This is a genomic window from Lutimaribacter marinistellae, from assembly GCF_042648365.1.
Classification (GTDB): Bacteria; Pseudomonadota; Alphaproteobacteria; order Rhodobacterales; family Rhodobacteraceae; genus Lutimaribacter_A; species Lutimaribacter_A marinistellae.
Genome location: NZ_JBHRXI010000010.1, coordinates 602735 through 658959 on the forward strand (window position 1 = coordinate 602735; position 56225 = coordinate 658959).

The 56225-nt window shown below is 65.6% G+C and carries 52 protein-coding genes and 1 pseudogene (1 of these 53 cut by a window edge); 20 read left to right on the forward strand and 33 right to left on the reverse strand.

Going from position 1 to position 56225, the window contains the following annotated elements; genetic code table 11:
- The first annotated feature begins 258 nt into the window (after positions 1–258).
- Positions 259–1176: a peptidoglycan-binding domain-containing protein gene (locus tag ACFORG_RS11610; RefSeq protein WP_386735634.1), complete on the forward strand. Its 918-nt coding sequence runs from the start codon at positions 259–261 to the stop codon at positions 1174–1176.
- Positions 1177–1185: 9 nt separating this feature from the next.
- On the opposite strand, the gene ACFORG_RS11615 is transcribed toward ACFORG_RS11610, so the two are convergent.
- The 3 genes from ACFORG_RS11615 to ACFORG_RS11625 all read right to left on the reverse strand — a co-directional run bounded on the left by ACFORG_RS11615 (position 1186) and on the right by ACFORG_RS11625 (position 3621).
- A complete protein-coding gene (locus tag ACFORG_RS11615) occupies positions 1186–1815 on the reverse strand; it encodes a glutathione S-transferase family protein (protein ID WP_386735635.1) in 630 nt (209 codons plus the stop codon).
- A gap of 90 nt (positions 1816–1905) precedes the next feature.
- Positions 1906–3054, reverse strand: coding sequence for an acetate/propionate family kinase (locus tag ACFORG_RS11620; RefSeq protein ID WP_386735637.1), 1149 nt, complete (start codon positions 3052–3054; stop codon positions 1906–1908).
- A gap of 45 nt (positions 3055–3099) precedes the next feature.
- Entirely contained in the window at positions 3100–3621 is a 522-nt protein-coding gene (locus ACFORG_RS11625; protein ID WP_386735638.1) for a class I SAM-dependent methyltransferase, read from the reverse strand.
- Between the two features lie 218 nt (positions 3622–3839).
- Here ACFORG_RS11625 and ACFORG_RS11630 point away from each other — a divergent pair, with 218 nt between their 5' ends.
- Genes ACFORG_RS11630 through ACFORG_RS11645 form a run of 4 tightly spaced genes read left to right on the forward strand, consistent with a single transcriptional unit; the run spans position 3840 to position 9723 of the window.
- Complete coding sequence (locus tag ACFORG_RS11630) at positions 3840–5612, forward strand: ABC transporter ATP-binding protein (protein ID WP_386735640.1); 1773 nt, start codon at positions 3840–3842, stop codon at positions 5610–5612.
- Positions 5605–7518: an ABC transporter substrate-binding protein gene (locus tag ACFORG_RS11635; protein WP_386735642.1), complete on the forward strand. Its 1914-nt coding sequence runs from the start codon at positions 5605–5607 to the stop codon at positions 7516–7518. The genes ACFORG_RS11630 and ACFORG_RS11635 overlap by 8 nt, the downstream gene beginning before the upstream one ends.
- Positions 7519–7543: 25 nt before the next feature.
- Complete coding sequence (locus ACFORG_RS11640; protein ID WP_386735644.1) at positions 7544–8572, forward strand: ABC transporter permease; 1029 nt, start codon at positions 7544–7546, stop codon at positions 8570–8572.
- Complete coding sequence (locus ACFORG_RS11645; protein ID WP_386735645.1) at positions 8569–9723, forward strand: ABC transporter permease; 1155 nt, start codon at positions 8569–8571, stop codon at positions 9721–9723. Before ACFORG_RS11640 ends, ACFORG_RS11645 begins: the two co-directional genes overlap by 4 nt.
- A gap of 256 nt (positions 9724–9979) precedes the next feature.
- On the opposite strand, the gene ACFORG_RS11650 is transcribed toward ACFORG_RS11645, so the two are convergent.
- On the reverse strand, positions 9980–12328 hold the full coding sequence (locus tag ACFORG_RS11650) for a mechanosensitive ion channel family protein (protein WP_386735646.1): 2349 nt from the start codon (positions 12326–12328) through the stop codon (positions 9980–9982).
- Between the two features lie 316 nt (positions 12329–12644).
- Here ACFORG_RS11650 and ACFORG_RS11655 point away from each other — a divergent pair, with 316 nt between their 5' ends.
- Genes ACFORG_RS11655 through ACFORG_RS11685 form a run of 7 tightly spaced genes read left to right on the forward strand, consistent with a single transcriptional unit; the run spans position 12645 to position 19118 of the window.
- Positions 12645–13856, forward strand: a complete 1212-nt coding sequence (locus ACFORG_RS11655; protein WP_386735825.1) for a glycosyltransferase family protein — start codon at positions 12645–12647, stop codon at positions 13854–13856.
- A complete protein-coding gene (locus ACFORG_RS11660) occupies positions 13853–15094 on the forward strand; it encodes a glycosyltransferase family 4 protein (protein ID WP_386735648.1) in 1242 nt (413 codons plus the stop codon). Before ACFORG_RS11655 ends, ACFORG_RS11660 begins: the two co-directional genes overlap by 4 nt.
- Positions 15094–16170, forward strand: coding sequence for a glycosyltransferase family 4 protein (locus tag ACFORG_RS11665; protein WP_386735650.1), 1077 nt, complete (start codon positions 15094–15096; stop codon positions 16168–16170). Before ACFORG_RS11660 ends, ACFORG_RS11665 begins: the two co-directional genes overlap by 1 nt.
- On the forward strand, positions 16167–16757 hold the full coding sequence (locus ACFORG_RS11670) for a histidine phosphatase family protein (RefSeq protein ID WP_386735652.1): 591 nt from the start codon (positions 16167–16169) through the stop codon (positions 16755–16757). The genes ACFORG_RS11665 and ACFORG_RS11670 overlap by 4 nt, the downstream gene beginning before the upstream one ends.
- On the forward strand, positions 16748–17872 hold the full coding sequence (locus ACFORG_RS11675; RefSeq protein WP_386735654.1) for a glycosyltransferase family protein: 1125 nt from the start codon (positions 16748–16750) through the stop codon (positions 17870–17872). The genes ACFORG_RS11670 and ACFORG_RS11675 overlap by 10 nt, the downstream gene beginning before the upstream one ends.
- Positions 17869–18645: a polysaccharide deacetylase family protein gene (locus ACFORG_RS11680; RefSeq protein WP_386735655.1), complete on the forward strand. Its 777-nt coding sequence runs from the start codon at positions 17869–17871 to the stop codon at positions 18643–18645. Before ACFORG_RS11675 ends, ACFORG_RS11680 begins: the two co-directional genes overlap by 4 nt.
- The gene (locus ACFORG_RS11685) at positions 18642–19118 is read left to right on the forward strand and encodes a class I SAM-dependent methyltransferase (protein WP_386735657.1); all 477 of its coding nucleotides are present in this window, start codon (positions 18642–18644) and stop codon (positions 19116–19118) included. The genes ACFORG_RS11680 and ACFORG_RS11685 overlap by 4 nt, the downstream gene beginning before the upstream one ends.
- Before the next feature lie 6 nt (positions 19119–19124).
- Here the strand turns inward: ACFORG_RS11685 and ACFORG_RS11690 are convergent, their stop codons facing one another.
- Positions 19125–20267, reverse strand: a complete 1143-nt coding sequence (locus tag ACFORG_RS11690) for an alpha-D-ribose 1-methylphosphonate 5-triphosphate diphosphatase (protein WP_386735659.1) — start codon at positions 20265–20267, stop codon at positions 19125–19127.
- Positions 20268–20320: 53 nt separating this feature from the next.
- Between ACFORG_RS11690 and ACFORG_RS11695 the strand changes: the two genes are divergently transcribed.
- A complete protein-coding gene (locus ACFORG_RS11695; protein WP_386735661.1) occupies positions 20321–21004 on the forward strand; it encodes a DUF1045 domain-containing protein in 684 nt (227 codons plus the stop codon).
- Here ACFORG_RS11695 and phnN read toward each other — a convergent pair.
- From phnN to phnG, 8 genes are read right to left on the reverse strand one after another with little or no spacing between them, the layout of a single operon-like run.
- Positions 20986–21534: a phosphonate metabolism protein/1,5-bisphosphokinase (PRPP-forming) PhnN gene (phnN, locus tag ACFORG_RS11700; RefSeq protein WP_386735662.1), complete on the reverse strand. Its 549-nt coding sequence runs from the start codon at positions 21532–21534 to the stop codon at positions 20986–20988. The genes ACFORG_RS11695 and phnN overlap by 19 nt on opposite strands.
- Positions 21531–22214: a phosphonate C-P lyase system protein PhnL gene (gene phnL / locus ACFORG_RS11705; protein WP_386735665.1), complete on the reverse strand. Its 684-nt coding sequence runs from the start codon at positions 22212–22214 to the stop codon at positions 21531–21533. Before phnL ends, phnN begins: the two co-directional genes overlap by 4 nt.
- Complete coding sequence (locus tag ACFORG_RS11710) at positions 22211–23194, reverse strand: magnesium transporter CorA family protein (RefSeq protein WP_386735667.1); 984 nt, start codon at positions 23192–23194, stop codon at positions 22211–22213. The genes phnL and ACFORG_RS11710 overlap by 4 nt, the downstream gene beginning before the upstream one ends.
- Before the next feature lie 2 nt (positions 23195–23196).
- Positions 23197–23985, reverse strand: coding sequence for a phosphonate C-P lyase system protein PhnK (gene phnK / locus ACFORG_RS11715; RefSeq protein ID WP_386735826.1), 789 nt, complete (start codon positions 23983–23985; stop codon positions 23197–23199).
- 10 nt (positions 23986–23995) lie between these two features.
- The gene (locus tag ACFORG_RS11720; RefSeq protein ID WP_386735669.1) at positions 23996–24859 is read right to left on the reverse strand and encodes an alpha-D-ribose 1-methylphosphonate 5-phosphate C-P-lyase PhnJ; all 864 of its coding nucleotides are present in this window, start codon (positions 24857–24859) and stop codon (positions 23996–23998) included.
- On the reverse strand, positions 24856–25941 hold the full coding sequence (locus tag ACFORG_RS11725; RefSeq protein WP_386735671.1) for a carbon-phosphorus lyase complex subunit PhnI: 1086 nt from the start codon (positions 25939–25941) through the stop codon (positions 24856–24858). The genes ACFORG_RS11720 and ACFORG_RS11725 overlap by 4 nt, the downstream gene beginning before the upstream one ends.
- 3 nt (positions 25942–25944) lie before the next feature.
- Positions 25945–26517: a phosphonate C-P lyase system protein PhnH gene (gene phnH, locus ACFORG_RS11730; protein WP_386735673.1), complete on the reverse strand. Its 573-nt coding sequence runs from the start codon at positions 26515–26517 to the stop codon at positions 25945–25947.
- On the reverse strand, positions 26514–26984 hold the full coding sequence (gene phnG, locus ACFORG_RS11735) for a phosphonate C-P lyase system protein PhnG (RefSeq protein WP_386735675.1): 471 nt from the start codon (positions 26982–26984) through the stop codon (positions 26514–26516). Before phnG ends, phnH begins: the two co-directional genes overlap by 4 nt.
- A 102-nt stretch (positions 26985–27086) precedes the next feature.
- Between phnG and phnF the strand changes: the two genes are divergently transcribed.
- Positions 27087–27803, forward strand: coding sequence for a phosphonate metabolism transcriptional regulator PhnF (gene phnF / locus ACFORG_RS11740; RefSeq protein WP_386735677.1), 717 nt, complete (start codon positions 27087–27089; stop codon positions 27801–27803).
- A 117-nt stretch (positions 27804–27920) separates the two neighbouring features.
- Here phnF and ACFORG_RS11745 read toward each other — a convergent pair.
- The 5 genes and pseudogenes from ACFORG_RS11745 to phnC all read right to left on the reverse strand — a co-directional run bounded on the left by ACFORG_RS11745 (position 27921) and on the right by phnC (position 32658).
- Positions 27921–28536, reverse strand: a pseudogene (locus tag ACFORG_RS11745) (chloramphenicol acetyltransferase).
- Positions 28537–28549: 13 nt separating this feature from the next.
- On the reverse strand, positions 28550–29902 hold the full coding sequence (phnE, locus tag ACFORG_RS11750) for a phosphonate ABC transporter, permease protein PhnE (protein WP_386735679.1): 1353 nt from the start codon (positions 29900–29902) through the stop codon (positions 28550–28552).
- Complete coding sequence (gene phnE / locus ACFORG_RS11755; RefSeq protein ID WP_386735681.1) at positions 29899–30768, reverse strand: phosphonate ABC transporter, permease protein PhnE; 870 nt, start codon at positions 30766–30768, stop codon at positions 29899–29901. Before phnE (ACFORG_RS11755) ends, phnE (ACFORG_RS11750) begins: the two co-directional genes overlap by 4 nt.
- Before the next feature lie 91 nt (positions 30769–30859).
- Complete coding sequence (gene phnD, locus ACFORG_RS11760; protein WP_386735683.1) at positions 30860–31765, reverse strand: phosphonate ABC transporter substrate-binding protein; 906 nt, start codon at positions 31763–31765, stop codon at positions 30860–30862.
- A 74-nt stretch (positions 31766–31839) separates the two neighbouring features.
- Positions 31840–32658 (reverse strand): phosphonate ABC transporter ATP-binding protein, encoded by an 819-nt coding sequence (gene phnC / locus ACFORG_RS11765; protein WP_386735685.1) that lies wholly within the window; start codon positions 32656–32658, stop codon positions 31840–31842.
- 153 nt (positions 32659–32811) lie between these two features.
- Between phnC and rpe the strand changes: the two genes are divergently transcribed.
- Positions 32812–33501, forward strand: coding sequence for a ribulose-phosphate 3-epimerase (gene rpe / locus ACFORG_RS11770; RefSeq protein WP_386735687.1), 690 nt, complete (start codon positions 32812–32814; stop codon positions 33499–33501).
- 293 nt (positions 33502–33794) lie between these two features.
- Here rpe and ACFORG_RS11775 read toward each other — a convergent pair whose 3' ends face one another.
- The 8 genes from ACFORG_RS11775 to ACFORG_RS11810 all read right to left on the reverse strand — a co-directional run bounded on the left by ACFORG_RS11775 (position 33795) and on the right by ACFORG_RS11810 (position 43235).
- A complete protein-coding gene (locus ACFORG_RS11775; RefSeq protein ID WP_386735827.1) occupies positions 33795–35282 on the reverse strand; it encodes a class I adenylate-forming enzyme family protein in 1488 nt (495 codons plus the stop codon).
- Between the two features lie 30 nt (positions 35283–35312).
- Positions 35313–36083 (reverse strand): oxepin-CoA hydrolase, alternative type, encoded by a 771-nt coding sequence (locus tag ACFORG_RS11780; protein WP_386735689.1) that lies wholly within the window; start codon positions 36081–36083, stop codon positions 35313–35315.
- Positions 36080–36505: a PaaI family thioesterase gene (locus ACFORG_RS11785; protein ID WP_386735828.1), complete on the reverse strand. Its 426-nt coding sequence runs from the start codon at positions 36503–36505 to the stop codon at positions 36080–36082. Before ACFORG_RS11785 ends, ACFORG_RS11780 begins: the two co-directional genes overlap by 4 nt.
- The gene (locus tag ACFORG_RS11790; protein WP_386735691.1) at positions 36495–37622 is read right to left on the reverse strand and encodes an acyl-CoA dehydrogenase family protein; all 1128 of its coding nucleotides are present in this window, start codon (positions 37620–37622) and stop codon (positions 36495–36497) included. The genes ACFORG_RS11785 and ACFORG_RS11790 overlap by 11 nt, the downstream gene beginning before the upstream one ends.
- Before the next feature lie 5 nt (positions 37623–37627).
- Positions 37628–38818: an acyl-CoA dehydrogenase family protein gene (locus tag ACFORG_RS11795; protein WP_386735693.1), complete on the reverse strand. Its 1191-nt coding sequence runs from the start codon at positions 38816–38818 to the stop codon at positions 37628–37630.
- A gap of 100 nt (positions 38819–38918) precedes the next feature.
- Positions 38919–40094 carry an acetyl-CoA C-acyltransferase gene (locus ACFORG_RS11800; protein ID WP_386735695.1) on the reverse strand — a complete coding sequence of 392 codons (1176 nt, stop codon included), beginning with the start codon at positions 40092–40094 and terminating at the stop codon, positions 38919–38921.
- The gene (locus tag ACFORG_RS11805; RefSeq protein ID WP_386735697.1) at positions 40091–42187 is read right to left on the reverse strand and encodes a 3-hydroxyacyl-CoA dehydrogenase NAD-binding domain-containing protein; all 2097 of its coding nucleotides are present in this window, start codon (positions 42185–42187) and stop codon (positions 40091–40093) included. The genes ACFORG_RS11800 and ACFORG_RS11805 overlap by 4 nt, the downstream gene beginning before the upstream one ends.
- A 205-nt stretch (positions 42188–42392) precedes the next feature.
- Entirely contained in the window at positions 42393–43235 is an 843-nt protein-coding gene (locus tag ACFORG_RS11810) for a 2-dehydro-3-deoxygalactonokinase (RefSeq protein ID WP_386735699.1), read from the reverse strand.
- Between the two features lie 129 nt (positions 43236–43364).
- Between ACFORG_RS11810 and ACFORG_RS11815 the strand changes: the two genes are divergently transcribed.
- From ACFORG_RS11815 to ACFORG_RS11825, 3 genes are read left to right on the forward strand one after another with little or no spacing between them, the layout of a single operon-like run.
- Positions 43365–44069: an ABC transporter ATP-binding protein gene (locus ACFORG_RS11815; protein ID WP_386735701.1), complete on the forward strand. Its 705-nt coding sequence runs from the start codon at positions 43365–43367 to the stop codon at positions 44067–44069.
- Positions 44070–44077: 8 nt separating this feature from the next.
- The gene (locus ACFORG_RS11820) at positions 44078–46441 is read left to right on the forward strand and encodes an ABC transporter permease (RefSeq protein WP_386735703.1); all 2364 of its coding nucleotides are present in this window, start codon (positions 44078–44080) and stop codon (positions 46439–46441) included.
- Positions 46442–46451: 10 nt separating this feature from the next.
- Positions 46452–47660, forward strand: coding sequence for an efflux RND transporter periplasmic adaptor subunit (locus tag ACFORG_RS11825; protein WP_386735705.1), 1209 nt, complete (start codon positions 46452–46454; stop codon positions 47658–47660).
- A 115-nt stretch (positions 47661–47775) separates the two neighbouring features.
- Here ACFORG_RS11825 and ACFORG_RS11830 read toward each other — a convergent pair whose 3' ends face one another.
- From ACFORG_RS11830 to ACFORG_RS11860, 7 genes are all read right to left on the reverse strand, one after another.
- A complete protein-coding gene (locus tag ACFORG_RS11830; protein WP_386735707.1) occupies positions 47776–48162 on the reverse strand; it encodes a metallopeptidase family protein in 387 nt (128 codons plus the stop codon).
- A gap of 14 nt (positions 48163–48176) precedes the next feature.
- Positions 48177–48422 (reverse strand): MoaD/ThiS family protein, encoded by a 246-nt coding sequence (locus ACFORG_RS11835; protein ID WP_386735708.1) that lies wholly within the window; start codon positions 48420–48422, stop codon positions 48177–48179.
- The gene (locus ACFORG_RS11840) at positions 48415–50670 is read right to left on the reverse strand and encodes a xanthine dehydrogenase family protein molybdopterin-binding subunit (RefSeq protein ID WP_386735710.1); all 2256 of its coding nucleotides are present in this window, start codon (positions 50668–50670) and stop codon (positions 48415–48417) included. Before ACFORG_RS11840 ends, ACFORG_RS11835 begins: the two co-directional genes overlap by 8 nt.
- The gene (locus ACFORG_RS11845) at positions 50670–51149 is read right to left on the reverse strand and encodes a (2Fe-2S)-binding protein (RefSeq protein WP_386735712.1); all 480 of its coding nucleotides are present in this window, start codon (positions 51147–51149) and stop codon (positions 50670–50672) included. The genes ACFORG_RS11840 and ACFORG_RS11845 overlap by 1 nt, the downstream gene beginning before the upstream one ends.
- Entirely contained in the window at positions 51146–52027 is an 882-nt protein-coding gene (locus ACFORG_RS11850) for an FAD binding domain-containing protein (RefSeq protein ID WP_386735714.1), read from the reverse strand. The genes ACFORG_RS11845 and ACFORG_RS11850 overlap by 4 nt, the downstream gene beginning before the upstream one ends.
- A gap of 73 nt (positions 52028–52100) precedes the next feature.
- On the reverse strand, positions 52101–52943 hold the full coding sequence (gene kynA, locus ACFORG_RS11855) for a tryptophan 2,3-dioxygenase (RefSeq protein WP_386735716.1): 843 nt from the start codon (positions 52941–52943) through the stop codon (positions 52101–52103).
- Between the two features lie 4 nt (positions 52944–52947).
- Entirely contained in the window at positions 52948–53721 is a 774-nt protein-coding gene (locus tag ACFORG_RS11860; protein ID WP_386735718.1) for an alpha/beta hydrolase, read from the reverse strand.
- Between the two features lie 124 nt (positions 53722–53845).
- On the opposite strand from ACFORG_RS11860, the gene ACFORG_RS11865 reads away from it, so the two are divergent.
- Both ACFORG_RS11865 and ACFORG_RS11870 read left to right on the forward strand, forming a co-directional pair.
- Positions 53846–56140 (forward strand): bifunctional salicylyl-CoA 5-hydroxylase/oxidoreductase, encoded by a 2295-nt coding sequence (locus ACFORG_RS11865; RefSeq protein WP_386735719.1) that lies wholly within the window; start codon positions 53846–53848, stop codon positions 56138–56140.
- Positions 56095–56225, forward strand: the 5' end (the start) of a protein-coding gene (locus ACFORG_RS11870) for a MarR family winged helix-turn-helix transcriptional regulator (RefSeq protein ID WP_386735720.1). Its footprint extends 358 nt past the window's final position; the window shows 131 of its 489 coding nt (coding positions 1–131); the start codon lies at positions 56095–56097; its stop codon lies off the right edge, out of view. Before ACFORG_RS11865 ends, ACFORG_RS11870 begins: the two co-directional genes overlap by 46 nt.

Genomic DNA, 56225 nt, shown 5'->3' on the forward strand with positions numbered 1-56225 from the left:
CGCCCCTCGGTTCAACCACCCGCGGGCCGGCCATCAACACGCCCGGCGGTCAAACCGGAAACACCGGTAAGCCGACCGGACCGTCCCACGACCCTGCCCGCACGCCCCGGCGACCGACCACCCGGAGCACGGCCACCCGGCAGCCGTCCACCCGGGGCCAGACCACCCGGCGCCAGACCGCCCGGTAGCCGACCACCTGGTGCACGCCCGCCCGGCAATCGCCCGCCCGGTGCGCGCCCTCCGGGTACACGTCCGCCCGTGGCCCGCCCGCCGGGATGGCGGCCACCGCATTCGCGGCCACCGGGTTGGCGTCCTCCCTACTACCCGCCGCCATATGCCCGGCCGCCGCACCACTACTGGGGCGACTACTACTACTCGCCGAATTGGGGATGGTTCTTTACCGCCGCCCTCGCCGGCTCGACCCTCGCATTTGTGGCCGACCTGCCCAGTGAAGGTGATTGCGAACCCGTACAGAGCGAAGGTGAAACGCTCTACAATTGCGACGGGGTTCTCTATCGCTCAACCTATTATCAGGATGAAACCGTATACGAGATCCTGTCGGACCCCGAGCAGGCGCAAACCGTCGCGGAACCGACCAGCGTCGTGGGTCTGACGCTGACCGAGCCGCTGACCCGCGGCGCCGTCGTGCGCGATCTGCAGAATCGCCTTACGGGTGCAGGTTACAGCGTCGGTTCCGTTGACGGGGTATTCGGTCAGGACACGGCCAATGCCCTTGCATGGTTCCAGTACGACAACGGGTTCGAGGCGACCGGCGTGGTCGATGTGGCCACCGCCGAAGCGCTGGGCTTCAGGCCACCGGGTACGACACAACCGGCCGCTGCAAGTGTCGACGCGGTCGAAGATGCGCAATCGGGGGCCGAAGAGGCGTCATCCGACCCTGAGGCGACACCGGCGCAACCGGCAGAGCCCGAGGCGGAAGGTCAGGCCCCTGCCCCGGCCAATGGCGACGCCGTACCGCGCGCCGATGGTGACCCGGTTGCACCGCAGTCGGAGGACGGCGCAGCTGCGCCTGCCCCTGCCCCAGCGAGTGACGCCCAGACAGGGACACCAGAGGATCAACCGTCAGCCACCGGAGGCCAAGCCGCGAACGAAAAGGCCCCGCCTGCCGATGGCGACCGGGTTCCACCGACGGACGACACCGACGCGACAGAGTGACGTCCAGACCTACAGCGCGGCGCTGGGACGTTCGCGCATCCGTTGGTGCCACCCGGTCAGGGCGGCATGATCTTCGGGGACGGGCATCCGGATCACACGGGCAAAATCGACCGCGACCAGCAAGGTGATATCGGCCAGCGAAAAAGCCTCACCGGCGACGAAAGGCGACTCTGCCAGATGGTCGTTCATCATGCCATAGAACTGACCCAGCCGCGCTTTGCCTCGTTCGGCCAGCTCCGGAATCTGGGCGTAATTCTGCGGCCCGGGCAGAGCCCGATCCTTCATGCGCGGGCTTGAATTGCGCAACGCCTCGGCAATGGCCATGAAACCCTGCTGCTCGATGATCGCCGTCCACATCATGACCAGTCCCTTCTCGTCGGGGGTCCGTCCCATGAGCGGCGGTTCGGGGTGCGCGGCTTCGAGATATGCGGCGATGCCGAGATTCTCGGTGATGACGGTGCCTTCGTCGGTGACCAGCACAGGAACGGTCGCGCGCGGATTCACCTGCAGGAATTCGGGCGCGAGCTGCGCCCCTTCGGCGATGGAAATCTCCCGCGTTTCGATATCAAGCCCTTTTTCGGCGATAAAGATCCGGGCACGGCGCGGGCTTGGGGCCGTTGCGCAATCGTAAAAGATCATTGGTATTCCTCCCTGTTCGCACAGAACACTACGCGCCTTCGTCACCGCCGGGCCAGAACCCATGCCACCAACCCCGATGTGACCCTGCGTTCAGCGCAGCGCGGCCGAGACGGCGCGGGCGATAACCCGCTCTTCATCCGTGGGAATGACAAGAACGGGCGTGCGTCCCGAAGAGATAACCCTGTCGCCTGCTGAATTGGCGGCGGAATCGATTTGCAGCCCAAGGAACCCCAGCTCGTCGGCGACCCGCGCCCGGATGGGGGCGGCATTCTCGCCGATACCGCCGGTAAAGACCAAGGCATCGAGTCCACCCAGAACAGCGGCCATGGCACCCAGTTCGCGGCGGATGCGGAACACGTAATAATCGATTGCCTGCGCCGCCTCGGGCGCATCGCTGGCCAGAAGGGTCCGCATGTCGTGACTGATGCCCGATAACCCCTTCAGCCCACTCTCCTTGTACAGCATGTCGCCCAGTTGCACCGGGGAGTAGCCCTGATCCAGCAGGTAAAGCATGACACCGGGATCAAGCTGGCCGCAGCGAGTTCCCATCGGCAGCCCGTCCAGCGCCGAAAACCCCATGGTCGACCCGATGGACCTGCCGCCCTTCACCGCGCACATCGAGGCGCCATTGCCAAGATGTGCGATCACCACCCGCCCGTTTGCCAGATCCGGATGATCCGTGACCAAGCGGCCCGAGATGTAATCATAGCTGAGGCCATGAAACCCGTAGCGGCGAACACCCTCGTCATAGAATCGCCGTGGCAAGGCAAACGCATCGTTCACGAAGGGATGACCCTTGTGAAACGCGGTATCGAAGCAGCCGATCTGCACTGCCTGCGGAAAGGCATCCTGCGCCGCGCGCACAGCGGCCAGGTTGTGCGGCTGGTGCAAGGGCGCCAGCGGCACCAGCGCGTCGAGTTGATCCATGACCTGCGGCGTCAACTCCGTCGGCGCGCCAAAGGTCTTGCCGCCATGCACTATGCGGTGGCCAACACCGGCTACGGCGCGACCTTCTAGCATCGGCGCGACAACGTCGAGGATGGCCCGAACGGCGCGGCCGTGATCGGCTGGACCTATCTCGGTCGTGGTCTTGCCGTCCTCGCCGCGAAGGACCATCCGCGCGAGCGGGCCGATATTCTCGATCTGTCCAAGCTGTCGCAACTGCGGCTCTTCTCCGCTGCGATACAAGCCAAACTTGATCGAGGAACTGCCTGCATTGAGGGTGAGGATGTCGCTCATCTCCGGCCCTTTCCAGTTGCGAGTTGGAAACTGTTGCCCGAAAGTTCAGCGCCGGTAGACGAAGCAGCGCCCTGGCACCGCACCCGGCGGCAGGGGCAACTCTTCGAGCGTTTCGAAATACATTCGGTCGGACGACACCATCAGCCCGCCCTTGCCGAGCAGCGGCTCGACCAGCGGCGAGATCAGGCGAGCAAAGGCGTCGTTCTTCTCCCGGTTATGCCCCCCCAGGTCGGCATGGATCAGGCTGGCCGTCGCCCCGAAACGATCAAGCGCGGCAGGAAGCGTTTCGCGCACATCGCCAAGGATCAGCTGGTGGTCATCGGGGGTCGAGTCGGGATGCGATGCAACGGCACGTTCGAACACATAGATGTCCCTGCCGGTCACATGTGTCTTTAGATGGTGATAGGTCCGCCCGTTACCGAGCCCCAGCTCAAAGATCGGACCGCGCTGCGCAGCCGTCTCGGCGATGGCAAAGTCGAGGCAGGCCCGCTGCGAAACCATGCGGTCGATGAATAGGTCGAGACGGGATTGGGTGTCGGGCTGGGCATCAGGCGCAGTCTGGGTCACGGGCGCGCATCCTTTGCTGGTTCGGCGGCTTGCCCACGTGATGCCAGACACGGACACGGTTGTGTAGACGGCAGCACGGTGCTGCGGCCATTTTCCTCACATACGGCCCCGTGAAAAGAAGGGTTTGACTTGACGCGCCGGGCCGCGCGAAGGTGTCGGCAAAAATGGGGAGATCAGACGCAGATGGAGGGATTGGCTCAGACCGGTCTACGGCCTGAATGACACCTCTTTTGTCAGTACGCGACCTGAGCATCGGCTTTGGCGGCGGCGACCCGGTCGTGCGGGACGTCAATTTCGACGTGGCGCACGGCCAGACGCTGGCATTGGTCGGTGAAAGTGGTTCGGGCAAGACGATCACTTGCCGCGCGGTACTTCGTATCCTGCCGCGTGCGGCACAGGTGCGCTCGGGTGAAATCACGCTGAATGGGCCGGGCGGGTCGCTGGCCTTGTCGAGCCTGTCCGAACGCCAGATGCGCGACGTGCGCGGCGACAGGATCTCGATGATTTTCCAGGAACCGATGCGTTCCCTGTCGCCCTTGCACCGGATCGGCAACCAGGTGAGCGAGGTTCTCTGGCTTCACCGCGGCGCATCCGAAAAGGAGGCGCGCGAACAGGTACTGGCCACCTTCGCAAGGGTGGGTTTTCCCGATCCCGAACGCGCCTACCGCTCCTACCCGTTCGAACTGTCCGGCGGCATGCGCCAGCGTGCGATGATCGCCATGGCGATGGTCGCCAAGCCCGAACTGCTGATCGCGGACGAGCCGACCACCGCGCTGGACGTCACGACGCAGGCGCAGGTTCTTGGCCTGATCAAGGAGTTGCAACGCGAGACCGGAATGGCACTGATCCTCGTCACTCACGACCTAGGCGTGGTCGCCAACATGGCCGAGCATGTCGTTGTGATGCACAAGGGCCGCGTGATGGAGGCCGGTCCGGCCGCGCCGGTTCTGGGCGCGCCCGCTCATCCTTACACCAAGCAATTGTTCAACGCCGCGCCGTCGATCCCGGCAGAGGTCGCCCCGGAACCGCCCCTGCCCGAAGAGGACCTGATCCTGGAGCTAAACGGCGTTTCCAAGACCTACACGATGCGGGCAAAGTCCGCGTGGAAACCCGACCTCCTGATCCATGCGTGCCGGGGCGTCGACCTGAAACTGCCACGCGGCAAGACGCTGGCCATCGTCGGCGAGTCCGGCTCGGGCAAGACGACCGCCGCGCGCATCGCACTGGGGGCCGAACCGCCGGACCCCGGCGGCGAGGTTCTGTTCCGCCCTCGACCCGGCGCCGAACCGATGCAGGTGCACAAGATGACCCGCGCCGAACGGACCGCGTTCCAGCGCGAGGCGCAGATGGTGTTCCAGGACCCCTACAGCTCGCTCAGCCCGCGGATGCGGGTTCAGGACGCGATGACCGAGCCGCTGGAAATCCACGGCATCGGCACCCGTGCAGAACAACGCGCGCGAGCCGAAGAAATGCTGCGCCGCGTGGGACTGAACCCCGACATGCTCAAACGCTATCCGCACGCCTTCTCGGGCGGTCAGCGGCAGCGTCTGTCGATTGCACGGGCGATGATGCTGGACCCTTCGCTCATCGTCTGCGACGAGCCGACTTCGGCGCTCGATGTCTCGGTGCAGGAGCAGATCCTGACCCTTCTCGAGGAAATCCGCGACAGCATGAACCTCAGCTACCTGTTCATCAGCCACGATCTGGCGGTCGTGGCGCGCATCGCGGACGAGGTGGCGGTGATGCGCCAAGGCCTCGTGGTCGAGCAAGCACCGCCCAACACCCTGTTTCACAACCCCCAGCACCCCTATACCCGCGCGCTGATCGCGGCACAGCCCGTTCCCGATATCGACCGCCCCATTGACCTGGGGCTGGTTGCACAGGGCGCGGGCTCTCCTGAAACCTGGGGAGAACCCTTTCGTTTCGGCGACTCCGTGATACCTTCACTGGTAGAGCTGGAACCCGGCCATAAGGTACGTTGTCATGTTTGAACGTTTTCGTAGATCCCTGTCCCTCGCTTCGGCCCTCGTGATGACCGCGCCAATCGCGTGGGCGAAAGACCTGCCCGCGCTACAGGAAGGGTCGTTCTGGAAGACCGAGGTCGAGGCGGGCGACCTGCCCCCGATCGCCGAAAGAATCCCCTCGGACCCGGTCGTTGTCGATCTCGAGGCCAAGGGACGCGAATTCGGGCGCGAAGGCGGAACCCTGCGCACCATGGTCACACGATCCAAGGACATCCGGCAGATGGTCGTTTACGGCTACGCCCGGCTGGTGGGGTACGATCAGGACTACAACCTCGTTCCCGACCTTCTGGCGGATTTCGAGAACGAGGCGAACCGCAAGTTCACGCTGCGGCTGCGCGAAGGCCACAAGTGGTCGGACGGCGCACCGTTCACCTCGGCGGATTTCGCCTATTGGTGGAATGACGTCGCGAACAACGAACTGCTCAGCCCGGCCGGGCCGCCGGACTTCCTTCTTGTCGATGGCGAAGCGCCGCAAGTCAGCTTCCCCGACGAGACCACTGTGATCTTCGAATGGTCCAAGCCCAATGCAAACTTCGTGCAGACGCTGGCACAGGCGCGGCCACCCTTCATCTATCGCCCGGCGCATTTCCTGAAACAGTTTCACGTGGCATTCGCCGACGAGCCCGCGTTGAAGGCCGCCGTGGACGACGCCCGGGTCAAGAGCTGGGCAGCGCTGCACAACAAGCTCGACAACATGTACAAGTTCGACAATCCCGACCTGCCCACGCTGCAGCCGTGGATGAATGCGACGGCCGGCAAGAAGATCCGCCACGATTTCGTGCGCAACCCCTATTTCCACCGCATCGACGCGCGCGGTGTGCAACTGCCGTATATCGACACGATCGAGATGGAGATCGTGGCGCCCGGCCTCGTTGCTGCCAAGGCCAACGCGGGCGAAACTGACCTGCAGGGCCGCGGTCTGGATTTCCGCGATGTCTCGATCCTGAAAAAGGGTGAGGCTGCGGGCAACTACAAAACCTACCTGTGGGAAACCGGCGTCGCCTCCCAGATCGCCATCTATCCCAACCTCAATTACGAGGACGATGCTTGGCGCGAATTGCTACGCGATGTACGGGTACGGCGCGCGTTGTCGCTGGCAGTGGACCGCAACACGATCAACCAGGCCCTCTACTTCAAGCTGGCGAAACCCGGCTCCATGGCCGTCTTGCCCGCCTCGGAGTTCTACAACGAGGAAAACACCGCCGCCTGGGCCGACTATGACATCGAGCAGGCCAATGCGCTTCTCGATGCCGCCGGACTGGACCAGCGTGACAAGAACGGCATCCGCCTGCTGCCCGATGGCCGCCCGATGGAGTTGATCGTCGAGACCGCCGGCGAACGGCAAGAGGTTGAAAACGCGCTTCAGATCGTAACCGATAACTGGCGCGATGTCGGGGTCAAGCTGGTGATGCGCCCGCTCGACCGCGACATCCTGCGCAATCGGGTCTTTGCCGGAACCACCATGGCCGCCGTCTGGTTCGGCTGGGATAACGGTATCCCGCAGGTCTACACCTCGCCCGCCTATCTGGCTCCGACCGACCAGGTCTTCTTTGCCTGGCCGAAATGGGGGCAATTCCATCAGACTGCCGGCGACGCCGGCGAGGCGCCCGACCTGCCCGCAGCGCAGCGCCTGATGACGCTGGCCCATGACTGGGAAATCGCCGAAACCGACGAAGCGCGCGCCGCCGCCTGGCGCGAGATGCTCGCGATCCACGCCGACCAGGTCTATGGAATCGGCATCCTGTCTGGCGCGCCGCAACCCATCGTTGTGTCGAACCGGCTGCGCAACGTGCCGGAAAAGGGCCTGTGGGCCTGGGACCCCGGCGCTCATTTCGGCGTGCACCGGATGGACGAGTTCTTTTTCGCCGAATGATGCCCAAGTGATCGGACCCAGCTGAATGGCACTTCTGCGCTACTCGATCTACCGCTTCGGCACGATGATCCTGACCCTGCTGGTTGTGTCGGTTCTGGTCTTCGTCATCATCAACCTTCCGCCCGGCGACTACCTGTCGAACCAGATCGCCGAGCTGCAGGCCTCCGGCCAGTCCGCCGGTGTCGAAAAGGCCGAGTTCCTGCGCCGCGAATACGCGCTGGACCGTCCGCTCTGGCAGCAATACCTGATCTGGATGGGCTTCATCCCCGGCCCGCAGGGCTTCTCGGGCCTGATACAGGGTGACCTCGGCTGGTCCTTCGAATTCGACCGCCCCGTGGCCGAGATCGTGGGCGACACGCTATGGCTCACCGTCGTCGTGAACCTCGCTGCCGTGGTCTTCGTCTACATCGTCGCACTGCCTCTCGGCGTTCTTGCCGCCGCTCGCTCGCGAACATGGGTCGACTATACATCCGCCTTCATCGGCTACCTTGGCCTGGCGACGCCCAATTTCCTTCTTGCGCTGATCCTCTACTACTACGGGCGGCAATACCTCAACATTCCAATCGGTGGCCTGATGGACCCGATCTACGAGGGCCAGCCCCTGACTTGGGAAAAGCTCAAATCTGTTGGCATCCACCTGATCGTCCCCACCATCGTGATCGGCACGGCGGGCGCGTCGGCAATGATGCAGCGCCTGCGGGCAAACATGCTGGACGAACTGGGCAAACCTTACGTGGAAACCGCAGTGGCCAAGGGCATGTCCCCCTCGCGAATGCTGACCAAGTATCCGCTGCGCGTTGCCTTCAACCCGTTCGTGGCCGATATCGGGAACCTGTTGCCGTCGATGGTATCGGGTTCGGTCCTCGTGTCCGTGGTCATGGGCTTGCAGACGATCGGGCCAACGCTGCTGACCGCGCTCAAGACGCAGGACCTGTTCCTGTCGGGCTTCGTTCTGATGTTCGTCGCGCTCCTGACCCTGATCGGTACGATGATTTCGGACATCCTGCTTGTCCTGCTCGATCCGCGCATCCGCTATGAGGGCCGTGAAACATGACCGATCTGCCCGACGGCCGTTACGTCGACGACGCGCCATACGATCCGCAGGCCTCGATCCAGCAACTGGAACGGCGCGACCTCGACGCACCCAACTGGGTCCTGGTCTGGCGCAAGTTCAAGACGCACAAGCTGGGCCTCGTATCGGGTCTCTTTCTGCTGGTCTGCTACCTCATGCTGCCCTTCGCGGGGTTTATCGCGCCCTACGGCCCGAACGAGCGCAACGGCGACCATCTCTACGCCCCGCCGCAGGCGGTGCACTGGTTCCACGAGGGAGAGTTCATCGGCCCCTTCGTCTATCCCACCGTGGCCGAGGCTGATCTGGAAACCTTCCAGTGGAAATTCGTTGCCGATGAAAGCGACCCGAGACCATTGGAATTCTTCTGCGAAGGGACGACCTACAAGCTTGCCGGCCTGATCGAAAGCGACACACATCTTTTCTGCCCTCCCGATGGCGCCACCTTGTTCCTGTGGGGGTCCGACAGGCTTGGACGCGACGTGTTCAGCCGCATTCTCTACGGCGCACAGCTTTCACTGACCGTCGGCCTGATCGGTATTTCCGTTTCGTTTTTCCTGGGCATCCTTCTGGGCTCGATGGCAGGGTACTTCGGCGGGCGCATAGACTGGGTCATCAACCGCGTGATCGAGATCCTGCGCTCACTTCCCGAACTCCCGCTCTGGCTTGCCCTTTCGGCGGCGGTGCCCTCCAACTGGTCGCCGGTTGCAGTGTTCTTCATCATCTCGGTCATCCTCGGCATCCTGGACTGGCCGGGATTGGCACGGGCCGTTCGGGCGAAATTTCTCAGCTTGCGTGAAGAGGAATACGTACGCGCGGCCGAGATGATGGGCGCGCCCTCCGGTCGGGTGATCCGAAAACACCTGCTGCCCAATTTCATGAGCCACCTGATCGCGAGCGCAACGCTCTCTATACCGGCCATGATCCTGGGTGAGACGGCCCTGTCCTTCCTTGGTCTCGGCCTCCGGGCGCCTGCGGTCAGTTGGGGCGTCATGCTCAACGACGCACAGAACCTCGCCTCGATCGAGATCTACCCGTGGACGGCCATTCCGATGCTTCCGATCGTCGTGGTCGTTCTCGCCTTCAATTTCCTGGGCGACGGCTTGCGTGACAGTCTCGACCCGTACCAGCAATAAGGCCAGTCCAATCGGGGGCTCTGCCCCCGTCGCCGCCTGCGCGGCGACTCCCCCGGGATATTTAAGGCAAGAGGAAGCAGCTTGTCCCGCCTCTGTCTTTCCTCTTGCAGGAAATATCCCGGAGCGCGAGGCAGAGCCTCGCATGCGCCCGCAAAGGGCGCACAGCTGAAATGCACCGTGCGCACAGCGCACGGCCGGGCCCAACCCCGAGGAGGGCGCGCGGCAGCGCGGTCCCGCAGGGGGCGGGAGCATCCGTTTAGCGGTCGTCGCCGCCCGGTCCCATTTCGTCGAGCATGTCCTCGTCAATGGCGGCCTGCACGGCGCCCGTGACCGCCTCGCGTTGCTTCGGGGTCAGGTCCTCGGCCTGTTCGTCGGCCAGGCGCACGGTGACTTCGCGATGTGCGAAACGAATGCCTTCCCGCGCAAAAAGCTCGCGGATTTCCTGGTAGACCTTCTTGCGAACCAACCACTGATCGCCTGGCTTGGTCATGAATTTCACCCGGATGATCATCGCACTGTCCTGCATCTCGATCACGCCTTGGCTCTTGAGCGGCTGGATGAAATTCTCGCCGATGACCGGATCGTCGAGCAGTTGCTGCCCAAGCTTCTTGATCAGCTTGCGGACCTTTTCGACATCGGTGTCATAGGTCACGCGCAGGGGCAGCTTCATGATCACCCAGTCACGCGAATAATTGGTCAGAACCTTGATCTCCCCGAACGGAATGGTGTTGAGCGCGCCGAGGTGGTGGCGCAGCTGGAAGGAACGCACCGAGATTTTCTCGACCGTTCCCTTCACATCGCCGATATCGATGTACTCGCCTTTCCGGAATGCATCGTCGATCAGGAAGAACGCACCCGAAAAGATGTCGCGCACCAATGTCTGGGCGCCGAAACCCACCGCGATGCCCACGACGCCGGCACCGGCGAAAAGCGGGCTTACATTGATCCCCAGCTCCATCATCGCGATCAGGACGATCGAGATGACGACCACCGCAAGGATCGCTCCCCGGAACAGCGGCAGCAGGGTTGCGAGCCGGCTCTGACTGGCTTCGCCGCCTTCATCGCCCAGTTCGGCCTCTGTCACCTCGCTTTGCTCTTCGGCAATCTTGTCGTCGATCCAGATCCGGAACAGGTGGAACAGGACGTAGCCGATCAGAACGATCACCAGCACATCCAGCGCGGTCCGCAGCGGCGTATCCTCACTCAGGGCCGCATCCGGGTACCATATCGCCAGGAGCGCATAGGCGCCGACGGTAAAGGCAACAATGCCCGCTATGCGTCGTGCAAGATCCTGGAAGCTCCGGATTGGGTGGCCGGTCGCCATCTCCGTCCCGATACCGTCGGTCAGCACCTGCTGCCGCCCGCGACGAATGGCGCGACGCTCGAAATAGCGTTCCACCGCGTAGTTCAGAACGCCATAGGCCACGACTGCCGACATGAATATCGTATAGGTGCTGGCAATGGGCGGCGCACCGATCGGCAGGTCCATGACCAGCCGGAATGCAAGATCGGCCCAGCTGCCCAGCACAAGCAGGATGATCGCAGGGGCCCACGCCACGGAAATGACGCGTAGCAGCCACGAGACGCGCTCGGGCAGCAACCCGCCGCGGATCGCGTTTGAGATCGCTCGAGCGTTGAACAGCACCAGCATCACGTTGAGCACGGCAACGGCGAGGGAGAGCGCACCGTAGAGGATGGCATAGATGTTATAATTGAGGCCGAAATCCGCGATCCACGTGCTGAAGATCACCACGGAAATGTCGAAAAAGGCCAGCGTGGACGCCCAGAAGTACAACTTTCTCGCGTCGCGATCGGAAATGACCGGGATGCGGTACTGGCTGAGGAAGGGCGACAGGATCATCCGCCACAGGTCCGAGATCGTGCGCGTCAGAAAAAACACGGTGAAAATCGCGGTGACGGTGAACTGCATTGCCAGGTTGTCGCGCGCCGGAAACAGGATGGCGAGACCGATATAGGCCACCACCATCCCGAACAGCGTACCGCCGATCCCCATCACGAACCGGAACACGAGGAAAGGCATCTTTCCGCTATAGCCCTGCGGGTTCTCGCGCACCCGCGAGACGACGAAATTGCGCGCGATGCGTTTGCCATAGATCTCGCGGACGGCGAACCAGGCGACGCCGAACATGACCAAGGCTCCGAAAAGCAGTTCGACAAACGTCATGATGCGGCCGTCGGGGCTGGTAGCGCGCAGGATGTAGCTCACCTCGATCACCGAGTTCGGCAGCATCTCGACCCGGTCCGACAGTTTGTCGGTAAACAGGTCGATGCGGGATTGCGCCTTCATCAACGACGAGGCACCCGCCATCGGGTCCGATGCAGCTGCGGGATCGGCCCCGGCCTGTGTGCCGTTTGCAGTCACCGTGCCGTCCGGCCCCACGATGATCACGCTGGCGCCCGCCTCGCTTGCGGCGCGAATGGCATCGGCCAGAGCATCCGGATCCTCCTTGGATGCGGCGCTGGTCGGCACGCCTGGAATCTGCGCAGCCAAAGGCTGACCAAGGATCATGGCCATGAGAGAGAGCACAAGAGCCAGCCAGAAGGTCGGCGCGATCAGGCGGCGGTGGGGCCGGGTAGAAATCATCGCAGGGTCTTTCCATCAGTCCGTTCCAGGCAATCTAGACCCAAGGCGCGATGTCGCACAAACGCCAAAACAGCTTGAAATCCGGCTTTGGCGGGTGGATCGAGTATGGAAGATTCCATATTTTCAATCCGGCGCGATTTATTTAGTACCGCGACAGGGTCAGGCCAGCACGGGCCGTGACCGATCGGAAAGAGCGGCGCGTGGCCCGATCGGGGCGACCCGCGGCAAGGGACAAGGCGAGGACGCAAGCGATGAGGGCGCAGGCATGGCGAACAGCGCAGCCCCGACGCGGTCCCAAGACTGGTGGATGGGCGCGATGACGGCAGATGCACAGCCGCGCGCCCCGCGCGTGATGTTCTACAGTCACGACACGTTCGGTCTGGGCCACTTGCGGCGTTCGCGTGCGCTTGCTGGCGCAATCACATGTGCCGACCCGACCGCGTCGGCGTTGATCCTGACAGGCTCGCCGGTTGCCGGGCGCTTCACCTTTCCGCGCCGGGTCGATCATGTCCGCCTGCCCGGTGTCACCAAACGGGCCGATGGGAGCTATGCCTCGCAGACGCTCGGCATGGGCATAGACGAGGTCACCGACCTGCGCGCCGGGCTGATCCGCACGACGGCAGAATGGTTCGCACCCGACCTTTTCATCGTCGACAAGGAGCCGACCGGCTTTCGCGGGGAACTGATGCAGACCCTCGACCTGCTGCGCGCGGGTGGTCGCACGCGAATGATCCTGGGCCTGCGGGACGTGCTGGACGAACCCGAGGTCCTCGCCGCCGAGTGGGCCCGCAAGGAAGCGGTCGAAGCCGTGGAACGCTTCTATCACGAGATCTGGGTTTACGGTCTGCAATCGATCTACGACCCGACAGCGGGCCTTCCACTGAGCGCCGCCGCGCATGACCGCATGCACTGGACGGGCTACCTGCGGCGTGAACTGACCCCCGGCCATCCCGAAACGGACGAAACGCAAGAGCCTTATATCCTGGTCACGCCCGGCGGTGGTGGCGATGGCGAGATACTGGTGAACCTCGTCCTGTCAGCCTATGAGCGCGACCCCGATCTCAGCCCGCGGGCCCTGCTGGTGTACGGCCCATTCCTGTCGGGCGATCTGCGCGCCGAGTTCGAGGCCCGCGTGGCGGCGCTTGACGGTCGCGTCGTCAGCACGGGCTTCGACTCGCAGATCGAAACGCTTTTCGCCGGGGCACAGGGCGTGATCTGCATGGGTGGTTACAACACCTTTTGCGAGGTCCTGTCCTTTGACAAGCGCGCGGTGATCGTGCCGCGCACCACGCCCCGGCTGGAACAATGGATCCGCGCCTCGCGCGCCGAAGAGCTGGGGCTGGTGCGCATGCTCGATGAATGGCGCGACGGGCTGACGGTCGAGACGATGATCGGCGCCATCCGGTCCCTGCCCTCGCAAAGCCTACCCAGCGAGGTCGACTGCCCCGGTCTGCTCGATGGGCTCGATTACGTGACAGGGCGCGTCTCGGCACTGCTGTCACCGCCTGCGCATAAGGAAGTCGTATGACCGAGAGCACCGCGCCGCTGGCCGTGGTGGTCAAGGGATGGCCCCGCCTGTCCGAGACTTTCATCGCGCAGGAACTTGTCGCGTTGGAGGCAGCCGGCCACAGGTTCGATATCTGGTCGCTGCGTCACCCCACCGACACCAAGCGCCATCCACTGCACGAACAACTGTCCGCCACCGTCCGTTACCTGCCGGAATATCTCTACGAGGAACCCGCGCGCGTCTGGGCAGCGCGGGACATGGCACGCACCCTCCCTGGTTATGCCGAGGCGTATCGTGTCTGGCGGGCGGACCTGCGACGCGACGCAACGCCCAATCGTATCCGCCGCTTCGGGCAGGCCTGCGTTCTCGCCGCCGAACTGCCGGCGCAAGTGCGCGGAATCTATGCCCATTTCCTGCATACCCCAGCCTCGGTCGCGCGCTACGCGGCCATCATGCGCGGGTTGCCGTGGGCCTTTTCCGCCCATGCCAAGGATATCTGGACCTCGCCCGACTGGGAAAAGCGTGAAAAACTCCACGCTGAAACCCATGGCGCGGAATTCGGCGCGACATGTACCGCGATCGGTGCGCAGCACCTGCGCGGGCTGGCCGATGACCCGTCACGTATGGACCTGATCTATCACGGGCTGGACCTGTCGCGCTTTCCCGCTCCGCCCGATCGTGCCGAACGTGCGCCCGGCGCACCGCTCAACCTTCTGTCGGTCGGCAGGCTGGTCGAGAAAAAGGGCTTTGACCGTCTTATCGAGGCCCTCGCTCTTCTGCCGGACGGGATTGACTGGCACTGGACCCATATCGGCGGCGGCGACGGCGCGGCCCTGCGCGCGCAGGCCGACGCTCTGGGACTGAACAAGCGGATCACATGGGCCGGGGCATGTGACCAGCCCGAGGTCATTGCAGCGATGCGAGCGGCCGACCTGTTCGTGCTGCCCAGCCGGATCGCCGGGGATGGGGACCGCGACGGCCTGCCCAACGTGCTGATGGAGGCCGCCTCGCAGCGCCTGCCCATCCTCTCAACGCCGGTCTCCGCGATCCCGGAATTTGTCACCGATGGCGAACACGGATTGCTGAGCGACGATGCCCCCGAAGCCCTGGCAGCCGCCATCACCGAGGTCGCATCAAACCCTGCCACGGCCCTGCGCCGCGCGGACGCGGCCCTGCTGCGGCTGCGAACCGAGTTCGGGATGGCCCCCGGTATCGCGCGGCTGTCGCAACGCCTGACCGCCATGTATGGCGGAACATGATGACCCGGGTCGCGTTCTATGCCCCGATGAAGTCGCCCCGGCACCCGGTGCCCTCGGGCGACCGGGAAATGGCGCGCAACCTGATGGCCGCCATCGCTGCACCCGGGGTTGAGGTCGACCTCGCATCCGAGGTGAAGATCTACGACAAGCAAGGCGACGACGCGCAGCAAAACCGCATGCGCGACACGGCACGGCTCGAGACCGAGCGCCTCGTCGCCGGGCTGCCCGCCGATACGCGGCTTTGGGTGACCTATCACAATTACTACAAGTCCCCCGACCTGATCGGCCCTGCCGTCTGCGCCGCGCGCGACATTCCCTATGTGCAGGTCGAAAGCACCCGCGCCACCAGCCGCCTGACCGGTCCATGGGCCGAGTTCGCGCAGGCCGCGCACGAGGCCAGCGATGCGGCAGCGGCGATCTTCTACCTCACGGCCAACGACCTCATCACGCTCGACCGCGAACGACACGGGGATCAGGCGCTGGTCCACCTGCCGCCTTTCCTGCCGCTCGAAACGCTGCCGCCCGCCGCCCGATGCGACGGCCCGATATTGAGCGCGGGCATGATGCGCACAGGGGACAAGCTGCGCTCCTACACGCTCATCGCCCAGACACTCTCCATGCTCGAAGGCGACTGGCAGCTGGAGATCGCGGGCGACGGCCCCGCGCGCGCCGAGGTCGAGGCGCTGATGGCGCCGTTCGGGCCGCGGGTGCGGTTCCTCGGCCAACTCGACCGGGATGCCTTGCAGGACGCCTACGCGCGTGCTGGGCTCTTCTTCTGGCCGGGCGTGAACGAAGCCTTCGGCATGGTGTATCTCGAGGCTCAGGCCGCAGGTCTGCCGGTAGTGGCACAGGATCGCCCCGGCGTCCGCGATGTACTTCTATCCGGCAGCCATCCGGCACCGGAGGACGGGCCCGAGGCACTGGCCAATGCCCTGTTGCGCATGACCGCCGATCACGCGGCACGCCGCCAAGCGGGAGGCGCGGCACGGGCGCGCGTGGCACGGGCGCACCTGTTGCCAGCGGCACGCGCGCGGTTCTGGGATGCGGTCGGCCCCTTGATGGAGGAGATCGCATGACCCGCCGCCTCGCCCTCTTGCGTCATGGGCACACTGCCTGGAATCGCGCGGGCCGTATCCAGGGCCGCAGCGACATACCGCTCGACGACGACGCCCGCCTGCAACTGACAGGTCTCGCACTGCCCGCCCCGTGGGACGCGGCGGAGCTGTGGGCCAGCCCGCTCCTGCGCGCGGTCGAGACGGCCGAACTGGTCGCGGGCCGCGCGCCGCGCACCGATCCGGCCCTGATAGAAATGAACTGGGGCGCGTGGGAGGGACAGCGCGGAACCGACCTGATCGCCGAACCCGGCAGCGGATACCGTCATATCGAGGACTGGGGATGGTCCTATCGCCCGCCCGGCGGCGAATGCCCGAGCGAACTTTGGGACAGGCTGGCCCCTTGGGTCGAGGGGCTTGCCGGGGACTCGGTCGCCGTCTGCCACATCGGCATCATGCGTGTCATCCTCGCCCGTGCATGGGGCTGGGATTTCGACGGCCCCGCCCCGTTCAAGGTGAAACGCAACCGTCTCTATGTCGTCGATCTGGATGACATGCGCCCATGGGCAGAGCCGGTGCGGCTGATCGAAAGGGCGGCACGATGCGAGTGATGATCGTCGTCACGCATCTGCTGGGTACCGGGCATCTTGCCCGCGCGCTGGTGCTTGGCCGGGCCTTCTCCGAAGCGGGCCATTCGGTCACCGTCGTCTCGGGCGGGTTCCCCGCCCCGCAGCTGGCAATCGACGGCGTGGCACTGGTGCAACTGCCCCCGCTGCGCTCGGACGGGACGAATTTCTCGCGCCTGCTTGGCGAAGCCGGGGAGGCCGACAAAACACTCTTCGAGGCGCGTATTGCGGCGCTTCTCGACGCATTGCACGAGGTCGCGCCCGACCTGCTGATCACCGAACTCTACCCGTTCGGCCGCCGCGGCCTGCGCCACGAGTTCTCCGCCCTTCTCGAGGCTGCTTCGGCACGCTCTCCCCGCCCGGTCGTCCTTGCCTCGATCCGCGATATCCTCGCCCCGCCCTCACGCCCGGAAAAGGCCACCAAGGCCGCCGAAATCGTCACTCGATATTATGACGGGGTGCTGGTGCATTCCGACCCGTCGGTAACCCGGCTCGATGCCAGCTGGCCGACCCAAGGGCTGGAGGACAAGCTGCTCTATACCGGCTACGTCGCTCCGGCCCGGCCCTATCCGGTGCAGGATGGCACAGGCGAGATCCTCGTCAGTGCGGGCGGCGGCCCCGTCGGGGTACCGATCTTTCGCGCGGCCATCGAGGCCGCCCGAAAGATCACCAACCGGCGCTGGCGCCTGTTGGTGGGCGGGACAGAGGCGGCGACGCTCATTAACATGCTGGCGCCGCTGGCCCGGGATCTGCCGGTGAAGATGGAACCCGCACGCCCCGATTTCCGTGGAATGCTCTGCAACGCTGCCTGTTCGGTCAGCATGTGCGGCTACAACACGGCGCTCGACATCCTGCAAACGGGGGTGCCGGCCGTCATGGTGCCGTTCGACGATGGCAAGGAGATCGAGCAGAGCCTGCGCGCCGAAAGCCTCGCCCATCTTGACGCGGTCGAGGTTCTGCCGACCGCAGACCTGGACGGCGACACGCTTGCCGCTGCTGTCGACCGCGCCATGCAAGGCGGACGACGCGCCGCTTCGACCCTGCAGATGGACGGGGCGCGACGTTCTGTCGAGATCGCGGAACGGATGGTCGGGCAATGAGTGTTGATTGGACGGCCCTCGACCGGGAACTGGCGCAGTGGCAATCCGATAGCCGGACCATTCCCCTGTGGTGGCGGGATGACGATGCCGTCGCCGTCACCCGCGCGCTCGAGCGTTTGGCGACGTTATCGGCACGGCTGAACCTGCCGGTGCACCTCGCGGTGATCCCCGCCGGGGCCGAGCCGGAGCTTGCCGATTTCGTCCACGCCACAGAACACCTGATCCCGGTTCAACACGGCTGGTCCCACGCGAACCACGCGACCGGAGGCCGGAAAAAGGCCGAACTGGGCGCAGATCGTCCGACGAGTGAAGTGCTGCGCGAGCTCGGACAGGGACATGAGCGGATGAAAACCCTGTTCGGCAAGCGGTTTAGCCCGATGCTGGTGCCGCCATGGAACCGTATCGCGCCCGAAGTGGTCGAGGGCTTGCCGCGTCTCGGGTTCTCCCATCTTTCGACCTACACACCCCGTGCCGCCCGATTGGCCGCGCCGGGACTGGTTCAGGTCAACACCCATATCGACCCCATCGACTGGAAGGGCACCCGCGGGCTGGTCCCGCCAGACCGGGTTATCGCGGGCCTTGTCTCGACACTCGAAGACCGGCGCAGCGGAAAGACCGACCCCGAGGAGCCGCTGGGGCTACTGACACATCACCTTGTACATGACGAGGCGATCTGGGATTTCACCGGAGCCCTGCTGGAGCGGCTGCTCACCGGTCCGGCGCGGCCCTGGACGATACCCGCATCGCAAACCGACAAAAGGACACCCGAATGAGCCGACTGGATTCGATGCTGCGCCGCCTGACCGCCCAGCGCGACGGGCTGAACTGGGCCGCCGAGCAGGTCGCCGATCTTGCGGGCGACGTGCTGGACATGGGCCTTGGCAATGGCCGGACGTATGACCATCTGCGCGAAATCCTGCCCGACCGGCGCATTCGCGTGATGGACAGGGTGCTGCAATGCCACCCCTCCTGCATCCCGCCCGAACAGGATTTCCTGATGGGCGAGGCGGAACCGATGCTGGCACGACTGGCCGGGGAAAGCGCGCGTTTCGCGCTGGCGCATTACGATTTCGGCAGCGGAATCAAGGCCGACGATGTGGCCGAGGCAGCCCGGCTCAGCCCCGCCATCGCCAAGGTGATGGCACCGGGCGGGCTTATCGTCTCGGGCCAGCCGCTGATCGGGTTCGAACAGATCACCGGCCCCGACAGCATCGCGCCCGACCGGTACCTGTTCTACCGCGCCTGACCCGCGTCACGCCACCCGCAGGCCGCGCGACCAGACCGCGCGCAGCGCGGGTACGCCTGCACGCAGGCGAAAGCGCAACAGGTCCGCCCGCGCGCCCGGGTGCAGCATCCCGCGATCGCCCAGCCCCACTGCCTGAGCCGGCGCCCGCGTCACCGTGCCCAGCCCCCGCGCCATGTCGCCCCAGATTTCGCCCAGTTGCACCGCCGCCAGCAGCAGGGCCGAGGGCACGTAGTCGGATGACAGGATGTCGAGCAGGTCGCGCTCAGCCAGATCGCGCGCGGCCACGTTCCCCGAATGCGACCCGCCCCGAATGAGGTTTGGCGCCCCCATCATCACGCGGATACCGGCCTCGCGGCAGGCTTCGGCCGCCTCCACCGTGGTCGGAAACTCGGCCAGCCGTATCCCGTGACCTGCCGACACGGCCACCTGTTCGCGCGTCGTGTCGTCGTGGCTGGCCAGCACTGCGCCCAGTTTCTCGGCATGCGCGACGGCCTCGACCTCGTGCCTGTCACCCACCCGGTCGCGCAGACCCTTGAGCTGAGCGACATGCTGCAGGAACTCGTCATCGTTCATCGCGTGCTTGTTCTTCATATAGGTCTCAAGCTTGGTCATATCGCGGAACTGACGCTGCCCGGGCGTGTGATCCATCAAGGACACAAGACCAACACGGTCCTCGGCAGTGAACTCCTCCAGCTCCTCCACCAGCGTCTCGGAACAGATCTCGGCGCGCAGATGCAGGAAATGGCTGATCTTGAGCGCGTCCATCGCCCGCAGCTCCAGCAACTCGGTCGCCAGCGGGCGGGCGTATTTCAGGTAACGCCCCTGCCCCGTCGGTATCGACCCGACGCGCATCGCGTCGAAGACAGTCGTGATGCCCGTCCCTGCCAGTTCCGCGTCATGCGCGATGATCGCCGCGGCATGGGGCCAGTCGACCTTGGGGCGCGGCTGGATATGACGCTCCAGGTTGTCGGTATGCAACTCCACCAGGCCGGGGCTGACGTGATCGCCCTCGCAATCCTCGGCGCCTGCCGGGATCGCGGCTCCGAAACCGATATCGTCGATCTGGCCGTCGACCACTCGGATATGCCCGGTACGGGTCTCTTCGGGCAGGATCAGCATGGCATTGGCGAGGGTGAAGGTCTGTGTCATGGGAGTGTCACGCGATTGAAGGTAAGGGAACGGCCACGGAAAGGGAGGCGCATGTGACTTTTTCGCGATACGCGATCTATTTCGTACCGCCCGCGGCATCGGATTGGGGCCGCTTCGCCACCGCTTGGCTGGGCTGGGATGTCGTGGACGGGGCCCCGGTTGCGCATCCGCAGGCCGCAGGGCTCGATGTTGCAGCAATAACCGAGGTGCCGCGAAAATACGGGCTGCACGCGACAGTCAAGCCGCCCTTCCGGCTCGCCGCGGGACGCGACGCTGCCGATTTGCACGCGGCCTGCACCACGCTTGCTGCGACCAGTGCGCCGGTGCAGCTCGACGGGTTGCAGATCGCCCGGCTCGGGCGTTTCCTGGCTTTGAGGCCGCGCGGCGACGAGACGGCGCTTAACGCGCTGGCCGCTGAATGGGTACAGGCGCTGGACACGTTCCGCGCCGCACCGGATGCGCAGGAACTTGCCAAGCGTCGCGCCGCCGGGCTGACACCCGCGCAGGACGAGAACCTGTCGCGCTGGGGCTACCCTTACGTGATGGACCAGTTCCGGTTTCACATCACCCTGACCGGAAAGCTCGACCGCGATACCGGTGCCCGCGCGCAGGCCCATCTCGAAAAGACGCTTGTACCGCTCCTGCCTACCCCGTTCGGCATCGACGCGCTCGCGCTGGTGGGCGAGGCCGGGGATGGCCGGTTTCACCTTCTCCATCGCTACGCCCTTTCCGGTTGAAGCTGCGACAGGATCGCGTCGACCGTATCGTCCAGCGATCCGGAATTGTCGATCTCGATCACGCGCGACAACCCATCGGGCAAGCTCAGCGCCGCGCGGCTCAGGCGTTGGGTACGCTGCGCCTCGTCTTCGCGCCCGCGCGCGGCCAGACGTGCGGCCAACAGCTCGGGCCGTGCCGTCAACGAGATCACGGCGAAATTCCCGAATGCATGCTCGGCCTCGGCCAGAACACTGCGCGACAGGTTGACCAGGACGGCACGTGCATCGCGGCGCAGATCGGTGATCGCTGCGGGAATTCCGTATCGCAGGCCATGTGCCGACCAGTGCAGCACGAAAGACCCAGCGGCAATCCGGCGCGCGAACTCCTCTTCGCTTACCCCTTCGAACGGCTCACCCCCGGCCTCGGAACGCCGCGTGATTACCCGGCGCACCAGCCTGATCCGTGGATCGCGCGCCGCCAGCGCGGCCATCACGCTGTCCTTGCCGACACCCGACGGGCCGACGACCGCGATGACCGGCGCAGGGTTCATGCCACGGCCTTCGGCGTAAAGGCCGAGACATCGACCACCCGGTCGCAAACGCGCTCACGTGCCGTCTCGTCATGAAAGATGCCGATGATGGCCGCTCCACGCGCCTTGGCCTCCTCGATCAACGACAGCACGGTCTCGCGGTTCGCTGCATCGAGGCTCGCGGTCGGCTCGTCCAGCAGCAGCGCCGGATAGTCATAGGCAAAGCCGCGCGCGATGTTCACCCGCTGCTGCTCACCGCCCGAAAAGGTGGTCGGCGACAGGCCCCACAAGGTCTGCGGAATGTTGAGGCGGGTCAGCAACTCGTCGGCCCGCGCCCTCGCCTGTTCGACCGGGGTGCCGGTGGCCAGCAGCGGCTCCATCACCACGTCAAGCGTCGGCACCCGCGGCACCACCCGCAGGAACTGGCTGACATAGCCCAGCACGCTGCGCCGCAGTTCAAGGATTTCGCGCGGCTGGGCGGCGGCAACGTCGGTTTCGCCCACCATGATCACGCCGGACGCGGCAAGGTAATTGCCGTAGATCATCCGCATCAGCGTGGACTTGCCCGCGCCGGACGCCCCGATCAGGGCCACGCATTCACCGCACTCGACGGCAAGGGTCGCGCCCTGCATCACCGGGATCGCGGCATCGCCCTGATTGTGCAGCAGAAAGGTCTTGGAGACATCGCGGATGTCGATCATAGCCACTTGTTCCATTTGAAGAAAAGATACGTCCCCAGCGCCGACAGGATCATCGCGCCGATCGCCATCGGATAGCCGTAGGGCCAGTGCAGCTCGGGCATGATGTCGAAGTTCATGCCATAGGCCGAGGCCACCAGCGTCGGCGGCATGAACAGCACCGCGACGACCGAAAAGATCCGCACGACGCTGCTCTGGTTGATGCCGATCAGGCCGATGGTGGCGTCCACCGTCAGGCCGATCCGCGACGACAGGTAATCGCTGTGTACCTCCAGCGCCTTGATGTCGCGCATCTGGCTTTTCACCAGCGTCATGACCGCCTTCTCACGCGGGGTAGTGGTGAAAAAGATCAGCATCCGTTGCAGGGTCAAAAGAGCCAGACGGACCCGGCCGATCAATTCCCCCTGAAGCCCGACCTGCTGCAACGTCTTCTCCAGCTTCTGATCATCGCGTTCCTGTTCCTCGCCGAACAGGATCTGCGCCGCCTCGTCCAGCACGCGCCCCGCCGCCTCCAGAAGATCGGCAAGCCGGGCAACGATCTCGTCGACCAGCGCGATGAACATCCGGTCCACCGTGCCCGAACCGCCCGCGTTCCGCTCGGCGTGAGAGGCAAAGGTCTCGAACGGGCGCGGGTTGTGGTGACGGACCGTCACCATGCGTTCGGGCGTCAGGATGAAGGTCACCGGGCCGCTGCAGGCCTGATGGGTCGCCGACATGCCGGGCAGCACCACGGTCATGTATTCGACCCCGTCCTCGCGGTAGAGGCGTGAGGATATCTCGATCTCCTCCATGTCGGCCAGCGTCGGCACGTCCAGCCCCAGCGCCTCGACCGCCGCGACCTGCGATGGCAGCGGGCGGTACAGGTCGATCCACACCGCATCAGGCGGGATCTCGACTGCGCCTTCGTCGTTCCCGGCCAGTGCGTTCGGGGTGGTCGGAAGGGGCGCAAGGATCTTGCCGGATCGTCCGTAAGCCGTCAGCATGGTCAGACCTGCAGAACCGAGCTTACGAGAAGCTGCGTATAGGAATGTTGCGGGTCGTCAAGCACCTGGTCCGTCAGACCGGTCTCGACCACGTGACCGTCCTTCATGACCATCAGGCGATGCGCAAGAAGACGGACGACCGCCAGATCATGCGTCACGATGATGGCGGACAGCCCCATGTCCCGAACGAGGCCACGCAACAGGTCAAGCAGCCGCGCCTGCACGCTGACATCCAGCCCACCGGTCGGTTCGTCCATGAAAACCAGCCGCGGCCCGGTCACAAGGTTGCGCGCGATCTGCAACCGCTGCTGCATCCCGCCCGAAAACGCCGTCGGCCGATCATCGATCCGGTCTGCCGCGATCTCGACCCGGCCCAGCCAGTCGGTCGCCGTGTCGCGGATGTGGCCGTAATGGCGCTCGCCCACCGCCATCAGCCGCTCGCCGATATTGCCTCCAGCACTGACCGACATGCGCAACCCGTCGCGCGCATGCTGGTGGACAAAGGCCCAATCCGTCCGGCCCAGCATCCGCCGCGCGGGTTCCGACATGGTCAGCGTGTCCACCGGCCCCTCGGCCCGCGTGTCAAAGATCACCCGCCCCTCGTCCGGCTCCAGATGTCCGGCAAGGCAATTCAACAACGTCGACTTGCCCGAACCGCTCTCGCCGACGATGCCCATCACCTCGCCGGGAAAGAGGTCAAAGCTCACATCGGCGCAGCCAATCCGCGCGCCATAGCGCTTGCCGACACCCTCGACTTGCAGCAGCGGCACGGGGTCGGTCTCAGGTTTCATCGTGTCCATCTTACGCCGCCTCCCCGCTCAGCCGCCCGGTATGCCCCTCGGCCCTGCGCGAGCGGCAATAATCGGTGTCCGAGCAGACGAACATCCGCCCACCCGCATCATCCACGATCACCTCGTCAAGATAGCTGTCCACCGCCCCGCACAGGTCGCAGGGGTGATCGGCCTTGCTCGGCTCGAACGGGTGATCCTCGAAATCGAGGCTGACGACCTTGGTCCAGGGCGGCAGGGCATAGATCCGCTGCTCGCGCCCCGCGCCGAACAGCTGGATCGCGGCCATCTCCATCTTGGGGTTATCGAATTTCGGTATCGGGCTCGGGTCCATGACGTAGCGGTCCGCCACCTTGACCGGATAGGCATAAGAGGTCGCGATCGCCCCGTGCCGCGCGATATCCTCGTAAAGCTTCACATGCATCAGCCCGTATTCCTCGAGACTGTGCATCTTGCGCGTCTCCGTTTCGCGCGGCTCAAGGAACCGCAGCGGCTCGGGAATGGGCACCTGGTAGACAAGGATCTGATCCTCCGACAGCTCCGCCTCGGGGATGCGGTGGCGGGTCTGGATGACGGTGGCCTGCGCCGTCTCCTCGGTCGTCTCGACCCCGGCCGTCCGCTCAAAGAACTTGCGGATCGACACCGCATTGGTGGTGTCGTCGGCGCCCTGGTCGATCACCTTGAACCGGTCATCGGGCGTCAGTGTCGCGGCCGACACCTGCACGCCGCCGGTGCCCCAACCATAGGGCATCGGCATCTCGCGGCTGGCAAAGGGCACCTGGTAGCCAGGAATGGCCAGCCCCTTGAGGATTGCACGCCGGATCATCCGCTTGGTCTGCTCGTCGAGATAAGCGAAGTTATAGGCTTGATCGCTCATTCCGCGGCCTCCTTCCGGGCTTCGCCCGCCTCGCGCCGCAGCTTGCGCACCAGTTCCAGCTCGGACTGGAAATCCACGTAATGCGGCAGCTTGATATGTTCGAGAAACCCGGTTGCCTGGATGTTGTCGGCATGGCTCAGCACGAATTCCTCGTCCTGTGCCGGCGCACCCAGATTGTCCTCTCCCAGCTCTTTCCAGCGCAGCGCGCGGTCGACCAGCGCCATAGCGATCGCCTTGCGTTCGGACTGGCCAAAGACCAGCCCATACCCGCGGGTGAATTGCGGCGGCTCGGTCTTCGATCCGGTAAACTGGTTGACCGTTTCGCATTCGGTCAGTTCGACCTCGCCGATCTCGATGGCAAAGCCCAGCTCGGGGATCTCCATTTCGACCGCACAGGTCCCGATCCGCAATTCACCGACAAAGGCATGGTTGCGCGCGTAACCCCGCTGCGTCGAATAGGCCATGCCAAGGATGAACCCCTCGTCCCCGCGCGTCAGCGATTGCAGGCGCAGCGGACGGTCGGCGGGAAACTCCAGCGGCTCGCGCGTCAGGTCACGCGGCTCGCGCCCGTCATCGACCTCGGACTGGATCAGGCCCTCGCCCTGCAGGAACTCGGTGATATGCGGCATCGGCGCGTCACGCGGTTCGGCGCTTGCCGCCTCCTGGGCATCTCCCTCCGCCGCCAGTTTGAAGTCGAGCAGCCGGTGCGTATAGTCGAAAGTCGGGCCCAGAACCTGCCCGCCCGGCGCATCCTTGAACGTGGCCGAGATACGCCGGTCACAAGCCATCTCGCCGGTATCGACCGGCGCGGTCGCGCCAAATCGCGGCAGCGTCGTGCGATAGGCCCGGATCAGAAAGATCGCCTCGATCAGGTCACCGCGCGCCTGCTTGATCGCCAGCGCGGCAAGGTCCGGGTCGTAAAGCGACCCCTCGGCCATCACCCGGTTCACCGCAAGGCTCAGCTGTTCGCGGATCTGGGCAAGGCTCAACTCCTCGACACGCGTATCGCCCCGGCGCTCTTCGGCCAGCCAGGCATGGGCATTCTCGATGGCGCGCTCGCCGCCCTTCACGGCAACATACATCGCTCAGCCCTCCATGATGTGCGTGCTGCGCGGCAGGCCCGCCACCCGATCGCCGCAGGTAAAGAAACAGTCAAAGCCCAGCGGGAACAGCGCCGCGTTCCGCGCCAGCAACCCCGCATCCGGCAGGTTCAGGTGCGCCACCTCGCGAATACCCGGCCCGATGAGCACTGCGCCCTCGGCCACAAGCTCGGGCATCTCCACGATCAGCGTCGCCGAGCGGTCCGGGTTTTCTGACGTCCCGATGCGGAACCGGTCGACAGGCTGCAGGTCGGCCCAGCGGCCCAGCGCGAAATCGGCCTCTTCCGCGCTCCCGACCGGCGCACCGGTGTGAAAGGCCACCCAGCCCCGCACCGCTTCGCAATCGGCAGCGCCCGCAAGGTGCAGCACCGTGTCGACATCGCACAGGGTCAGCACCAGCGCACCGGCCGCGGGCGACAGCGGCGCGGGCGGCACAGCGCCTGCCAGCCGCCGGATCTCACCGGGCCGCGCCATCGCTGTCATGGCCCCGCGAAACGCGTGGGCGGCATCGACCGGCGGCTCGGCAAACCCGCCCGCAAAGCGTTGGACCTGCTTCATGCGTCCTCTCCCCGCGCCATGGTAAAGAAATCGACCTTGGTCGCGGCGGCCTTGGCGGCCCGGTCGCGTCGGGTTCCATTCGCCCGTGCCTCTAGCGGCACCAGAACGCTGCTACGCAATTTTTCCGCAGCGTCGGTCTGCATCATCGCGTCGATCAGCGCCGCCGCCTCGGCCTTGGCGCGCGACCGGCCCTGAACATAGCCATGCCCGACCGTGCCGCATTCCAACGCAAGCGCGCAGCGCGTCACCGTCATTTCACCCAGGTTGAACGCAGACCCCGTCGCCCCGGCCCGGCCCCGCACCATCACGGCCCCTGTCTCGGGCGGTCGCAGCCAGTCGAAAGCGGGGCGCTCGGTCACCGCGCCCCACAGCTCCATCAACTCCGCCTCGGGCGCACGGGCCAAAAGACCCATCCAGTCGCGACGCTCCCGTGTTTCGGCGTTCAAGCTCTTGTCGGTGTCAGGCATCGGCATCCTTGCCAAATTTGTCTAGCATTACTATACAACTATACAAATCATAAACCGAGTCGCTCCGACGTGCAACAAATCCTACCGTGAAGTTTTGGTGACATGGCCCGAACCCCCGTCTGGACATCCATTGCCCAACACCTGACCGCCGACATCGCCGAGGGGCGCCACGCCACCGGCGACCGCCTCCCGACCGAGGCGCAACTGGCTGCACGCTTTGGCGTGAACCGCCACACCGTGCGCCGCGCGCTGGCCGCACTGGCCGAGCAGGGGCTTGTCCACGCCCGACGCGGCGCGGGCGTCTTCGTGACAGCGCGCCCGACCGATTACCCAATCGGCCGCCGCGTCCGCTTTCACCAGAACATCGCCGCCAGCGGCCGGATACCCGGCAAGCGGATCCTGTCGCTCACCCTGCGCGCCGCAGATAAACGAGAGGCCGAGGCGCTCGCCCTCGCTCCCGGCGACCCGGTACAGGTCTATGACGGCGTGTCTCTGGTCGACGAGGAACCCATCGCCGTGTTCCAAAGCGTCTTTCCCGGTGACCGGTTGCCGGGCCTTCTCGACGCGCTGCGCGAAACACAATCGGTGACGGCGGCCCTGCAACGCTGCGGCGTGGCCGACTATACCCGCGTCTCGACCCGCATCACCGCCCGCGCGGCCACCGCGACGCAGGCCAACCAGCTTCGCCTCGCCGAAGGCGCGCCGCTGATCCGGACCACCGGCATCAATGTCGACTCAGATGGCGTACCCGTCGAATACGGTCGCAGCTGGTTCGCGGGGGACCGCGTCACCCTGACACTCAGCGGCGACGAGGGCTGACCCGGCAGCAAACAGCACACCCGCGCCGTGCCGCAGGCGCGGCGCCGGGCCCAAGGCCGGATGAGCGCCCGGCGCAGCCGGGGGCTCTGCCGGGTGCGGGAGCCTTCCGCTCTCCTCTCAGGCGTATTTCTCCAGGAATGCCTCGGCAGACAACGCCCGGAAATCCGCCAGCCGCGCCCGCAACGTTGCATGATCCCAGTCCCACCAGGCCATCGCGATCAGCCGCTCGGCCACGTTCGCGGGCTGGCGGCGGCGGATCACTTGTGCCGTGACCCCGCCCACGATTGTATAGGGCGCCACGTCCCGCGTCACCACGGCGCCCGCGGCCACCACCGCGCCATGGCCGACCGTCACCTCGGGCTTGATCATCGCGCCATGCCCGATCCAGGTGTCATGCCCGATCCGCGCCACGCGGCCCGCCCCGGCGCGCGAACCAGTCCGCGTCATCCTCGGCATCGTCCCAGTAGCTCGCCGACCGGTAAAGGAAGTGATGCAGCGACGCGGTATCAAGCGGATGATCCGTCGCGCCTATGCGCACCGCGCTAGCGATGTTGGCGAACTTGCCGATCTCGGCATTGGCGATGTCACATCCCCGGTCGCAATAGGAATAATCGTCCAGCCGCGCATTGGCGACACGGGTTCCGGCCCCGATCTCGACATAGGCCCCGAACCGGGCATCGCTGATCTGGCAACCGGGATGGATGACCGGTGTCTCGGCGCTCAGTTTCGGCATCGTCTCCGCTCCGTCAGGCAGTCGCAGGCTTGGCAGCGGGTTTGCGTGCACCCTCGCCCCCGCCCGCGATCAACCGTCGCCGCAACCAGCCCGAAAGCCAATCCATGAAGACGACCATCAGGATCACCAGCGTGATGTAATAGGCCACCTCTTCCCAGTCCTTCTGGGTGATGATCGCCTGCGTCAGCAGCAGGCCGATGCCGCCCCCGGTGATCGCACCGATGATCGTGGCGCTTCGCGTGTTCGATTCGAGGAAGTACAGGATCTGGCTCAGCAGAACCGGCGTCACCTGCGGGATCACCCCGAACCTGTAGCGCTGCACCGCGCTGGCACCGGTGGATTGCACGCCCTCGATCTGCTTGCTGTCGACATTCTCCAGCGCCTCGGAAAAGATCTTGCCGAAGGTCCCGCTGTCGGTCACAAGGATCGCCAGCGCGCCGGTCAGCGGTCCCGGGCCAAAGGCACGGGCCAGGATGATCGTCCAGATCAGCGCATCCACCCCGCGCACGAAGTCGAAGACGCGCCGCACGCCGAACCGCACGACACGCATCGGGGTAAAATTCCGCGCCGCGAGAAAGGCCAGCGGCAGCGCCACGATGGCCGCCCCAATCGTCCCGAGGAACGCCATCAGGATCGTCTCGTATATGGCCCAGGCCACGTCCTTGTGCCGCCACATCGCGTTGTTCCAGAAATCCGACCAGATCGCCCCGGCCTCGCCCTGGACCGCAAGTCCCATCAACGCGCCCGGCCCCACCCCATGATAGGGGCTGTCAAGCGTGAACCAGAACAGTTCCCACCCGGTGAAGTAGCGAAACACTTCCGAGCGGCTGCGCGTCACGGTCAGGCGTCCGGCATCGGTGGTCACGGCCAGCCTGTTCTTGGACGCGTTGATCCATTCGGGCATCTCGCCCGGTGGCAGTTCGGCCTGAACGCCCGCGCTGCGGCTGGGCGTGGCACGGATGGTTCCGTAGTCCGGAATGTCGAACTCCACCGTCTCCGGCCCGAACCGCACCTCGTAACCGTCCCCCAGGTCGATCACCGTCACCGCGCCCAGCGTCACCCAGTCCGGCGCCTCACCCTCGGGATAGGCGCCCTTGCGCTCACCCTCGATCGCGATCGAAACCGAGGCGTCGGAATTGTTGCGCGTGACATGCGTCTTGTAGCTGTAGCTGTCGCGCACCAGCGTCTGCCCGTTCTCGAAACTGGCCCGATCCCATAATCCCGGCACGTCGAAGGCAAAGAAAACATAGACGAGGTAGCCGATCACCAGCGCCGGCAATCCGAAATTGAACACGCGCTTGCGCAGGAACAACCGGTCGGCCTGCGCCTTGAGCATGTCCGGGGCGATATCGGCAGCGGCGGTCATAGGGCGGCTCCATGGGTCAGGCGGTCGCGCAGCTGACCCGAGATCTGGTCGACGACGACGATGGTGATGAACAGAAGCAGAAAGATCGCGGCCGCCTCGTCGTAACGCCCCTGCCCCCAGGACATCGCGTTGCGCAGCTCATACCCAATGCCGCCCGCACCGACGAACCCCAGGATGGCAGAGGCGCGGATATTGATCTCGAACCGCAACAGCGCATAGCTGACATAGTTCGGCCCGACCTGCGGGATGACGCCCAGATACATCCGCTGCGACCAGTTGGCGCCGACCGACTGCAACCCCTCCAAGGGTTTGAGCGAGGCATTCTCGTTCACTTCGGAAAACAGCTTGCCCAACGCGCCGGCGGTATGGATGGCGATGGCAATCATCGCCGGAACCGGCCCACCGCCCAGAACAAAGATCAGCACCAGCGCAATGACGATCTCGGGCACCGCGCGAAAGATATCCATGATACGGCGAAAAACCGGGATCGCCCTCGGCCAGCGCGCCATTCCGCGCGTCGACAGCAGCGCCAGCAAGGTACCCGCAAGCGTGCCTGCCAGCGTCGCGGCGGCAGCGATGTTGACGGTCTCGACAAGGGCCGGAAAGAACGTGACGAAATGGGCCGGCAGGTTGGCGGCCTTCTCCACCGCCTCTGCCACCACTTCGGCCGGGTAGTCGAAGATCCGCTGCCAGCCATCGGCGAAGCTGCCCGCGTTGCGGCTGTCGGCGGTGCGAAACCCCGCAACCATCAGGGCGACGAACAGGATCAGCAGCAGTCCGCCATACATGCGGCGGGTCCGCGTCATCGCGACATACTCATCGCGGATCTGCGTCACTGTGTGCGACGCGGCCGATAGGTCCGTCATGCAGGAACTCCGTGAAACTCCCACCCCTTACAAGGGGCAGAAAAAGACGGGGTCCGTTTCAACCGAACCCCGCCAATCTGTCGAAAAGCGATCAGTTCGACTTGCTCTTGCGCGCCTCGATGATGATCTCATAGGCTTCGTGGTCGATCGGCTTGAACGCCATCGCCTCGCCCGCGGCCACACCGTAGAAACAGTCTTGGTCCATCTCGTGCAGGTTCGCCATCAGGTCGGTCATCTTGGCCTTGACCTCTGCGGGCAACTCCTTGCGCAGAACAATGGGGCCTTCGGGGATCGGCTTGGACTTCCAGATCTCGACCAGATCGTTCATGTCGACAAGGCCCGCGTCCACGGCCTTGCGCAGCGCGCCCGAATTATAGCCGTCTTCCCAGTTGCCCAGCCCGTCGGCCCAGGTCACACCCGCATCGACATCGCCGTTATTGACCGCGACGATCGTCTGCTCGTGACCGCCGGTGAACTTGACCTCGCCGAAATAGTCGCCCGAGTCCATGGTGGCACCGGTCGCCTGCGGGATCTCGATCGACGGGATCAGGTAGCCCGAGGTCGAGTTGGGATCCCCGAACCCGAAGACCTTGCCCTGCATGTCGTCGAGCGAGGTGATGCCGCTATCCTTGCGGGCAAAACCGACCGAGTGATAGCCATAGCCGCCATCGGTGTTGTACTTGACCAATACCGGCTCAACCGCTTCGGGGTCCGACATCCAGGTCTTGGCATAGGCCGAAGCACCCAGCCACGCCAGGTCGATGGTGCCACCCAGCAGGCCCTGGATCACGCCGTTGTAATCGGCCGGCGCAAACAGTTTGACCGGAACGCCCAGCACCTCCGAGGCATAATCGGCGAGGCACTGGTTGTTGTTCATACGGTCCTGGGCGTTCTCGCCACCAAGGATCCCGATGCGAAATTCGTCGATCTGCTCCTGCGCCATCGCAGGGGAGGCCAGGGCGGTTGTCGCCACGAGGGCAGCAATCAGTTTCTTCATCTCGGTCTACTCTCCGGTTTGGTTGGGACCGGCCCGCCCCAGCGGCGGACCGGGTGAGGGAAACGTGAAAATCGTCAGACCAGCGCTTTTGCCTCGCGCAGAGGCGTCGTCGCATCGAGCGCGTCGATCTCGGTCGAGGTCGCCGCCTCGGAGAAACTCGCATCCGCGCCATAGATTTCGCGCGCGACCCCGGTGGTCAGCTGCTCGGGCAGACCGTCGAACACGATCCGCCCGTCGCGCATGCCCACCACCCGGTCGCAATAGCGCCGGGCCGTGTCCAGCGTGTGCAGGTTGCAGATCACCGTGCGCCCGTCCTCTTCATGGATGCGGCGCAGCGCCTCCATCACGGTCTGGGCGTTCATCGGGTCGAGCGAGGCGATGGGCTCATCGGCAAGGATGATCCGTGGGTCCTGCATCAGCGCACGGGCAATCGCGACGCGCTGCTGCTGGCCGCCCGACAACGCCTCGGCCCTCTTGGGGGCGTGCTCGGCAATGCCCAGGCGGTCAAGAATGTCGATCGCGCGATGGATGTCGGCCATCGGGTAAAGGTTGAACATCGTCGCAAGCGTCGAGCGGCGGTTCAGCGTCCCGTGCAGCACGTTGGAAACGACATCTATCCGCGGCACCAGGTTGAACTGCTGGAAAATCATCGCGCAATCGGCCTGCCAGGCGCGCTTGTCCCGGCCCCGCAACTGCGTGACGTCGCGCCCCTCGACCATGATCCGGCCGTCGGTCGCATCTGTCAGCCGGTTGATCATGCGCAGCAGGGTCGATTTCCCGGCCCCGGACCGCCCGATGATCCCGATCATGCAGGGCTTGTCCACATCCAGCGTCGCGGCATCCACCGCCACGTTGCGGCCAAAGCGTTTCGTGAGTTTGTCGATACGCAGCACGTCCATCCCCCCGTTCTGCGGGGCGTGCTAACGCAAGCGGCCAAAGGATTTGTGTCACACCGACGAAGCTTTTGTAACGGCACCGGCCCTACCGTTCGGACACACAAGCGGTTATATCCGCAACGACTCGCCCTCCAGACAGGACCGCACCCCATGAGCACAGACCGCAAGATCCGGATCGCGCCGTCGATCCTCTCGGCCGATTTCGCCAATTTTGGCGCCGAGATCCGCGCCATCGAGGACCAGGGCGCCGATTGGGTGCATGTCGATGTGATGGATGGCCATTTCGTTCCCAACCTGACCTTCGGCCCGCCAGCGGTAAAGGCCTTCCGCCCGCACGTGACCACGGTGATGGATGTCCACCTGATGATCGCCCCGGTCGATCCCTATATCGACGCCTATGCCGAAGCCGGTGCCGACGTGCTGACCGCGCATGTCGAGGCCGGACAACACACGCACCGCACCCTTCAGGCCATCCGCGCAGCCGGCATGAAGGCAGGCGTGGCCCTCAACCCGGGCACCCCGGCCGAGGCGGTCGAGCATCTGCTGGACCTCGCCGACCTCGTCTGCGTGATGACCGTGAACCCCGGATTCGGCGGGCAGAAATTCATCGACATGACCACCAAGATCCAACGCCTGTGCCAGATGATCGGCGACCGTCCGGTGCTGATCGAGATCGACGGCGGCGTCGATACGCAGACCGCGCCGCTGGTAACCGCCGCCGGGGCCGACGTTCTGGTGGCCGGCTCCGCCGTATTCCGCGGCGGATCGGTCGACGCGCCCGAGGTCTATGGCAACAACATGCGCGCCATTCGCGCCTCCGTGGAAACCGTTTGGGCATGACGTGACAGGGGGGCTCCCGCCCCTCGTCTCGGGCTGACGCCCGCTCCTCACGTTGGGCCCGGCGCCGCGCTCGCGCGCGGCGCAGGCCGGAACCGGCCGCCCCGCGCATCAACTGCCACGGCAATCCCGAACCCGGCGAGGCAAGGGCGCGCCTCGTTCCTTCCTCTTGCTTCCAAATATCCCGGAGCGCGAGGCAGAGCCTCGCATACGCGCCGCGCGACAGCGCGGCGCCCGGCCCAAAGCCGCCAGAAGGTCCGGCAAAGCCGGGCCTTCGCGGCTGCGGGAGCCCTTCCTCAACTCAGTTGTTCGGCGAAATGCTCCAGCAGCCGGTGCTTCAGAATCTTCCCCGTCGGGGCGGCTGGCAGCTCATGGGCAATCACGATCCGCGCAGGGCGCTTGTACCCGGCCAGCCTGTCCGCCGCGAAGGTCTTCAACGCCTCTTCCTCGGGTTCGTCACCCGGCGCCGCCTGCACGAAGGCCATCACCTTTTCATCCCCATCGACCATCTGGCCCACCACTGCCGCCTGGATGACCTGCGGATGATCGTTGAGCGCGGCCTCCACCTCGGGCGGGTAAACGTTGAACCCGCCATGGATGATCAGTTCCTTGCACCGTCCGCTGATGTTCAGATGGCCCCGCGCATCGATAAAGCCCAGATCGCCGGTCCGCAGCCAGCCATCGGCCAGCACCGCCGCCGTCGCCTCGGGATTGCGGAAATACCCCGCCATCACGTGCGGGCCCTTGGTCAACACCTCGCCGGTGCCGTCTCCGCCACCGGCCACTCCCTCGTCGATGGCGATCTGCACACCGGGCAGGGGCGGACCGACCGAGATGTCGGGATCGCCCAGCGCATTGCGCGTCGCCGACACGCCCGCAGTGCTTTCCGTCAGGCCATAGCCATTCTGGATCGCCACGCCGTAAAACGCCTCGGCCTTCCGCTTCCATGCCGGATCCAGCGGCGCCGCACCCGAGGAGGTATAGCGCAGCCGGCTCTCGGGCAGCCGGTCATACCCCTGCTCCTTGGTGTATTGCATCAGCAGCGCATGCATCTGCGGCACCGCCGAAAAGAGCGTCACGCCCGAGGTCAGCGCCGCGTAGAGCCGCGCCGCCGAGAACCGCGCCTCCAGCCGGATCGGCACCCCCGCGTAGATCGAGGCCGTCACCACCGAGGCAAGGCCGAACACATGCGTCATCGGCAAGACGCCATAGACCTCGTCCTCCAGCGTCATCCCCCGCAACCGGGCCGAGGTCAGGCCACCGAACCGCAGGTTACCATGGGTCAGCATCACGCCCTTGGGCGTTCCGGTCGTCCCCGTGGTGTAAAGGATGACCGCCACCTCGCGCAGATCCGGGTCCGGATCGCCCGCCCGGGCCGCGATATGCATCCGCCCGAAATCGCCGGTGATTTCGGATGCGCCCATCCGCGCCGCGTGGTCCTGCGCATCGGCCGAGATGGCAGAGGTGAACAGCACCGCAGCCGGGGCCGCGTGACCGATGATACGGTCGATCTCGGCCGGGGTCTGCCGCGCATTCACCGGCACGGCGATCGCAGCCATGCGCGAACAGGCGAACAGCGCCGCAACCGCCGCCGCGGAGTTTTCCGCCAGGATCAAGACCCGGTCGCCCGCCTGCACGCCGGCATTGACCAACTCCGCCCCCAGCGCCTCCACCGCCCGGTCCAGCGCGCCATAGGTCCAGTCCGCCCCGCCACTGTCTCGAAGCGCCCGCGCGTCGGGGCGCGCGGCCACTTGGTCGCCCAGGTAATCGTGCCATTTCGCCATTGCCACGGGCCCTCCCTTGCCCGGTCGGGATCAGAAACTCGGTCGGCGCTTTTCGAGAAAGGCCGCGATCCCCTCGGCCGCCTCGTCCCCCACCTGCGCCGTCACCATCGCGTCGCGCTCGGCATCCAGCTGCGCGGTCTCTTCGCGGTCATAGGCCGCGGCGACCAGATGCCGGATGACGCCCTGCGCCACGCGCGGCCCCTGTGCCAGCCTGTCGGCGATAGCCTGCGCCGCCGCCAGCGTCTCACCCTGCGGAACGACCTCGTTGACCGCGCCCAGCGCCGCCATCTGCGCCGCCTCGACCGGGCGCGCCAGCAGGCACATCTCCATCGCCAGCGGGCGCGGCAGTATCCGTGCAAGCGATGCGGTCAGCCCGCCATCGGGCACCAGCCCCGCCTTCACATAGGCGGCGGTGAACCGCGCGCCCTCGGCCGCGACGATCATGTCACAGGCCAGCGCCAGCGACAGCCCCGCACCCGCAGCGCCGCCCTCGACCGCAGCGATCACCGGAACCGGGCAGGCCCGGATCCCGCGCACGAGGTCATGCAACAGGTCGACCCGCCCGCGCCGCTCCTCGGTAGCCAGCTTGCGGCGCTCGATCAACACGTTCAGATCGCCCCCTGCGCAGAAGAACCCGCCATCCGAGGTCAGGATAACCGCCCGCACCCGCGGCTCGGCCGCCTGCGCCATCGCGGCGTTGATCGCATCGTACAACTCGGGCGACAGCGCACCGCGCCGCGCGGCATTGCCGTTCACCACGACCAGCCGGTCGCCCTCGTCCTCCAGCCGCGCCACGCTCATGGCGCGACCCGCTTGCTGCCGCGCTTGAACACGCCTGCCGCCGTCGCCAGCAACTGCCCCGCCTCGTCGCGCAACTCGCCGTTCACATAGGCGATGGACCGGCCATTGCCCGAGGGCAGCCCCACGGCCGTGACCCGTCCCGCCCGCGCCGACGCCACGAACTGCACGCTCAGCGAAACTGTCAGCACCGGCATCGGATCTTCGGGCTGGAACATGTTCGACGCGGTCTGCCCGCAGGCCACATCCAGCAACATCGACACCAGACCACCGTGCAGGATACCGTGGTAGTTCAGGTGCTCGGGCCCGACATCAAGGTAACAGGCCCGGCTGATCCCTTCGCGCGCGTGGTCGATCTCGTAGCCGACATTGGATTGGCAGCCCGACTTCTCGCGCGTCCACGCGCCCGGAAGATCAGGCTGCACTGAGCTCAATGAACCGCTCCATATGGTAATCGGCATCCCCGAACCGGTGATCGGCCATCACGATCCGCTTGGCGATATGGGCCAGCTCGTATTCCTGCGTCATCGCGATCCCGCCATGCATCTGGATCGACTCCTCGGCCACCAGTCGCCCGACCCGGGCGATCAGGTTGCGCGCCGCGGCGATCTGCCGGTCCCGGTCGCCGCTTTCGAGATGCCCCGCCGCGTTGATCACGGCGGAACGCGCCTGTTCCAGCTCGATCAACAGGTCCGAGAACCTGTGCGCCAGCGCCTGGAAGGTCCCGATGGGACGGCCGAACTGCTTGCGCGTCATCAGGTAGTCACGGGTCAGCTCGACAGCACTCTGCATCGCGCCCATGGTTTCCGCCGCCAGCGCCACGTTCGCCGCCGCGATGACCTCCTGCAGCGCGGCAAATCCCTTGCCGGCCTCGCCCAGGCGCGCGCTGGCAGGCACCGAAACACCGTCCAGCGTCACCTCGGCCGCCCGGCCGCCGCTCATCATCGGGTAACCGCGCAGCGTCAGGCCCGTGGCATCCGCCGGCACAAGGAACAGCGAGATGCCCTCGCGGTCGAACGCGCCGCCGCTTTCGCGCGCCGACACCAGCAGGTAACCCGCCGCCTCGGCATTGATCACCACAGATTTGCGGCCGTTCAGCACGATGGAGTCGCCCTCGGCCCTGGCCGTGGTCTCGACACGGCTCAGGTCATAACGCGCCGCAGGCTCGCCATGGGCCAGCGCCAGGTGCAGCGTGCCGCCGATCACCTCTTCGACCATGTCGCGCTGCGCCTCGTCGCCCAGCCGCGCCAGCAATCCACCGCCCAGGATGGCCGTATCCAGCACCGGCTCGACCACGCCCCCGCGGCCCAGCTCCTCGAACACCACCGCGATGTCAAAGCCAGCGCCGCCAAAGCCGCCCTGCTCCTCGGTGAACAGCGCGCCGATCACGCCCAGCTCGGCCAGTTCGCCCCAGATCCTCGCGCTCATGCCGTCGTCGCTGTCCAGGATCTCGTTGCGCACGCCGGTGTCGTAACGGTCCGACAGGTAGCGCCGCAGGCTGTCCTGCAGCATCTGCCGTTCTTCGGTCAGGTTGAAATCCATGCCCTTCAGCCTCCCATCTTGACCTTGGCGATGATCCCGCGCTGGATCTCGTTCGACCCGCCAAAGATCGACAGCTTGCGATTGTTGAAATACTGCGCCGCCAGCGGCCCCGCGTATTCCGGTCCGATCGGGTCATTGTCACCCTCGACCGCCTCCGAGGCGAAGGGCATCGCATAGGGCCCCACCGCGCGGCGCGCGAGGTCGTTGATCTCCTGCCGGATGATCGTGCCCTTGACCTTGAGCATCGAGCTTTCGACGCCCGGCGCCTGCCCTGCCGCGGCCCCGCTCACGATGCGCAGGTTGGTCGTGGCCATCGCCATCAGGTCGATCTCTACCTGCGCAAGGCGCGCGGCGAAATGCGGGTTCTCGATCAGCGGCTTGCCATTTGCGCTCTCGGCGCGGGCGATACGCTTGACCGCGTCCAGCCCCGCCTGGCTGAAGCCCACGCCCGCGATATTGGTCCGCTCATGCGTCAGCAGGTACTTGGCATAGGTCCAGCCCTTGTTCTCCTCGCCCACAAGGTTCTCGACCGGCACCTTGACGTCGTCAAAGAACACCTCGTTCACCTCGTGCTCGCCATCCAGCAGGATGATCGGGCGCACCTCGATGCCGGGCGTGTTCATGTCGATCAGCAGGAACGAGATCCCCTCCTGCTGCTTGGCGTCCGGGTCCGTCCGCACAAGGCAGAAGATCCAGTTGGCATACTGGCCCAGCGTGGTCCAGGCCTTCTGTCCGTTGACGATGTAATGGTCGCCCTCACGCACCGCGCGGGTCTTGAGGCTGGCCAGGTCAGACCCCGCGCCGGGTTCCGAATAGCCCTGGCACCACCAATCCTTCCCGCTCAGGATGCGCGGCAGGTAATAATCCTGCTGCTCCTTCGAACCGAATTTCTGCAGCACCGGCCCCAGCATCGACAGCCCGAAGGGCACGATGCGCGGCGCGTGCGCGGCGGCCAGCTCCTCCTCGAAAATGTGGCGCTGCACCGCGTTCCACTCGGCGCCACCGAACGCCTTCGGCCAGTTCGGCGCCAGCCACCCCTTCTCGTTGAGGATGCGGTGCCACTCGTCATGGCCTTCCTTGCCCAGCGAAATGCCGCGGCGCACCTTGTCGCGCACCTCCTGCGGCAGCTTTTCGTCCAGAAACGCCCGGACTTCTTCGCGGAACGCCTTTTCCTCGTCGGTATAGTTCAGATCCATTGCTCACTCCCTGTCTCGACGGTGCCGCATCCCGTCCGGCGCGCGCAGCGCCGGACAGCGTCCGGGCGGGCCTCGATGGCCTGCCCGGACGCCGGCCCCATCAGAAGATCTCGAACAGCCCGGCCGCGCCCATGCCGCCGCCGATGCACATCGTCACGACTCCCAGCTTAGCGCCACGGCGCTTGCCTTCCAGCATCAGGTGCCCGGTCATGCGCGCGCCGGTCATCCCGAACGGGTGGCCGATCGCGATCGAGCCGCCGTTGACGTTGTACTTCTCCGGGTCGATGCCCAGCTTGTCGCGCGAATAGAGACACTGGCTCGCAAAGGCCTCGTTCAGTTCCCACAGGTCGATGTCATCGACCGTCAGACCGTGACGCTCCAGCAGGCGTGGCACGGCAAAGACCGGGCCAATGCCCATCTCGTCCGGCTCGCAGCCCGCCACGGCAAAGCCCTTGAACGCGCCCAGCGGCTCCAGCCCGCGGCGCTCGGCCTCGGCCGCTTCCATTAGCACGACGGCCGCCGCGCCGTCGGACAGCTGCGAGGCATTGCCCGCGGTGACGAAATTGCCCTCGCCGCGTACCGGCTCCAGCCCCGCCAGACCGTCCAGCGTGGTGCCCGGGCGGTTGCACTCGTCGCGGTCAACGACCACTTCCTTGTGCGAGATCTCACCCGTTTCCTTGTTCTTGACCGCCATGGTGGTGGTCATCGGTACGATCTCGTCGTCGAACTTGCCCGCCTCTTGCGCCGCCGCGATCAGCTGCTGGCTGCGCAGTGCGTATTCGTCCTGGTACTCGCGGCTCAGCCCATAGCGCTTTGCCACGATATCGGCGGTTTCGATCATCGTCATGTAGACCGCCGGCTTGTGCTCGAGCAGCCACGGATCGGGCGCCGGGCGCATCTTGCTTTGCACCAGCGAGATGCTCTCGACACCGCCCGCCACCATCGGGCCGGCCCCTTCCTGGGTGATCGCATTCGCCGCGATGGCGATGGATTGCAAGCCGGACGAGCAGAACCGGTTCACCGTCATGCCCGATGCGGTCACCGGCAGACCGGCGCGCAGGGCGATCTGCCGGCCGATATTGGCGCCGGTCTCGCCCTCGGGCAGACCGCAGCCGATGACGCAATCCTCGACGTCGCCGCCCTCCAGACCGGCGCGTTCGACGGCCGACTGAACGGCGTGCCCACCCATCGTGGCGCCATGGGTCATGTTGAACGAACCGCGGAACGATTTCGCAAGCCCCGTGCGGGCAGTGGATACGATGACGGCCTGTTTCATGCCGCGTCCTCCTTGTTGAGATCGTCGAAGCTGCGGCCCTCGGCCACCAGTTTTTCCAGCAACGGTGCGGGCTGCCAGAAATAGTCATCTTCCTGCGCATAGCGCCTGATGTCGTCCAGCAGTGCAGGCAGGCCCTGCATGTCGGCCCATTTCAGCGGCCCGCCGCGATAGCGCGGGAAGCCATAGCCGTAAAGCAGCGTCACATCCACGTCCAGCGGCCTGCGCGCGATGCCTTCACCCACGACCTTGGCCGCCTCGTTGACCATCGCCGCCATGTACCGGCGCACGATCTCCTCGTCGGTGAAGTCCCGGGGCGTGATGCCCTGCTCGGCGCGCTCGGCCTCGATCAGCGGCATGACCTCCTCGTTCGGAACCCGCGCCTTGGCGCCCGCCGCATAATCGTAATAGCCCTTGCCGGTCTTCTGTCCGAAATGGCCGTCCTCGCACAGCTTGTCGGCATAGCTCGCGTCGCGCGCCTTGGGGTGCAGCCCCTCGGCCCGCTTGCGCTTGCGCACTGCCCAGCCGATATCCAGCCCGGCAAGATCGGCCACCGCGTACGGCCCCATGGCAAAGCCGAACGCCTCCAGCGCCTTGTCGATCTGGTAGGGCGACGCGCCGTCCAGCACCATGTGATCGGCCGCCGTGCGATAGGTCGACAGGATCCGGTTGCCGATGAACCCGTCGCACACGCCCGCACGCACCGACACCTTGCCCAGCATCTTGCCCAGCGCAAAGCCGGTCGCCACCACGTCCGGTGCGGTCTTATCCGCCACCACGATCTCCAGCAGCTTCATCACATGCGCGGGCGAGAAGAAATGCAGCCCGATCACGTCCGCGGGCCGCGCGGTACAGGCCGCGATCTCGTTCACATCCAGATACGAGGTGTTCGACGCCAGCACCGCGCCCTGCTTGCAGACCGCGTCGAGCTTGCCGAACACCTGCTTCTTGACGCCCATCTCCTCGAACACGGCCTCGATCACGAGGTCCACGTCGCTCAGCGCGTCGTACTCGGTGGCAAGCGTCAGCGCCTTCTCGGTCAGCTGCTCGAACTGCTCCTGGCTGATCTTGCCGCGTTTCAGCGCACCGCCAAGGTTCTTGGCGATCCGCTCCTTCGCCGCCTGCGCGGCCTCGGGCGTCATCTCCAGCATCACCACCGGCAGGCCGGCCAGCAGCGCCGCCGTGGCGATGCCCGCGCCCATCGTGCCGCCGCCGATGACACCGATCGAGGCCAGCGTGCGCGGCTCGACACCTTTCAGCTCGGGCAGCTTGCCAACCTCGCGTTCGGCGAAAAAGGCATGGATCAGACCCTGCCGCTGGTCCGAGGCCATGAGCTCCATGAACAATTCGCGCTCGCGCTTCATGCCCTGGTCGAAGGGCAGTTCACAGCAGGCCTGGATACCCCGAACCGCCGTCGCGGGCGCGATCTGGCCACGGGCTTTCTTCAGGACACTTTCGTAAAGCGCATCGAAATCGACTGCCTCGGGCGCGGCCATCTCGCTCACCGGCCGCCGTCCCGCGCCGCTGTCGATCAGCTCGCGCGCATAGGCCAGCCCGATGTCGCGCGGCGCGCCATCCTCGACCCGGTCGATGATGCCAAGCGACAGCGCCTCGTCCGCCTTGATCTGGCGACCCGAGGTGATGATGTCGGTCGACGCGTCGATACCCACCAGCCGCGGCAGGCGCTGCGTGCCGCCCGCGCCGGGCATCACGCCGATCAGAACCTCCGGCAGCCCCATCCGCGCCGAAGGCACCGCAATGCGGTAATGCGAGCCCAGCGCGATCTCCAGGCCGCCGCCCAGCGCGGTGCCGTGCAGGGCCGACACCACGATCAGCGGCGAGGATTCGATCCGCGTGCACAGATCGGGAAGGAACGGCTCTTTCGGCGGTTTGCCGAATTCACGGATATCGGCACCAGCGAAAAAGGTCCGCCCCTCGCCATAGATCAGCACCGCCTTCACGCCGTCGGCCTCGGCCCGGGCGATCCCGTCGGCCAGCCCCTGCCGCACGGCATGGCCCAACGCGTTCACGGGCGGGTTGTTGGCGGCGAGAACGGCGATATCGCCGATCACTTCATATCCGATGACTTCTGTCATGCGGTGGGTCCTCCGTTCGTTCCAAGGCGGGCAATCCGCCTCCAATAATGGTTTGCGGATAGCACCGGCCCGGCGGCCGGTTCCACCCTGCGGAATATCGTTTCGCCGGCGAGGGTGTTACGTCCCCCCGCCAAGATCAACCCGTTTTCGGTGACGCGACGTAGGGTCGGGCGCGGGTCTGCAACCGCCGGACACCGGGCCGCGCTCATGCGTCCCGCGCCGCGATCAGCCCCGCCAGCGTCATATGCGCGGCATCCGCCAGCGCCACCGGCACCCCCTGACGCTCCAGCGCCGCACGGTAGAGACCGGGCAGGTAACCGTCGCCGATCACCGCCACCTGCTGGCCCAGCCAATAGGGCCGCGCGGCGGCCAGCTCGGCCCCGATCACCGCGCCATGAACACGCGCAGATACCACCTCGGGCGGCTGATCTTCGAGGATCGCACCGGCCTGCGCCTCGGCCAGCCGCGCCATCAGGCGCTCGGGCTTGGCCATCGCATCCTCGACCGCCTCGGCAAAACTTTCGGCATCGGGCCGCCCCTGCCCCATCCAGCGCGCCAGCGCCGTGGCCGAGGCCAGCGCGGATACCAGCCCACCCGACAGCGCGGTCTGGAAACTCACGACCTCATCGGCGCTGACATGCACCCACTGCGTCTCGGGTCCGGTCAGGCACAGCACGCCGTCCCAGTTCGGGTTGCGCTTCAGGAACCCCGCGATGCGCGTCTCGCCCCCCTGCATCACGCCGGCGGGGGCGGCACTGCGCAGGCCCGGCACCGCCAAGAAGGCAACCCGCGCATCGCCAAGGTCGATTCTGACGGTCCCCGACGATAGCGGCCGGGCCGGAACGCTCGCCCCCAGCGGCCCGAGAGGACCGCAGGCGATGACCGGCGTTTCGGCCGCGCCCAGCCATGGCTCCACGAAAGTCACGATGCCGCGCGGCGACATCGCCTCGCCGGATGATGTCCTCATGTCCAGTTCGTCGCGGCCGCGCATCGCCCAGCCGCGCAGATGGGCCGCGCCCACGTCCAATGCGATCCAATCGGGGGTCATGGCATCCTCCTGCCCTTCCCATACGACAGCTCCGGGCCAAGCGCCATCCCGCAGCCGCGCTTTGAGATGCATCAAGGCCCGCCCATGCGCCGCCCTCTAGTTTGCCTGCCAGGAGGAGGGGAACCGGACATGGAAGCGGTCTTTCGTACGCGCGCGCTCTGCAAGGTCTACGATACGGGCACCGTTCAGGTCCGCGCGCTCGACGATGTCGACCTCGATCTCTACGCCGGAGAGCTGGCTGTGCTGCTGGGCCCCTCGGGCAGCGGCAAGTCCACCCTGCTCAACATCCTAGGCGGGCTCGACCAGGCCAGTTCGGGCCGTGTCTGGTTCCGCGACCTCGAACTTTCGGCCCTGCGCGACCGCGAACTGACGCGCTATCGCCGCGATCATGTCGGCTTCGTCTTCCAGTTCTACAACTTGATCGCCAGCCTCACCGCGCGCGAGAACGTGCAGCTTGTGGCCGATGTCGCCCGCGACCCCATGCCCCCCGAAGAGGCGCTGGCCCTCGTCGGGCTGGATCACCGGCTCGACCATTTCCCGGCCGAGATGTCGGGCGGGGAACAGCAGCGCGTCGCCATCGCCCGCGCCATTGCCAAACGCCCCGAGGTTCTGCTCTGCGACGAACCCACGGGTGCGCTCGACAGCCGCACCGGCGTTCAGGTGCTCGAGGTGCTGCGCGACGTGAACGACAGGCTGGGCACCACGACGGCGGTCATCACCCATAATGCGGCGATCCGGCAGATGGCGCACAGGGTCGTGTACTTTCTCGACGGGCGGATCGACCGGGTCGCGGAAAACGACCAGCGCCTCGCCCCGGCCGAGATCAGCTGGTGACGCCCCGCATGCGCGCGCTCGACCGGAAACTGCTGCGCGATTTCAGCCGCCTCTGGGCGCAGGCGTTGGCCATCGCGCTGGTGCTGGCCTGCGGCGTCGCCATCCTGCTGACCACCTTCGGCACCTATGTCTCGCTCGAGGAAACCCGCACCGCCTATTACGAGCGCAACCGCTTCGCCGATGTCTTCGCCGACGCGACCCGCGCGCCCCGCTGGCTGATGTCCGAGATCCGCCGGATCGACGGGGTCCGTGCCGCCGAGGCGCGCATCTCGGAATTCGCCGTGCTCGACGTGCCCGGCCATGACGAGGTCGTGACCGCCCGCATCCTGTCGCTGCCCGATGACGGCCCGCCACGCCTCAACCTGCCGCTTTTGCGCCAGGGGCGCCTTCCGCATCCCGATGCCAGCGACGAGGTGGTGGTCAACGCCCCCTTCGCAGCGGCGAACGGCCTGCTTCCGGGAGACGAGATCACCGCGAATCTCGGCGGCGCCCGGCGCAGGCTGACCATCACCGGAACCGTCCTCTCGCCCGAGTTCATCTATACGATCGGCCCCGCCGCGCTGATGCCCGACAACCAGACCTTCGGCATCATGTGGATGCCCGAGATCGCCGCCGCGGCAGCCTTCGACATGGAAGGAGCCTTCAACAACGTCACCCTGTCCCTCGGTCCCGAAGCGCGCGAGGACGACGTGATCGAACGGCTCGACGAGTTGCTCGAACGCTATGGCGGGCTGGGCGCCTATGGCCGCGACCGCCAGGAATCCAACAGCTTCATCGAATCCGAACTGCAACAGCAGCGGACCGGCGCAATGATCCTGCCGCCCATCTTCTACGCCATCTCGGCCTTTCTCGTATCGATGGTGATCGGCCGCATCGTGGCGCTCGAACGCAGCGAGATCGGCCTGCTCAAGGCAGTCGGTTATTCCAACGGCGAAATCTGCCTGCACTACCTGCTGCTCGCCGGGCTGATCGCGCTGGCCGGAACGCTGCTGGGCTGGGCTTTCGGCACATGGCTCGCACGGGCGCTGGCCCGGCTCTATGCACAGTTCTTCGACTTTCCCTACCTTATCTACAATCTCAGCCCCGGCGCCTATGCGCTCTCGGGGCTGCTCGCCGTTGCCAGCGGTGCGCTCGGTGCCACGCGCAGCGCGCTCACCGCCGCCCGGATGCCCCCGGCGGTGGCGATGTCGCCCCCGGCGCCGCCGCGCTTTAACCGGACCCTGCTCGATCGGGCCATGACCCTCCTGCGGGTCTCGCAACCGGTGATGATGATCCTGCGCAGCCTGATGCACTGGCCCCTGCGCTCGGCCGCGACCTCGCTCGGGCTGGCCCTCGCCGTTGCCGTTCTTGTCGCGTCCAGCTTCTTTTCCTCGGCGCTCGACATGCTGATCGAAACGACCTTCGACCGCTCCAACAGGCAGGACGCGATCCTGCAATTCGAGCCCGAGATCGCCGAATCCGCCCTGTCCGAGGTGATCCGGCTGCCCGGCGTCCTGCGCGCCGAAGGCCAGCAGCACCAGCCGGCGGTCCTGCGCCACGGACACCTGCAGAAGGACGTCGTCGTCAGAGCCAGCCGCCCCGGTGCCGATCTGGCCCGCATCATCGCGACCGACGGCCACGCGGTCGAGCCACCGCGCCACGGCGTGCTGCTTTCCGACCGGCTGGCCGCGCAGCTCGACGCCGCCCCCGGCGACATCATCGAGATGGAATTCCGCCGCAAGATCGACGAGATCCACCGCGTCCCGGTGGCCGGGATCGTCACGCAATATATCGGGCTGGCGGCCTACATGGACCTGCGGACGATGAACGCGCTGCTCCGCCAGACCCCGCGCCTCACGGTCGCGAACCTGCAAATTGACGGCGCCGCCCTGCCCGAGTTGAACCGCGTGCTCAAGCAGACACCGGAACTCAACGGGCTGGTCCGCATCGACCGGATGCAGCGCTCGTTCGAGGATACGATCCGCAAGAATGTCATCATCATGACCGGGATCTACATGACCGTCGCGGTGCTGATCACGGTCGGTGTCGCCTATAACGGCGCGCGGATCCAGCTTTCCGAACGCGCCCGCGAACTGGCCAGCCTGCGCATCCTCGGCTTTTCGCGCGCCGAGGTTTCGTTCATCCTGATCGGCGAGACGATGCTTCTGACCCTCGTGGCGCAACCTTTCGGCTGGCTGTTCGGCGCCTGGATCGCAAGCGCGCTCGCCGCGGGCTCGACCAGCGATCTCTACGAGATCCCGCTGGTGCTGGAACCCGCCGGCTTCGCCCGCGCCAGCCTCGTGGTGCTGGCCTCCGCGCTGATGGCCGCGCTGGTGGTCCGGCGGCGGCTCGACGGGCTGGACCTGGTGCAAGTGATGAAGACCCGCGAATGAGGAGCCGCAGATGAAGACCCGCACATTGATCCTCACCAGCCTTGGCCTTCTTACCGCCGGCATGCTCGGTGTCGTCGCCTTTCGCAGTGAACCCGTCGCCGTCGACATGACCACCGCCTCCATCGGCCCGATGCGGGTGACTGTCGATGTCGAGGGCAAGACCCGCATCGCCGAGATCTACGAGGTCTCGGCCCCGATCCGCGGCACCGCGCGCCGCGCTCCCGTCCGCGTCGGCGATGCCGTCACGGGCGGCGAAACCATCGTCGCCATCGTGGAACCCGCAGCCTCGGACCCGCTCGACCCGCGCAGCCGCGTACAGGCCGAGGCCGCCGTGCGCGAGGCCGAAGCCGGGCTGCACATGGCGGAAAGCCATCTGCGCCAGACCGGTGAAGAGCTGGAACTGGCGCAAAGCGAATACAAGCGCGCCAACGAACTGGTCGCGCGCGGCGTCGCCTCTCTCACCCGGCTGGAAAGCGCCGAACAGATGCTTGGCGTGCGCGAGGCGGCGCAGGCCGCCGCCAATTCCGCGCTCGACATGGCGCGCGGCGCGCTGGACCGCGCCCGCGCCGCGCTCGACCCGCCCGCGCCGCTGGGCCAGGCGGGCGAGTCCTGTTGCGTCCGCATCCTCGCTCCGGTGGATGGACGCGTTCTCGAAATCCCGACCATCAGCGCCCGACCCGTCATCGCGGGCACGCGCCTGCTTTCCATCGGTCAGCCCGAAGATCTCGAGATAGTGGCCGAGATCCTTTCCGCCGATGCCGTCCGTCTCGATCCCGGCGACCGCGCGATCGTCGAACGCTGGGGCGGCCCGCATCCGCTCGAGGCCCGGATCGCCAGGATCGAACCGCGCGCCTATACCAAGGTCTCTGCCCTCGGCATCGAGGAACAGCGCGTCGACGTGATCTTCGACCTGCTCTCACCGGTCGAGGATCGGCCCGGCCTTGGACACGGATTCTCCGTCTACCTCCGCGTGGTCGAGTGGGAGAGCGACGCCACCATGCAGGTGCCCCTAAGCGCCCTGTTCCGCCGCGGCTCGGACTGGGCAGTTTTCGTGAACGATGGCGGCAACGCCCGGTTGCGCAAGGTCGAGATCGGCCGCGCCAACGGCCGAACGGTCGAGGTTGTGAACGGGCTCGCAGATGGTGAAGAGGTGCTGCTCCACCCCGGCGAGCGGATCGAGGACGGCACACCGATACGGCGGCGCGCCGAGGGCGGCTGAGATCCGCGTTTCAGGGGGGTACAAAACGCCGAAAGGCGTTTTCCGCACTTGTACAAAACGGTCAATCACCCCTTTCAACCATGTACAAAACGGTCAATTCGGCAGGTACCCCCGGTCAGGTCCACCATTCGTCGATCGCAGCGATGTCCTCGTCGGACCAGCCGAAATGATGCGCGAATTCATGGATGACCACGTGCGAGATCAGCGCATCCAGCTCGACATCCCCCCGGTCGCGCCATTCCGCAAGGATGGGCTGGCGGAACAGCCAGACGATATCGGGCTGCACCACCACGTCAAAGACCGATTTCTCGGTCATCGGGATACCCTCGTAAAGCCCAGTTAAATCAAGGGGATCCGTGATTTCGAGGTCGCGCAGCATCGCGGCGTCAGGCCATTCCGCGACGCGCAACAGTACCGCCCGCGCAGGCCCGCGAAAGGCCTCGGGCAGCGATGCGACTGTCGCCTGCGCAACCTCTTCGAAATGCTCAACCCCCTGCGCCATACCAGATGCTGGGGTCAGCCGCCGCGCAACCGCTGCATGAGGTATACCTCGCTGTCCGACGCCACCGGCTCGGTCAGGTCGGACGCGATGATCCGACCATCGACCGAAACCGAAACGCCCGCCTCGATCGGTTCGGCCAGCCCGGGATAGTCCCGCTTGAGCGCGTCAAGCATCTGGCCAACGGTGGCGGCCTCGACCTCGACCGCCTCCCGCCCCTCGGCAAAGCGCCTGAGACCCGACCACAGATGCACTTCAACCATCTGATTTCAGAGCAGAAAGCACGCGTGGCGGGGACATGGGCAGATGCCGCATCCGGACCTCCGCCGCAGCCGAAACCGCGTTGGCGATGGCCGCAAGCGGCGGACAGATCGAGGTCTCGCCCACGCCCCGCACCCCGTAAGGATGACCGGGATTGGGTACCTCGACGATCACCGTGTCGATCATCGGCAAGTCACTCGCCACCGGGATGCGGTAGTCAAGGAACAGCGGATTCTCCAATCTTCCCGAGGTGTTATAGATGTATTCCTCGTTCAGCGCCCAACCGATCCCCTGCGCGGCGCCACCCTGGTACTGCCCCTCGACATAGGTCGGATGGATCGCCTTGCCAGCGTCCTGGATCACCGTATAGCGGACCACCTTGGTCTTGCCGGTTTCGCGATCCACCTCGGCATCGACGATATGCGTGGCAAAAGACACGCCAGCCCCTTCGGGCGTCGCCTCGTAATGACCCGAAATCGGTCCGCCTGTCCGCCCCATCGAAGCGGTGATCTCGGCCAGCGGCAGCGGATCGAACGCGCCCGCATTGGGCCCCGAGGGTACGGCGCACCCGTTTTCCCATTTCACAGCATCCTCGGGGATGCCCCACTTGGCCGCGGCACGCGCGCACAGACGCCGCACCGCGTCTTCGGCCGCCTTGATCGTGGCAAGGCCCGAGGCATAGGTCACGCGGCTGCCATGGCTTACGTCATTATAGCCCAGTGTCGCAGTGTCAGCGATGGTCACGCGGACGTTTTCATATGGGATTCCAAGAACTTCGGCCGCCATCAACGCCATCGACGCGCGCGAGCCGCCAATGTCCGGCGTGCCCACGGCAAGCTGCACGGTGCCATCCTCGGACAGCGACAGCGAGACCGAGGTTTCGCCACCGTGGTTGAACCAGAACCCGCAGGAGATGCCGCGCCCCTGCCCCGGCTTCAGCGGGGCCAAGTAATGCGGATGCGCCTTGGCGGCCTCCAGAGTCTCAACCAGGCCGATCCGCTCGAAGCGCGGACCATAGCTGGCCTTGGTGCCCTCGTGCGAGGCGTTTTTGAGCCGCACGTCGATCGGGTCAAGGCCAAGCTGGTTGCATAGCTCGTCGATCACCGACTCGGTCGCAAAGGCCGCCATGGGCGAGCCAGGAGCGCGATAGGCTGCCTGTTTGGGGCGGTTGGTCATCACGTCATAGCCCACCTGCCGCACATTGGTCAGGTTGTAGGGCGCAAAGGCGCACATGGCTGTCATGTCACCCGGCGCACCGGGGAAGGCCCCGCCCTGCAGGCGGAAGACACCTTCGGCCGCGGTGATGGTCCCGTCCTTTTTCATGCCGATCTTGACATCCATCGAGGCCGAGGCGGTGGGACCGGTGGCGCGGAACACTTCGTTCCGGCTCATCACGATCTTGACCGGACGGTTGGCCTTGCGCGACAGCGCAAGCGCGACGGGTTCGATGAACACGGTCGTCTTTCCGCCAAAGCCGCCGCCGATTTCCGACGCCGTCACGCGCAACTGCGATGTCTCGATACCAAGAAGCGCCGCGCAGGTTTTCTGCACGACCCAGTGGCCCTGCGTGCAGCACCACAGCTCACCCTTGCCATCCGCGCCCAGAGAGCCGAGGCAGGCATGCGGTTCAATATAGCCCTGGTGCGTTGCCTCGGTGACGAAATGGTCCTCGATCACGAGGTCCGCCTCGGCAAAACCGGCCTCGACATCGCCATGACCGCTCTCATGGTATCGCACGACGTTCGGGTGCATCCCCTCGGGGACGGAGTAATCGGCCGCGCCTTCGCGGATGATCGGTGCGCCGTCCTTCATCGCTTCGTCCACGTCGGTGACGTGGGGCAGAACCTCGTATTCAACCTCGATCAGCTTCACCGCGTCACGCGCGGCCAGCGCGGTCGTGGCGGCAACCGCAGCGATGGCATGCCCGTCATAAAGCGCGGTCTCACCGGCCATGACGTTTTCAAGCACGTTCCAGAACTCTCCCTGGAGTCCCGGCTCGAACGGCACGTCAGCGAAATCGGCGCGGGTGATGACAGCCTTGACGTCCTTCAACGCTTCGGCGCGCGAGATGTCGATCCGCTTGATCCGGGCATGCGCGTGAGGCGAACGCAGGATCGCGCCGTGCAACATGCCCGGCGCATAGGCATCGGCCCCGAACCGGGCGCGCCCGGTGACCTTGTCCAGACCGTCAGGGCGGTTCGGCGTGGTGCCGACATGGAGAAACTGGCTCTTGCGATCGTCGAGTGCCATCAGGCGGCCTCCCTCATCTCGGCGGCCGCATCCATCACGGCGCGAATGATCTTGTCGTATCCTGTGCAGCGGCAAAGGTTGCCTGCCAACCAGTAGCGTACTTGCTCTTCGGTCGGGTCAGGGTGTTTCTCGAGCAGCGCCTTGGCAGCAACGAGGATTCCGGGCGTGCAGATACCGCATTGCAGCGCCGCGTGTTCGATGAACTTGCGCTGAAGCGGGTGGAGCCGTTCGCCATTGGCCATGCCTTCGACCGTGGCAATCTCGGCCCCTTCGGCCTCGGCCCCCAGAACGAGGCAGGAGCAGACGACGCGGCCATTGAGAGTGACCGAGCAGGCCCCGCAGTCGCCGGTGCCGCAGCCCTCCTTGGCGCCGGTCAGGTTCAGCCGGTCGCGCAGAACGTCGAGAAGCGTCTCGCGCGGATCGCAGAGAAACTCCATCTCGTCGCCGTTGACGGTGGTGGTGACGTGGATCTTGCTCATCCGTGATGTCCTTCGATTGTCTCGCCCTTGGCGCGGGCATAGGCGATCCGGGCGGCGCGCTTGGCCATGACACCGGCCACCTCGGTGCGGAACACAACGGTTCCGCGCTTGTCGTCGATCGGGTTGCAGGCCGCCGAGCAGGCCGCCGCGAGCGCGTCGAGCGCCGCGTCGTCGAGAGTGGAGCCGATCAGGGCATCGGCAGCCTCGGCGACCAGCAGCACAGTTGGCGCTACAGCGCCAAGCGATACGCGTGCCTCGGCAATCGTGTCACCGTCAAGGCGGAGGTTCACGGCTGCACCCACCACCGCGATGTCCATTTCGGTACGGGGAATGAACCGCAGATAGGAATCGCCTGCATTCTCGCCGCGCGCCGGGACGTGCAGGGCTGAAATCAGCTCACCCTTGCCCAGCGAGGTCTTGCCGGGACCGGTTGGGATATCCTCGACCTTGACACTGCGTTCGCCTTCGGGGCCGGTAATCGTTGCCGTCACCCCGGCAGCGACCATGGCAGGAACGGAGTCTGCCGCGGGCGACCCGTTGCAGAGATTGCCCGCCATCGTGGCGCGGCCTTGGATCTGGGTCGACCCGATCAGGTCAACCGCTTCGCACAGGCCGGGCCAGTCCGCCTTCAAATCAGCATTTTCGTTCATTTCGGCACCGCTGACCGCGATACCGATTGTCCAACTGCCGTCGCCATTGCGGGTGATCTCGTGCGTTCCGGCGATCTTCTTGACGTCGATCAACGTGTCCGGGGTCACGATATCGGCCCGCAACTGGACAAGAACGTCGGTGCCCCCCGCCAGGAACCGCGTGACGCCCTGGGCCCCGGCGGCCAGTTCCGCCGCCTCGCCGAATGTGGCTGGGCTGTGATATTGCATCCTCTACCTCGCGCGCATCTGCTGCTGATTTGCGGGCGAGGTTAGACCAGCCGTGATGCGCCGTCCATCCGAACTAGAGCTGTCCGCGCAGATGCCAAAGCTCGGGGAAAAGCTCGACCTCGAGCATCCGCCGCAGGTACTGTACGCCGCTCGTTCCACCGGTCCCGCGTTTGAAGCCGATGACGCGTTCGACGGTCGTGACGTGATTGAAGCGCCAGCGCCGGAAATAGTCTTCGAGATCGACCAGCTTCTCGGCCAGTTCGTAGAGATCCCAGTAGCGTTTCGGATCGCGGTACACCTCGGCCCAGGCGTCCTGCACCTGCTGCACGGGTTGGTGCGGCGCCTCGCGGCGATACGTGCCTTCGGGGAAGAACGCCCCTGTCTTTTGCGACAGCGCGTTCAGCGCAACATGATAGAGCGACGGCCGCTGCAATTCCTCGGTCAGCTTGGCGTGCAGGTCAGGGCGATGTTCATGTACTTTCATCATCGAAGTGTTGCGATTGCCCAGCATGTACTCGATCAGCCGGTACTGGTGGGACTGGAACCCGGAGGAGTTGCCGAGGGTCTCACGAAAGGTCGTGTAGTCGCTGGGCGTCATGGTCCGCAAAACATCCCATGCGGAGTTCAACTGGTCGAAGATGCGAGCAACCCGCGTCAGCATCTTGAACGCCGGTCGGAAGTCATCGCCCTTGAGGGTTTCGCGCGCCGCGGAGAGTTCGTGCAACACGAGACGCATCCACAGCTCGCTTGTCTGGTGCTGGATGATGAACAGCATCTCGTCATGCGCATGAGACAGCGGGTGATGCGCTGCCAGGATCTGATCCATGTGTAGATAGTCGCCATAGCTCATGTCCTTGGCATAGGACATCTTGGCGCCCTCGGCGGACGGGTCGTAGCCGGTCTTGTCCTCGCTCATCGGGTCAATCCTTCAGAAGTTCGTCCAGCAGGGGAGAGCCGGGACGGCCCAGTTCCTCGATCACCGAGAAATGGTCGTGACCGGGATCGAACGTGTTGGGCGCGTTCCACGCCTCGGAGATCAGGCGAGTCTGGCGGACGAGTTCAGGCCGCTCGACGGCACCGCACCAGAAATGCAGGGCAAGCCCGTCGCGCGGCTTATGCAAGGCCGGGCTCTGCGCCTCGGCCTCCGTCACGTCAAGCTTCAGCGTTTCGTTCATCCTGGTGCCGATCAACGGGCGCAGGTCGTGAATGCCGCTCACCGACACGACCTTTTCGACGCGGTCCGTCACCGAACTGTCAGCGCAGGCGAGGCGTGATACGAGATGACCGCCGGCGGAATGGCCCACGAGGCGCAAGGGGCCGCCGACCTGTTCGGAAGCGGCATTTACCGCGGCCGCGACCTCGCCCACCATTTGCGTCAGCCGCGCGTCAGGCGCGAGCGTGTAGCTGGGGATCGCAAGCGCCCAGCCGCGTGCCATGGGACCGGCCGCGAAATGCGACCAGAAACTCTTGTCGAGCCGGTGCCAATACCCGCCATGCACGAAAACGACAAGGCCACGCGCCGCGCCCTCGGGGCGGAACAGGTCGAACCGGTTGCGCGGAGCGTCGCCATAGGCCAGATCGATCTCGCCCGTCTCGGCCCGATGCGCAGCGGCGCGCCCGGCCCAGAGTTCCGGCAAGGCGTCCGCGCCTGGGACGTAGCTGGAATTGTCGAAAGCGTCGTTCCAATCGATCATCGGCCATACTCCTCTCTTGCATCAAGCCTACGCCGGAGCGACCCTTCCTTCAAGCTTGAAATTTTATACTTGAAATATGAGACGGAAACTTTCAGCATGAGGCAACCGATGAAGGGAGGGTACCATGCGCATTGCTTGTCTGGGCGGAGGTCCTGCGGGGCTGTATTTTGCGATCTCCATGAAGTTGCGGGACCCCGCGCACGAAGTGACCGTCATCGAGAGGAACAAGGGCGATGACACGTTCGGCTGGGGCGTGGTCCTAAGCGACGACGCCTTGGAAAACCTGACCGAGAACGACCCCAAAAGCGCCGAGATGATCCGCGAGAACTTCGCCTATTGGGACGATATCGCGGTGATTCACAACGGCGTACGCACCGCATCGGGCGGGCATGGATTTGCCGGGATCGGGCGAAAGAAACTGCTTTTGCTGCTGCAGGAACGCGCCCGCGAACTTGGCGTCGACCTGCAATTCCAGACCGAGGCGAAATCCGTCTCGGAATACCAGGAGGAATATGACCTCGTCGTGGCCTGCGACGGTTTGAACTCTCGCGTCAGGCAAGATCTGGAACAGCACTTCAAACCAGACATCGACATGCGTCAGTGCAAGTTCATCTGGCTTGGAACACATCAGAAATTTGACGACGCCTTTACCTTCATCTTCGAGAAGACAGAGCATGGCTGGGTCTGGGTCCACGCCTACCAGTTCGATTCCGACACCGCGACTGTGATCGTCGAATGCAGCCAGGAAACGTGGGATGCCTGGGGCTTTGAGCACATGTCGAAGGAAGAGAGCATCGCCACCTGCGAGCGTATCTTTGCCGACCACCTCGGTGGTCATCCCCTGATGTCCAATGCCAACCACCTGCGCGGCTCGGCGGTCTGGATGAACTTTCCGCGTGTGCTGTGCGAGACATGGCATCACGAGAATGTCGTGCTCATGGGTGATGCGGCGGCGACGGCGCATTTCTCGATCGGCTCGGGCTCCCGCCTTGCCTTCGACAGTGCGATCTCGCTGGCGACCTACCTGCATTCCGAACCGACGCTGGAGCAGGCCTTTCGCCGGTACCAGGACGAACGCCGTCTTGACGTGCTGCGCCTGCAATCGGCGGCGCGGAACTCGCTGGAATGGTTCGAGGAAGTCGAGCGCTATCTCGACATGGATCCGGTTCAATTCAACTATTCGCTGCTGACACGGTCGCAAAGGATCAGTCACGAGAACCTGCGCCTGCGCGACCCTGACTGGCTCCGCTCGGCCGAGGCGTGGTTCCAGACGAACGCAGGAGCAGCGCCCGAACCTGTGCGCCCGCCGATGTTCGCGCCCTTCACGCTGCGCGACATGACGCTCGAGAACCGTATCGTGGTCTCGCCCATGGCGCAGTACAAGGCTGTCGATGGCTGCCCCACCGACTGGCACCTGATCCATTACGGCGAGCGCGCCAAAGGCGGGGCCGGTCTTGTCTACACCGAGATGACATGCGTCAGCGCCGAAGGAAGGATCACGCCGGGTTGCCCCGGCCTGTACGCGCCCGACCATGAAGCCGCGTGGACGCGTCTGGTGAATTTCGTTCATGGTGAAACCAAGGCCAAGATCTGCTGCCAGATCGGCCATTCCGGCCGCAAGGGCTCGACCCAGTTGGGCTGGGACGAGATGGATGCCCCTTTGCCTGGTGACAACTGGCCGCTGATGTCGGCCTCGGCAGTCCCTTGGTCGGACCGCAACCAGACCCCGCGCGAGATGACACGGGCCGATATGGATGCCGTCCGGAACGCGTTCGTTGCGGCGGCTGAAATGGCACAGCGCGCTGGGTTCGACATGATCGAACTGCACGCGGCGCATGGCTACCTTCTGTCGTCCTTCATCTCGCCGGTCTCCAACCATCGGCAGGACGAATACGGCGGATCGCTGGAGAACAGGATGCGCTATCCGCTGGAAGTGTTCAAAGCTGTCCGCGCCGTGTGGCCCGAGACCAAACCGATGTCGGTCCGCATCTCGGCCAATGACTGGGTTGGCGATGATGGCGTCACCCCCGAAGAAGCTGTCGAGATCGCGAAATTGTTCCAACAGGCCGGCGCCGACATCATCGACGTCTCGGCCGGGCAGACCTCGACCGAGGCGCGACCGGTTTATGGCCGGATGTTCCAGACCCCGTTTTCCGACCGCATCCGAAACGACGCGGGAATCGCCACGATGGCGGTCGGCAACATATACGAGGCCGATCACGCCAATTCGATCCTGATGGCCGGACGCGCCGACCTTATCTGCGTCGGGCGTCCGCATCTCGCCGATCCGTACTGGACGCTGCATGAGGGTGCGAAAATCGGGGATCGGCACGCCGACTGGCCCCTGCCCTACCTGGCCGGGCGCGACCAGGCATGGCGGCTGGCCGATCGCGACGCCGAGGCGGAGATCCGGGCGTGAGGGACGAACCCGACAGCAAGGCTCGCCTACGGCTCTGGCTCAAACTGTTGAAGGTGACCCGCGGGATCGAGGCCGAGCTGCGCGA

What these genes read in the sequence shown, in the direction of transcription:
- ACFORG_RS11615 (WP_386735635.1), bottom strand. Translation starts at nt 1,815, where the DNA reads ATGATCTTTTACGATTGCGCAACGGCCCCAAGCCCGCGCCGTGCCCGG.
- ACFORG_RS11620 (WP_386735637.1), bottom strand. Translation starts at nt 3,054, where the DNA reads ATGAGCGACATCCTCACCCTCAATGCAGGCAGTTCCTCGATCAAGTTT.
- ACFORG_RS11630 (WP_386735640.1), top strand. Translation starts at nt 3,840, where the DNA reads ATGACACCTCTTTTGTCAGTACGCGACCTGAGCATCGGCTTTGGCGGC.
- ACFORG_RS11635 (WP_386735642.1), top strand. Translation starts at nt 5,605, where the DNA reads ATGTTTGAACGTTTTCGTAGATCCCTGTCCCTCGCTTCGGCCCTCGTG.
- ACFORG_RS11640 (WP_386735644.1), top strand. Translation starts at nt 7,544, where the DNA reads ATGGCACTTCTGCGCTACTCGATCTACCGCTTCGGCACGATGATCCTG.
- ACFORG_RS11645 (WP_386735645.1), top strand. Translation starts at nt 8,569, where the DNA reads ATGACCGATCTGCCCGACGGCCGTTACGTCGACGACGCGCCATACGAT.
- ACFORG_RS11650 (WP_386735646.1), bottom strand. Translation starts at nt 12,328, where the DNA reads ATGATTTCTACCCGGCCCCACCGCCGCCTGATCGCGCCGACCTTCTGG.
- ACFORG_RS11655 (WP_386735825.1), top strand. Translation starts at nt 12,645, where the DNA reads ATGACGGCAGATGCACAGCCGCGCGCCCCGCGCGTGATGTTCTACAGT.
- ACFORG_RS11660 (WP_386735648.1), top strand. Translation starts at nt 13,853, where the DNA reads ATGACCGAGAGCACCGCGCCGCTGGCCGTGGTGGTCAAGGGATGGCCC.
- ACFORG_RS11665 (WP_386735650.1), top strand. Translation starts at nt 15,094, where the DNA reads ATGACCCGGGTCGCGTTCTATGCCCCGATGAAGTCGCCCCGGCACCCG.
- ACFORG_RS11670 (WP_386735652.1), top strand. Translation starts at nt 16,167, where the DNA reads ATGACCCGCCGCCTCGCCCTCTTGCGTCATGGGCACACTGCCTGGAAT.
- ACFORG_RS11675 (WP_386735654.1), top strand. Translation starts at nt 16,748, where the DNA reads ATGCGAGTGATGATCGTCGTCACGCATCTGCTGGGTACCGGGCATCTT.
- ACFORG_RS11680 (WP_386735655.1), top strand. Translation starts at nt 17,869, where the DNA reads ATGAGTGTTGATTGGACGGCCCTCGACCGGGAACTGGCGCAGTGGCAA.
- ACFORG_RS11685 (WP_386735657.1), top strand. Translation starts at nt 18,642, where the DNA reads ATGAGCCGACTGGATTCGATGCTGCGCCGCCTGACCGCCCAGCGCGAC.
- ACFORG_RS11690 (WP_386735659.1), bottom strand. Translation starts at nt 20,267, where the DNA reads ATGACACAGACCTTCACCCTCGCCAATGCCATGCTGATCCTGCCCGAA.
- phnN (WP_386735662.1), bottom strand. Translation starts at nt 21,534, where the DNA reads ATGAACCCTGCGCCGGTCATCGCGGTCGTCGGCCCGTCGGGTGTCGGC.
- phnL (WP_386735665.1), bottom strand. Translation starts at nt 22,214, where the DNA reads ATGATCGACATCCGCGATGTCTCCAAGACCTTTCTGCTGCACAATCAG.
- ACFORG_RS11710 (WP_386735667.1), bottom strand. Translation starts at nt 23,194, where the DNA reads ATGCTGACGGCTTACGGACGATCCGGCAAGATCCTTGCGCCCCTTCCG.
- phnK (WP_386735826.1), bottom strand. Translation starts at nt 23,985, where the DNA reads ATGAAACCTGAGACCGACCCCGTGCCGCTGCTGCAAGTCGAGGGTGTC.
- ACFORG_RS11720 (WP_386735669.1), bottom strand. Translation starts at nt 24,859, where the DNA reads ATGAGCGATCAAGCCTATAACTTCGCTTATCTCGACGAGCAGACCAAG.
- ACFORG_RS11725 (WP_386735671.1), bottom strand. Translation starts at nt 25,941, where the DNA reads ATGTATGTTGCCGTGAAGGGCGGCGAGCGCGCCATCGAGAATGCCCAT.
- phnH (WP_386735673.1), bottom strand. Translation starts at nt 26,517, where the DNA reads ATGAAGCAGGTCCAACGCTTTGCGGGCGGGTTTGCCGAGCCGCCGGTC.
- phnG (WP_386735675.1), bottom strand. Translation starts at nt 26,984, where the DNA reads ATGCCTGACACCGACAAGAGCTTGAACGCCGAAACACGGGAGCGTCGC.
- phnF (WP_386735677.1), top strand. Translation starts at nt 27,087, where the DNA reads ATGGCCCGAACCCCCGTCTGGACATCCATTGCCCAACACCTGACCGCC.
- phnE (WP_386735679.1), bottom strand. Translation starts at nt 29,902, where the DNA reads ATGACCGCCGCTGCCGATATCGCCCCGGACATGCTCAAGGCGCAGGCC.
- phnE (WP_386735681.1), bottom strand. Translation starts at nt 30,768, where the DNA reads ATGACGGACCTATCGGCCGCGTCGCACACAGTGACGCAGATCCGCGAT.
- phnD (WP_386735683.1), bottom strand. Translation starts at nt 31,765, where the DNA reads ATGAAGAAACTGATTGCTGCCCTCGTGGCGACAACCGCCCTGGCCTCC.
- rpe (WP_386735687.1), top strand. Translation starts at nt 32,812, where the DNA reads ATGAGCACAGACCGCAAGATCCGGATCGCGCCGTCGATCCTCTCGGCC.
- ACFORG_RS11775 (WP_386735827.1), bottom strand. Translation starts at nt 35,282, where the DNA reads ATGGCGAAATGGCACGATTACCTGGGCGACCAAGTGGCCGCGCGCCCC.
- ACFORG_RS11780 (WP_386735689.1), bottom strand. Translation starts at nt 36,083, where the DNA reads ATGAGCGTGGCGCGGCTGGAGGACGAGGGCGACCGGCTGGTCGTGGTG.
- ACFORG_RS11790 (WP_386735691.1), bottom strand. Translation starts at nt 37,622, where the DNA reads ATGGATTTCAACCTGACCGAAGAACGGCAGATGCTGCAGGACAGCCTG.
- ACFORG_RS11795 (WP_386735693.1), bottom strand. Translation starts at nt 38,818, where the DNA reads ATGGATCTGAACTATACCGACGAGGAAAAGGCGTTCCGCGAAGAAGTC.
- ACFORG_RS11800 (WP_386735695.1), bottom strand. Translation starts at nt 40,094, where the DNA reads ATGAAACAGGCCGTCATCGTATCCACTGCCCGCACGGGGCTTGCGAAA.
- ACFORG_RS11805 (WP_386735697.1), bottom strand. Translation starts at nt 42,187, where the DNA reads ATGACAGAAGTCATCGGATATGAAGTGATCGGCGATATCGCCGTTCTC.
- ACFORG_RS11810 (WP_386735699.1), bottom strand. Translation starts at nt 43,235, where the DNA reads ATGACCCCCGATTGGATCGCATTGGACGTGGGCGCGGCCCATCTGCGC.
- ACFORG_RS11815 (WP_386735701.1), top strand. Translation starts at nt 43,365, where the DNA reads ATGGAAGCGGTCTTTCGTACGCGCGCGCTCTGCAAGGTCTACGATACG.
- ACFORG_RS11820 (WP_386735703.1), top strand. Translation starts at nt 44,078, where the DNA reads ATGCGCGCGCTCGACCGGAAACTGCTGCGCGATTTCAGCCGCCTCTGG.
- ACFORG_RS11825 (WP_386735705.1), top strand. Translation starts at nt 46,452, where the DNA reads ATGAAGACCCGCACATTGATCCTCACCAGCCTTGGCCTTCTTACCGCC.
- ACFORG_RS11830 (WP_386735707.1), bottom strand. Translation starts at nt 48,162, where the DNA reads ATGGCGCAGGGGGTTGAGCATTTCGAAGAGGTTGCGCAGGCGACAGTC.
- ACFORG_RS11835 (WP_386735708.1), bottom strand. Translation starts at nt 48,422, where the DNA reads ATGGTTGAAGTGCATCTGTGGTCGGGTCTCAGGCGCTTTGCCGAGGGG.
- ACFORG_RS11840 (WP_386735710.1), bottom strand. Translation starts at nt 50,670, where the DNA reads ATGGCACTCGACGATCGCAAGAGCCAGTTTCTCCATGTCGGCACCACG.
- ACFORG_RS11845 (WP_386735712.1), bottom strand. Translation starts at nt 51,149, where the DNA reads ATGAGCAAGATCCACGTCACCACCACCGTCAACGGCGACGAGATGGAG.
- ACFORG_RS11850 (WP_386735714.1), bottom strand. Translation starts at nt 52,027, where the DNA reads ATGCAATATCACAGCCCAGCCACATTCGGCGAGGCGGCGGAACTGGCC.
- kynA (WP_386735716.1), bottom strand. Translation starts at nt 52,943, where the DNA reads ATGAGCGAGGACAAGACCGGCTACGACCCGTCCGCCGAGGGCGCCAAG.
- ACFORG_RS11860 (WP_386735718.1), bottom strand. Translation starts at nt 53,721, where the DNA reads ATGATCGATTGGAACGACGCTTTCGACAATTCCAGCTACGTCCCAGGC.
- ACFORG_RS11865 (WP_386735719.1), top strand. Translation starts at nt 53,846, where the DNA reads ATGCGCATTGCTTGTCTGGGCGGAGGTCCTGCGGGGCTGTATTTTGCG.